Genomic DNA, 44579 nt, shown 5'->3' on the forward strand with positions numbered 1-44579 from the left:
TGGGCGATGCGCGCCAGCTTGACGTCGTCGAGCTCGAAGCCCAGCAGCGCACGCATGGCGCGCAGCGTCGCTACTTCAAGTGCCGCCGACGACGACAGGCCCGAGCCCACCGGCAGGTCGGTCTCGACATACACGCGTAGCGGCGGCACGTCGATACCGTCAGCCTGCACCAGGCGGATACAGCCCTCGATGTAGCTGCCGAAGCCCTGCGGCGCGCTGCTGTCCCTGGCGAAGGTCACGGTCGCGTCGAAATTGGGTGAATAAAAATGGAAATGATCGTCGCCGCTGCGGCTCATGGCCACCAGCGTGCGCTGCGGCGTGGCCACCGGCAGCATGAAACCGTCGTTGTAGTCGGTGTGCTCGCCAAGCAGGTTCACCCGGCCCGGCGCCGACGCGTTCACTTCAGGGGCGCCGCCAAAGAAGGTATCGGTCGTGATGGTCATGTTTGTACCTCCAGCCAGAGCGGCCGCTGGCGCCCCTGGACTTCAACGGACGGCCAGGCCGGATCGAAGGTGAGGTTTTCGAGTCCGTCTGGGCCGAGCAGGAACGTGTCTTCGATTTTCATACCGTTATAGCTTGGATTGAACGCGAACGCCATGCCCTGTTCGAGTTGTGTGGCGGTGCTGGCGGTGGCGACGATCTCGCGCGCCAGATAGCCGGTAATGCCGCCCTGGTGATGTTCGCGGATCGCGTCCTCGACGTCGGCATGGTGATACGCCTGGGCCAGCGCGTGGTACACCGATGACAGCGATTTGCCGGGCACGACGGCGGCCAGGCCGGTGGCCTCGACCGCCATCAGCGCGCGCTGCGCCGCCGGCGCCGAACCCGCGCCGCCGAAGCTCACGAAGCGTGTCAGATTGGCATACAGGCCGTGCCGGCGCGCGCAGAAAACCAGCATCGCGCGCTCGCCGATCGGCTCGTGCGACGGCGTCGCGTGACGGAACAGCGGCAGGCGCCTCGCGCCGGCCACCAGCACCAGCGCCGGGTGGATGCCGCGGCGCCACAGCGCCTCGGCGCCGGCCCCGGCCAGTTGCTGCTCGGTCCAGTCGGGCCGGGCACGGTGCAGCACCTCGGTCATCGCCTCGGCCGCTTCACGGCCCAGCAGCCGGTAGCGCGCCTGCTCGGCGTCGCCCAGTACCAGCTTGCGCTGACGCAGCGGCAGCGGCAACGGCAGTTCGTCATCTTGCGGACGATCAGACAGCACCGGCCGGCCATCGGCCGCGCCGAGCACGAAGCGTTCGCGCAGTTCCAGCTCGGCCCACGGGCCAACATGGAAGCTGAAACCAGCCGGCACTTCTTCCAGGCGCAGGCGCTCGCCTTCGATCGCGTCGGTCAGCACGCAGGCGTCGTTCGGCGTGACCAGCACTTCGGCAATGCCCACGTCGGTGGTGTGCAGCACCGCGCTCGAGCCGCCCGCAGTGATCCAGGCGAACCAGTCGATGCCGCGCAAGCGCACCGCGCCGGCCCCGGTCGAGGCAAGGGTGGCGCGCAGCAGCGCGAGTTTGTCGGCGACCTCCTGGGCGCGCATATCGATGTCTGTCATGCACTCTCCTCCAGGTCGATCTCGACCTGCTGCAATTCATAGGCGGTGGTTTCGGGCAGCACGTCCATCGCGAACATGCCGGCGGCCAGCTCGGTACCGGCCAGGTATTTCAGGCGGTCGCGCGTGCGGTATGGCGGATAGAACTGCGCATGCAGCTGCGTCTCGGGATGCTCGGCGCCGTCGGTCGGCGCCTGGTACCACGCCATCAGGTACGGGAAGGGGCGGTTCCACAGCGTCTCGTACTTGAGCAGCACTGTCTTGAGTGCGCGCGCCAGCGAATCGCGCTGCGGCGGCGTGAGCGCCGCGAAATCCTTGCACGGTGCAGTCGGCATCACCCATACCTCATATGGATAACGCGCGCAGGCCGGCACGAAGGCAATAGCAAAGTCGTCCTGGTACAGCACGCGCTTGCCGTCTGAGGCTTCGCCCCGCGCCATGTCGCACAGCAGGCTCGCGCCGTGCTGCAGATAGTATTCGCGCTCTTGCGCCAGCATGCGCGCCGGGACCGACGGCACGAACGGGTACGAGTAGATCTGGCCATGCGGGTGGTGCAGCGTGACACCCACTTCGGCGCCGCGGTTCTCGAACGGCAGCACGTACTGGATGTGCGGATGGCTGCCCACGCGCGTGGTGCGGTCGCCCCACACCTGCAGCAGCAGCGCGATGCGCGACAGCGGCAGATGGGCCAGCGCCGTGTTCGGGTCTTGCGTGAAAACGACCACTTCGCACTGGCCGTTGGCCGGTGCGGTCGGCACGGTCACCGACGGCGGATCGTGCGACTCGAGCGCCAGCGACGGGAAGCGGTTGTCGAATACGGCGATCTCGTAGTCGCCCGCGGGCATCTCGGTGGGATTGGCAGGGTCGATCGTCGGCGCCAGCGGATTGTATTGCGGCGGCGGCTGGTAGGTGCGGTTCTGGCGGAACGCCGCGTAGGTGACCCATTCGCCGCGCAGCGCATGCCAGCGCAGGTGCGGGTTGGCGTGCTGCGGATCCGGGAACGGGCTGGGTGCGACCAGGCCGTCGGGGATGGGTCCGTTGCTGTAGAGAGTAAGGTTGCGTCCGTCCGGTTTTTTGAGTTCTTTACTGTGCATGGCAATCAATAAGGTTCGGTCACATCCGGCGCGAACGCGCACGCCAACATCGACGCATTGGCGCGCTCGCGGCTGTAAGCCAGGCTCTGAGAGCATAGCTCTTGGCCGATCCTATCATGCTGTAATCGCCACATTTTCTACCCGGAACCAAGTCCTTTTCCGGGCAACAATACAGTGGCTGTATCAGGGCGACACAGCCCTCGGCATACGACGAGGATTCACAAGGGAGAGCGCCCGTACGGACGCTCGGTGGCCCGGATATTGTAGTCCCACGCCTACTAAAAAATTAGAAGTTTTTACACAATTTGGCAAGGCACGGGACTACAGGACACGGAGGGCAAGAGGGGCGCCGCAACGCTGCGCACAGACGAAGCAACGCCCTGCCTTACCGCGCCAGTTCGACCAGCACCGCCGTGTACATCTGCAGGTTCAGCAGCAACTGCCTGGTCGTGATGAACTCATGCTCGGAATGCCCCGAGTATTTCTGGCCCGGCATCGATGGCCCGAAGCTCACCGTATTCGGGAACAGGCGCGAATTGGTGCCGCCACCGATCGCAACCGGCTTCGCATCCTTCATGCCGGTGAAGTAGGCGAACGTCGAGAGCAGCGTCGGCACCTGCGGCGCGTCTTGCAGGATCCACGGGTCGCGCATGCCGACCTTGATGTTCGTGAGCGGGACCTGGCGCGCCTGCCACTGGCTCAAGGCGGCGTTGATTTCATCGGTCAGCTGCGCGCTCGTCTTGCCCTGCGGGCGGCGCAGGTTGATCGCCACCTCGATGCCGTCATCCAGCTGGCGAATCACGGTCGGCTTGAAGGTGAGCGGGCCCATGAACTTGTCGCGGTAAGCGATGTTGCCGGCGCCGCTGCCAAATTTTTCGCCGTAGTAGCCCACGCCGACGAGATCATTCAGGTAGTTCACGACCCCGCCGGCCGTGGTATTGGCCCACGGCCGCACGGCCAGCGCATCGGCCAGCATGCTCACCGCGTTTACCCCTTCCTGCGGCTTGGACGAGTGGGCCGACATGCCCTTGGCGCGCACCGCCAGGTCCTTGCCCTGCCACGTGTAGGTGTACGTCATGCCTTCGTGCTGCGCGCCGCGTGCGCGGATCTGCCCTTCGATCTGCGGCGTCGCATTGGCCACCAGCGCCTCGGCGTCTTCCGGAATCTGCGTATTGAACGAGCCGCCACCGAACGCGGCGATGTAGGCGTCGCCGGCCACTGGCGCCTGCGCGCCGGCCTTCGGGATCGTCACGGCCACCGTACCGCCGCCCTTCTCGGCCGTCACCACCGGATACTCGGCGTCGAGCGTGATGCTCATTTGCGGCGGCACGTGCGTCTTGAGGAACTCGGTCAGCGGGCCCCAGTCGGACTCCTCGCCCATGTACACATACAGCTCAATGCGCTTGGTGAGCGGAATCTGGCGGTCGCGGATCGTCTTCATCGCATACAGCGCGGTGGCGATCGGGCCTTTATCGTCTTCGGCGCCGCGCGCGATCAGCTTGCCCGGCTCGCTGGTGCGGTCCAGCACGAACGGCGACTTCTTCCACTTGGTCGGATCGACCGGCTGCACGTCGCCATGCGTGACGATGCCCACACGTTCGGTACCTTTACCCAGGCCGACGACGACCGTCCAGCCGTAGTCGGTGTAATCGAGCCCCATGCGCTCGGCCTCGGCCTTCAATGCCGCCTTGAACGCGATATGCACCGGGTTCCGGTCCGACGGGTAGCGCGCATCGACCACCGTGTTGAAGCTCACCAGCCTGGCCAGCGTGTCGACGACATCGTTGCGGTAGGTGGCCACGGCATATTTGGCGGCGCTGACGGCGACCTCGCTCGGCGCGGCAGCGGCGGCATAGGTCGGGATTGAGGCCAGCAACAAGCTGGCAAGGCAGACGTTCTTGTACATACTGGGCCGTTCTCCATTGGTTGCAAATGCGCAAAATATCCAGCATAGCGCCTTCTGTAACCGCTGTGAACGCGACTGCCGCTTTCAGCGTATCGTTACGCATCCAGACCAACGACAACATCGCAATGACCGACAAGACTTTCCTGCGCGCGCACGCCGCGCTGCGCGACGATATCGGCGACCTGCTCACGCAGCGCCCCGTGCCCTCGCCCGATCTCGACCAGATCGATCCGTTCCTGTTCCTGAACCACCACGGCCCGCAAACCTACGGCCCGCACAACCGCGGCCTGCCGTTCGGCCCGCACCCGCACCGGGGTTTTGAAACCGTCACCTTCATCGTCGAAGGCATGCTGGCCCACCGCGACAGCGCGGGCCACGAAAGCATCATCCACGCCGGCGGCGTCCAGTGGATGACGGCGGGCAGCGGCATCGTGCACGCCGAAGTCTCGCCGCGCGACTTTCTCGACACCGGCGGCCCGCTCGAGATCCTGCAACTGTGGGTGAATCTGCCGGCGCGCCTGAAGATGACGGCGCCCGCCTACACCGGCGTGCAGCAAGCGCAGATTCCGGCCTTGTCGCTGGACGACGGCCGGGTCACGCTGAACCTGATCGCCGGCGAGTGGGCCGGCAGCACCGGCCCCGTGGCGTCGCTGACCGGCGTGTTCATGAGCACCGTCGCGCTGCAGGCCGGCGGCCGGCTGCGCATCACCGGCCTGCAAGGTCGCAACGTGCTGCTGTATGTGGTGCGTGGGCGCATCGGCGTGGGTGGGCACGACGATCTCGTCAACGCTTACCAACTGGTCGAGCTGAGCGAGGCTGGCGACACGCTCGAACTCGTCGCCGATACCGCCTCGCTGCTGTTGTTCGGGCACGCCGATCCGATCGGGGAACCGGTGGTCGCGCACGGGCCGTTCGTCATGAACACCCGCGCTGAAATTGGGCAGGCGATCGCCGACTACCAGGCCGGCCGCTTCGGCTCAACGCTGGCTTGACGCCAGCACGCGGCCTGATTCGTCCTTGAGGTGGACCGTGTGCGGGAACGGCCCGCCGTCGAAGCGCACGCTCAGGTCCTTGCCGACCGCCTCGAAACGGTCGCTCCCCACGTGCACGATTTCCTGCGGGCCTTGACCCAGGTCGGCGTACAGCTTGCGGCTCTTGCCGGTCACGTGCAGCGTGCGACCGTCGTCGAGTTTGTAGGCGCCCTGCATGCGCTGGTACATCATCGGATCGATATAGACTTTTTTCGGCTGCGCGGCGCGCACGTTGATGACGTCGGCGACGTCGCCGGTAGCGATTTGCGGGGCGGCGCTGCTGGCCAACGAGACGACAGCGGCGGCGGCGAACAGGGCGATGGAAGCGAGGCGCATGATGGTGATTCCTTTCAGGTCGGTGGCGGAAAATTTGGCGTGTCGCCAGCGCTGCGTTGCCTGACGATGAAGCCAGTCTAGCGAGCCGAAAAAAGCGTTCAAGCGCGAAGGGCGTCAAGCGCCGGATTACGCGACGAAGTGCGCGATTCGCGGGGTGAACGGGAGGTGCATATATGAAAGCAAGCCTTGTTTCAACTGTGTGTCTGCATTACGTACGTATGTCGTACAGTAGGGGTCCGCCCACTTGGATTGCCCCCTCTCCCATGCCAGTCATTCCCCTCGCCGCGACCACGCGCGGCTACCCCGACACCGCTCATTTGCCCGATTACGCAATCGAAAACGTGCACCTCGGATCGGTCGCCGTGGTCGACACGAGCGGCCGCCTGCTGTGGTCCGCCGGCGACCCGGATTACCCCACTTTCACGCGCTCGGCGCTCAAGCCGTTCCAGGCCCTGCCCTTCATCCTGGCCGATGGCCCGGCGCGCTTTGGCCTGTCGGGCGACGAAGTCGCGCTGCTGTGCGCGAGCCACTCGGGCGAAGACAAGCACCTCGCTGGCGTGAGCTCGATCCTCAGCAAGATCGGGCTCGATCCCGGCCACCTCGAATGCGGCTGCGCGGTGCCGCTGCACTACGAGTTCACGGGCCAGAAGCCGCCGCCGGATGGGCATTGGACGCCGCTGCATCACAACTGCTCCGGCAAGCACAGTGGCTTTCTGGCCTGGTGCCGGCTGCACGATGCGCCCACGGCGGGTTATGTCGAGCGTGCGCACCCGCTGCAGCAAGCCGTGCGCGCCACGCTGGCCGAGACCATTGGCATGGCGCCCGACGCCATGCCGGTCGGCCTGGACGGCTGCTCGGCGCCCAACTACGCGATGCCATTGAGTCGCCTGGCGCACCTGTACGCGCGCCTGGCGCACGGCCCGAAAGACCCGAAGCTGGGCGGCGCACTGGGCACGCTGCGCGACGCGATGATCGCCCGCCCCGACCTGGTGTCGGGCGAGGAACGCACCGACCTGCACTGGATGACGGCCGGTGGCGGCGACTGGGTCACCAAGATCGGCGCCGACGCCGTGCAGGCGATTGGCATCCGTTCGGCCGGGATCGGCATCGCGATCAAGATCGTCGACGGCAATGTGCGCGCGCTGCATCCGGCCGTGTACGCCGTGCTCGATCAACTGGGCCTGTTGAACGCGGCGCGGCGCGAGATGCTCGAGCGCTATCGCCAGCCGGCCATCAAGAACGCGCGCGGCGCCGTGGCGGGCGATATCCGCACGCTGTTCAAGCTGACGCGTCAAGCCTAGGCCGAACTACGCCGCACGGGGCTTGTGCGGCATCAATACAACACGCTGTCGTATTGATATTTCATTTGAAGTTTAAACGGTTGATACTTGCCTGACGGAATTTCTCCGCCGTTCAATCTTTTTCTTCGAAGTGATGACATTGTGCTAAAAAACTTACGTATCGGCTCGCGCCTGACACTTGGCTTCGCCACGATGCTCGTCCTGTCGCTGGCGGCCACCTCGTTCGCGCTCTACACCACGCGCAGCAGCGCCGAAGCCACCCAGCAGATGATGCAAAAGCCGCTGACCAAGGAACGCCTGGTGGCCGACTGGTATGTGCTGACCTATTCAGCCATCGCCCGCACCTCGCTCATCGCGCGCAGCACCGACAGCACCCTGTCGGCGGTGTTCGCCAAGCCGATCAAGGACAGCGTCGCCGACACCACGGTCATCCTGAAAAAAGTCGAAGCGCTGCTCGACTCGCCCGAAGAAAAAGCGACGCTGCAAGAGATCCTCGGCCTGCGCAAGACCTACCAGCAGGCCAAGGAAACCGTGATGAACGCGCGTACCGCGGGCGACGCCGCCGCCGCCGAGCAGGCCTATGAACAGGTGTTCGCACCCGCGGCCGCCGCCTATGGCGCGAAGGTGCTGGCCCTGCTGCAGATCCAGCGCAAGAGCATCGACCAGACGGCGCTGGCCATCGAGGCGGCCAACGAGCGCAGTACGCGACTGGTGCTGACGCTGGCCGTGCTCTCGACGCTGATCGGCGCGATCGCCGCCGTGATCATCACGCGCAGCATCACCCGCCCGCTCGACGCCGCGCTCGATGTCGCCGAGACGGTGGCCTCGGGCGACCTGGGCCACGCATTTGCCTCTTACCCGAACGACCAGGTGGGCGATTTGATGCGCTCGCTGCAGACGATGAACGGCTCGCTGGTGCGGGTGGTGTCGCAGGTCCAGCAAGGCACCAGCGCCATCTCCACCGCCTCGAGCGAAATCGCGGCCGGCAATCTCGACCTGTCGGCGCGCACCGAGCAGCAAGCCAGCTCGCTCGAAGAGACGGCCGCCTCGATGGAAGAACTGACCGCCACCGTGCGCCAGAACGCCGACAATGCGGTGCAGGCCAACGGCCTGGCGCAGACAGCGTCCGACGTAGCCGCGCGCGGCGGCGCCATCGTCGGGCAAGTGGTCGACACGATGGGTTCCATCGACGCCTCGGCGCGCAAGATCGTCGACATCATCGGCGTGATCGACGGCATCGCCTTCCAGACCAATATCCTGGCCCTGAATGCGGCGGTGGAAGCGGCGCGCGCCGGCGAACAGGGGCGCGGTTTTGCCGTGGTGGCGTCCGAAGTGCGCAACCTGGCGCAGCGCTCGGCTGGTGCGGCCAAAGAGATCAAGGCCCTGATCGGCGACTCGATGACCCAGGTGAACGCCGGCACGACGCTCGTGCAGCAGGCCGGCGCCACGATGAGCGACGTGGTGGCCAGCGTGGCGCGCGTGACCGACATGATGTCCGAGATCACCACTGCCACGCAGGAGCAGCGCGTGGGCATCAACCAGGTCAATGAAGCGATCACGCAGATGGACCAGGTGACGCAGCAGAACGCGGCGCTGGTCGAGGAAGCCGCCGCGGCGGCGGCGAGCATGCAGGAACAGGCGGCGCAGCTGGCGCAGGTGGCGGCCGCGTTCAGGCTGGGCGAGTCGTCTGGGCGCACGCGCCCGCAACTGGCGGCGCGCGCGGTGCCGGCGCTGGCGGCGTAACGGCGGCGCTACGCCGCCAGCCGGCCCAGCATCGCGGTGATCGCGTCCAGCACCGCGCCGTCGTCCCAGTAGGTGTTGTGCGCCAGCGGATTCCAGCTGCGCATCACGAAGTCGCCTACCCCGCCCCCGGCATTGATGGCGCGGTCTTCGACCAGGGCCCGGTAGCCGCCGGACAGCGGCTGCAGCGGCCAGCCCAGCACGTCGTCGGGATCGTAGAAGTTGATCCACTTGAACAGCGACGTCGGCGGCGCGATCGGGATGATGTGCATTTCCTGGTGGGCAGCGACGAAGATCGGGATATTGCAGCCAGTGGTGACCAGCCCCGCGCAGGTGCCGCCGCCGATGAAGGCCAGTTCGCTGTTGGTGAGGGGCCGGCCCAGCCGGGCGTTGGCCCAGGCATCGATATTGCGCCAGATGCCGGCAGCGACGGGCTTGCCGGCGGCCGCTTTCTGCGCATCGTAGAGATAACTCGACAGCACCTGGCCGCCCAGCGACTGCGCGACGAACACCACGCGCATGCCGGGCCGCGCGGCGTGGGCCGACAACAGCGTGGCGGCGATCTCGCCCTGGGCCTGCTCATAGACCGAACCGGGGATCTCCTTGCGGTTTTCCAGCCCGGCGGCGTCGCCCAGGCCATACAGGACAAACTTGCGCAGCGCGTCGTAGCGCACCTTGCCGGTGGCGGCGATGCGGTCCCAGACCAGGCGCTGGTTGTCGTGCAGGATGCCCTGGTAGTAGACCGGGCGCATGACAACCTGGCCGGCCAACGCCCCCAGGCGGGTGCGCAACCCAGTGAACAAACCGTCGGCATAGTCGGGCAAGGTCTCGCCCATGCCGTGCACGGCAATCAATGCGACTTGTGTCATAGCGCCTCCGCGCGTGCTGCGGCGCAAGGAGCGCCGATAGCACTAGCGTATCAAATTTTTGAGGCTTTGACTTTTCGCAAATGAGTCGCTGATTGGGGCGCGGGATTGGCCGGGAGGATGCACGTGTTCGCATCAGACCACATTCTCGAGCACGTGAGGAAGACCAGGCCACGTCCCCAAGCACGTCGTTCCAGCCCTCGCCGGGCGCCTTGGCTGGAACCCAAGTTCAGCAGCCGAGCCGCAACGTTGATGTCGGCGCGCGACTGCCTTGGGTTCCAGCCAAGGCGCCCGGCGAGGGCTGGAACGACGGTCTTTAGTGCAGCGGTATCGTCGGTAAAATCAGCGGGCGCCGATCTCCAGCTCGAACGTCTCCACCCCCTCGACACCCCCGCGCACCCGGTCACCCGGCTGCAAGGCGCCAACACCGGACGGCGTACCCGAATAAATCAGGTCGCCCGGCGCCAGCGTCACGAGGCGCGACAGCGATGCGATCACGTCGGCGATCGGCCAGATCATTTCATTGAGGTTGCCTTCCTGGCGCAGCGTGCCGTTCACTTCGAGCCAGATGCGCGCGTCGGATGGATGGCCCGCTTCGCTCACCGGATGCAGCGCGCTGCACGGCGCCGAGGCGTCGAAGCCCTTGGCCATGTCCCACGGCCGCCCGGCGTCCTTGGCCACCGCCTGCAGGTCGCGCCGGGTCAGGTCCAGCCCCACGCCATAGCCCCACACCAGATCGAGCGCCTGCGCCGCGTCGATGTCCTTGCCGCCCGACTTGAGCGCCACCACCAGTTCGATCTCGTGGTGCATGTCGTTCGTCGCCGGTGGATACGGCACCGCCCCACTTGCCGGCACGACGGCGTCGGCCGGCTTGGTGAAGAAGAACGGGGGTTCGCGATTCGGGTCGCTGCCCATTTCGCGCGCGTGGGCCGCGTAGTTGCGGCCGACGCAGAACACACGGCGCACCGGGAAGCGCGCGCTGGAACCGGCGACGGCCACTGAAGCCGCGTCGGGTGCGGTGATGACGAATTCGGTCATGCTCATCCTTTCGTTGACAGGAGCACCATGATACTCCGCCGAAGGATGCCAGTCGCCCGCAGGAGTGGCCCACAGAAGGGACTCAGGACGACGCGGCAGCTGCGTCGTTCTGCGCCGCGAGCGCCGCACTCGTTTCCAGGATGCGCACCAGCGCCGTCATGTCGACCGGCTTGACCAGGTGATGGGCGAAACCGGCGTCGAGCGCGCGTTCGCGATCCTTCGCCTGGCCGTAGCCGGTGACCGCGACCGGCACCGTAGCCGCCAGCTCGGGCAGCGCGCGGATGCTCGAGGCCAGTTGGTAGCCGTCGATGTCGGGCAGGCCGATATCGATCAGCATCACGTCGGGCCGTTCGATGCGCGCGCGGCGCAGGGCGGACGCGGCGTCGTAGTCGACGGCGGTGGCGTGGCCCTGCACCTGCAGCAGCGTGGCCAGGCTGTCGGCGGCGTCGGTGTTGTCGTCGACAATCAGCACGCGCAGCTGGCGGCCGAGCGTGGCGCGTACCGGTTCGGCATCGGGTGGCAGCGCATCGGCGTCGTCGCAGCGCGCGCTCGTGCCCAGGCATGGCAAGCGCAGTGTGAACGTGCTGCCGCAACCGACGCCGTCACTGTGCGCCGTGACGTCGCCATCGTGCAGGTCGACCAGGCGCTTGACGAGTGTGAGGCCCAGCCCCAGCCCGCCCTGCGAGCGCGCCAGCGTGCGTGCGCCCTGCGTGAACAGGTCGAACACGTTCGGCACCAGGTCGGGCGGCATGCCCGAGCCGTTGTCGCGCACTTCGAGCGCCATGCGCCCGCCATCGGCGCTCAGGCAGATGGCCAGCGTGCCCGCCTTGGGCGTGTACTTGGCCGCATTGCCGACGATATTGGCCACGCTCTGCACGAGCCGCGTCTGGTCGCCCCGCACATACACGGGCGTTTCGGGCAACTGCACCGTCACGTGGTGCGATTTCTCGAGCACCAGCGGGCGTGTCTGGTCGAGCGCCCCGCTGACCACGTCGCGAAAATCGACCGTCGCCAGTTTCAGTTTGACCAGGCCACGCGTGACGCGCGAGACGTCGAGCAGGTCGTCGATCAGGCGGCTCATGTGCTTGACCTGGCGGCTGATAATGGCGCTGGTCTGGCAGATGCGCGGCTCGCTCGCGAACTGCATGCTGAGCAGACTTGCCGAGCTGCTGATCGGCGCCAGCGGGTTGCGCAGCTCGTGCGCCAGCATGGCCAGGAATTCATCCTTGGTGTGACTGAGGCGCTCGGCCTGCACGCGCGCCAGGCGCTCGCTTTGCAGCAGCGCGGCGCGCTCGAGCGCCGACTTTTGCGCGATCTCGTACAGGTGCGCATTGTCCATCGCCACCGCGGCCTGCGCGGCCAGGCCGGCGACGATGCGCTCGGTGCGCTCGGTGAACATATTGGGCGACGGGTGCCCGAGGAACAGCCCGCCCAGCACCTGGCCCGACTGCGACACCACCGGCACCGCCAGGTAGCTGCGCACGCGCAGCTGGGCCAGCGGCGTGTCTTCGGCCACCAGTGCCGCGTGTTGCGGATCGAGCGTGATGTCGTCGCAGCGCACCGGCGCGTCGCCATCGAGGATCGGGCGGAAGATGCCGGCCGTCGGCGGCCCGAGTCGGTCGAACTGCTCGCGCGAAGCGCCGGACAGCGCGTACAACCGCATTTGGTCACCCCGACCACCGGCGTTATAGAAAAAGGCGCCGAAGCGCGCGCCACTGAGTTCGGTGCCGGCGTCGGTGATCGACTGCGACAGCGTGGCCAGGTCGAGCGTCGAGGCCAGCGCGCGCCCGGCGCGGTTGACGGTTTCGAGGATGCGGCTCTCGTCGCGCAGGCTTTCTTCCACGCGCGAGCGGCGCGCGACCTCGCGCGTATGGCGCGCCACGTCTTCGGCCATCGCCACTTCTCGCTCGGTCCAGTGGCGCGCCATCGGTTCGTGCAGGTAGAACACGGCGGACAAGCGCGCCTCTTCGATGATCGGCACCATCACCAGGGCGCGCGCGCCGATGGCGTCGTACGCGATCGCATGCGGCGCGCTGCGCTCGTCGGTGTCGACATCGTCGATGCGCACGCTGCGGCCCTGGCGCAGCTTGGCCGTGATTGCGGGGCCGAATGCGTCGAGCGGATGCGACCTGCCGGCCAGGCTGGGCATGCGGCCATTGGTCCAGTCGCCGTCGACGCTGACGGACTTGCCGGCGGCGTCGATCTCGCCATACCCCACGCGCGCCACGCCCAGCGTCTGCCCCGTCATGGCGCTCGTCGCGCGCATGATGTGGTCGGCGTCATCGAGGCCGTCGAGCGCTTCGCCCAGCTTCTGGTGGAAGGCATGGCGGTAATCGGACAGCACGTCCGACGTCGTTTCGGTGAGCACGCAATACACGCCGGCCACCTGTCCCGCATGGCGCACGGGCGAGAGCGAGACGCAGAAGAAGCGCCGTTCGCGCTTGCCGTTGCGCTCGAATTCCATCAGCGCGTGCTGGAGCTGGGTCGATTCGCCGGCCAGCACTTCGTCGAAATACGGCCGCATGCGATCCCACAGTTCGGGGCGCACGCTGGCATACGGCGCGCCGCGCGCCGCCGGGTGCTTGTCGCCCAGGAGGTCGGAATACGCGTCGTTGTAGAACAGGCGCAGCTCGCGCCCGATCGCCAGAAACATGGGGAAGCGAGACGCCTGAATGAGATCGGCAATGGCGCGCAAGCCTTCGGGCCAGGTGTCTGGCTCGAACAGCGTCGACGGCGCGGTGACAACTGGCGCAGGCGCGTCCAGCCCGGCAGGATCGCCGGACAGCACAGGGCTGGCGTCGACCATCGGCATGAAGCCGCTAAGATTACTCATCAGGAATACCCAGTATGGTTCTTGCAAGGCTGGCGCGCCTGTTACCGAGACATCGTGTACTGCCCTCTTCTTGCAACGCCGCCAACATATTCTTGTTGGGGGATTATAACGAGCAAACAAACCGGGCCGCGCCCGTTACGCATGAGCCCGTAACGGGGCGTGGCGGCGATGCCACAATCCTAATAAATCTCCGCCGCTGCCGCCCGCACGGCGCCCAGCAGCAATTCGGCGCCAGGCGAGAGCAAATGATCCTGCTGGCGAATGATGCCGAACGCGTCCATTGTGCATGGCAAATCAATGGGCAAGATACGCATCACATTCAGCGACGCATAATATTGCGCGACTTCTTGCGGCATCACATGAAGTGCGTCGGTTTGCTGCAACAGCGCGGTGACCAATAACAACGCTGTCGTATCGACCACGTTCACGGGCGGCTGCAGGCCGGCGCGCAGAAACATCATGTCGAATCGGTGGCGCAGGATGCTGCCCGGCGGCGGCAAGATCCAGGGGCGTCCGGCAATGTCTTCCAGCGTCAGGTTCTTGTTGTCGAGTAAAGGATGATCGGGTCGCACGACGGCGCAGGCCGGCTCTTCGGTCAATTCTTCATAGATCAGGCCGGTGGAGTCTTCTTTCTCGAGAATGCGCCCGATCATGAAGTCGAGCGTGCCGTGCTTGAGCTTATCGAGCAGCACATTGCTCGACTCGAGCTGCACGCCGATGCGCAGCAGCGGCGCGTGTTCCTTGATGCGGGCAATCGCGCGCGGCAGCAGCGCCATCGCCGGCGTCATGATCACGCCCACCTCGACCTGCCCTGCCAGCCCGGCCTTGAGCGCGACGATATCGTCGTGCGCCAGCGCCAGGCTGGTCAGCGCCATGCGCGCGTGGCGGATCATCGTCTCGCCGTAGATGGTCGGCTCCATCCCGCGCGGCAGACGCTCGAACAGGCGCACGTCGAGCATCTCTTCGAGATCCTTGATCTGTTTCGACGCCGCCGGCTGCGTCATGTGCAGCTCTTCGGCCGCGCGGTGGATGTTGCGGTAGTCGTCCAGCGCAATCAACAGCAGCAGCTGGCGCGTCTTGAGGCGCGCCTTCAAAAACCAGTTGGGGTTCGTCGTATCCATCGGATCAGGTGCAGCCCGGCGACGGATTGGCGGCGGGACCGGCAACGGTCTGCGCCACATGCAGGATCTTGCCGTCCGGGGCGTAGCGCAATTCTTCGACCGCGACCGAGCGGCGGAATTCCCCGCCCGTGGGCAGCTTGCCGTTGTGGTAGAAGATGTACGACTTGCCGTTGAAGTCGACGATCGCCTGGTGGATGGTTTTCACGTTGGTGTTCTTGTCCATGATGACGCCGTCCATCGACCAGGGGCCGACCGCGCTCGGGCCGCGCATGGCCACCGTCTCTTCGGGGAAGTGGCGTGAATAGGTCAGGTGGTAGGTCCCCTTGTGCTTGTGGACGTAGGCCGCCTCGACGAAGTTCTCCAGGCCCACCGTCTGGATCGGGCCATCGAATTCGATCATGTTCGGTTTGAGCTTCACGTACTTCATGACCGTATTACCCCAATACAGGTAGGCCTGGCCATCGTCGTCGATGAAGACGGCCGGATCGATATCGTCCCACAGGATCTGCGTCTGCTTCGTCATGTCGTTCGACACCAGGGCCTTGCCGAGTGCATCGACGAACGGGCCGGTCGGGCTGTTCGATACCGCCACGCCGATGGCCTTGCCGGGAATGGTCGCATGGTCGACCGTCGAATAGAAATAATAGGTGTCGCCGCGGCGGACGATGTCCGAGGCCCACGCATCGCGCCCGGCCCACTTGAAGGTGGAGTAGCGCAGGGGCGAACCGTGGTCCGTCCAGCGCTGCATGTCGCAGCTCGAGTAGACACGCCACTCGTTCATCACGTAATCCTTGCCGCCTTCCGGCGCTTCGTCCTTGCCAACGTAGAGATAGACGCGCCCCTTGTCCACCAGGGCTGCCGGATCGGCCGTGAAACTATCCCTGACGATCGGATTGGCGGCGTGCGCGCAGGCGCTCGCGCACAGCAGCGCGGCGAACATCGTGTGTTTCATGGTGTCTCCTTCTATTGTTTTTGTCCGTTACAGGGTCCGAGGCGCCATCACGCGCTGCACGACGCAGAACACGAACAGCAAGCCGCCGATCACGATCCTGGTCCACCACGAACTGAGCGTGCCATCGAAGGCGATCAGCGTCTGGATCGTGCCCAGCACCAGCACGCCCGACAGCGCGCCGGCCACGTAGCCGTAGCCGCCCGTGAGCAGCGTGCCGCCGATGACGACGGCGGCGATGGCATCGAGCTCGGCGCCTTGTGCATGCAGCCCATAACCCGAAAGCATGTAGAACGCGAACAGCAGGCCGGCGAGCGACGCGCAGAAGCTGCTGAACGCATACACGAGCATCTTGGTGCGCCCGACCGACAGGCCCATCATCGCGGCCGACGTCTCATTGCCGCCGATCGCATACACGGCGCGCCCGAAGCCGCTGTAGTGCGCCAGCCAGATGGCGAAGACCAGCATGCCCAGCGCGATCAGCGCGCCGGGCGAGATGAAGCCGCCGAAGAACGGCAGCTGCGTCTGCGACATCGCCACGAACAGCGGGTCGTCGATGGTGATGGACTCGATGCTGATCAGGTAGCACAGGCCGCGCGCGAGGAACATGCCAGCCAGCGTGACGATGAACGGCTGCAGCCTGAAGTAATGGATGATCGCGCCCATGCCGCCGCCGAACGCGGCGCCCAGCAGCAGGATCGTGACAATCACGGCGACGGGCGGCCAGTGCGCCACCTGCAGCAGCCAGGCCGCGATCATCGTCGACAGCGCCAGCACCGCGCCGACCGACAGGTCGATCCCGCCAGACAGGATCACGAAGCCCATGCCGATGGCGATCACGAGCAAGAAGGCGTTGTCGATGAGGAGATTGAGCAACACCTGCAGCGACAGGAAGCCGTCGTACAGCGCGCCGCCAACGAGCAGCATCGCCGCAAGCAGGGCCACCGTGACGAGGGAGGTGAACGACGGCGCCTTCGCGAGTGTGCGCATAGGGGTCAGCTTGGCTGTCATGCCGCCCTCCGCTGCCACAGATTCTTGAACTGGTCGGACTGCGAAATACAGACCAGGAACACGACAACCGACTTGACGACCATATTGACCTCGGGCGGCACGCCCAGCGAATAGATGGTGTAGGTGAGCGTCTGGATGATCAAGGCCCCGATGACGGAACCGGCCAGGCTGAATTTGCCGCCCGCGAGCGACGTGCCGCCCAGCGTGACGGCCAGGATGGCATCCAGTTCGAGCATCAGGCCGGCGTTGTTGGCGTCCGCGCTCTTCACGTTGGAACTGATCAGGAGACCGGCCATGCCGGCGCAGACGGCCGCGAACACGTACACGAACACGATCAGCGCCGCCGTGCGAATCCCGGCCAGGCGCGCCGCCACCGGGTTGATGCCCACGGCCTGGATGAACAAGCCAAGCGCGGTATGGCGCAGCAGCAGCGCCGTCACCGCAAACACGGTTGCGACCACAAACAGCGCGAATGGCAAGCCAAACAGGTAGCCGCTGCCCAGAAAGAAGTACGGCTGGTAGTACACCGTGACGATCTGGCCATCGGTGAGCAACTGGGCCAGGCCGCGCCCCGCCACCATCAGGATGAGCGTCGCCACGATCGGCTGCAGGCCCAGGCCCGCGACGAGCGCGCCGTTCCACAGGCCGCACAGCAGCGCCGCGCCGATGGCGGCGGCAATGGCAAGCAGCATCGGCGTGTCGGCCAGGTAAACCGGTACGCCATCCTGCATCACCATCGTCCCGCCGATGAGCATCGAGGCAACGGTGCCCGACAACGCGACCACCGCGCCGACCGAGATGTCGATGCCGCGCGTGGCGATTACCAGCGTCATGCCGATGGCCGCCAGCATCAAGGGTGCTGCGCGGTTGACGATGTCGACCAGCGCGCCGTACAGGTGGCCGTCGCGGATCTCCAGGTGGAAGAACCCGGGAATCAGCACGAAGTCGATCAGCAGCAGCGTGGCCAGCGCGGCCAAGGGCCGGAACAGGCGGTGCGCCATGGCGCGCGAGGCGAAGGACGCCGGCGCGGGCGCCCGCAGCGCCGGGCTATCGTTGACGGCCATCATGCGCCCTCCCCGGCAATCACATGCAGCACGGTGGCCTCGTCGAGTTCACCGCGCCAGTACTCGCCACACGCCTTGCGGTCGCGCATGACGACGATGCGGTCGCTCACGCGCAGCACCTCGGGCAGCTCGGACGAGATGAACAGGATCGACATCCCCTTGCGGCAGAGCAGCGTGACGTAATCCATGATCTCCTGCTTGGCGCGCACGTCGATGCCGCGCGTCGGTTCGTCGAGGATCATCAGTGTCGGTTCGGTGGCCAGCCAGCGCGCCAGCAGCACCTTTTGCTGGTTGCCGCCCGAAAGCGTGCCAATAGGGGTTTCGATGCTGGCAGTCTTGATGCCCAGTTGCTGCACATAGTGGCGGGCCAGTTCCTGCTGGCGGCGCAGCGGAATCGCGCGCAGCAAACCCTGGCGCGCCTGCAGCGCCAGGATCAGGTTCTCGCGCACCGACAGGTCGAGGATCGCGCCTTCGTGCTTGCGGTCTTCGGAACAGAAGCCGATGCCCTGCGCGATGGCGTCGCGCGGCGTGGCGAAGGTGCGCGCGCGGCCGTCGATCTCGATCGCGCCGCTGTCCACCTTGTCGGCGCCGAACAGCAGGCGCGCGGTCTCGGTGCGCCCCGAGCCGAGCAGACCGGCAAGGCCGAGCAGCTCGCCCTTGCGCAGCGTGAGGTCCAGCGGCGCGAGCACGCCGCGCCGCGCCATCTGGCGCGTGCGCAGGAACGTGTCACCGGCTTCGTGACCTTCCTGGCTGCCGGTCGACGCCTGTTCTGCCGCATCGGGCGCCGCGCCGATCATCTTGTTCACCAGCGCCAGGCGCGACAGCTCGCCGCACAGGTACTCGCCTTCGCGCTCGCCGTTGCGCATCACGGTGATGCGGTCCGAGATGGCATAGGTCTGCTCCAGGAAGTGGGTGACGAACAGGATCGCCATGCCCTGCTCGCGCAGCGCGCGCAGGTTCGCAAACAGCAGCTGCACTTCGGCTTCGTCGAGACTCGACGTGGGTTCGTCCAGGATCAGCACCCGCGCCGAGACGCCCAGCGCGCGCGCAATGGCCACCATCTGCTGGATCGCCAGCGGGAAGCTGCCCAGCGGCTGGCGCACGTCGATGTGCACCTGCAGGCGCGTGAGCAGCGCGCTGGCATCCTGGCGCATGCGGCGCCAGTCGATCATGCCCCATCTGCGCGGATAGCGGCCGATGAAGATGTTTTCGGCCACCGACAGGTTCGGGCACAGGTTCACTTCCTGGTACACGGTGCTGATGCCCAGCGTCTGCGCATCCTGCGTCGAGCGCGGCGCGATCGGCACGCCACCGAGCACGATGCTGCCGCGCTCGGGCTGGTACACGCCCGTGAGCACCTTGATCAGGGTGGACTTGCCGGCGCCGTTCTGGCCCATCAGCGTGTGGACTTCGCCGGGATACAGGCGCAAGCCCGCGTCCGCCAACGCGCGCACGCCGGGGAACTGCTTGTGGATGCCGGTCACTTCAAGGACCGGCACATTGATTGTCGGGGCGAGCATCGTCGCCTCAGTAGCGACGGTTCGGGAATTCTTTGGCGGCCACCTCGGCCGGGAATACGCCCTCGTTCACCACGATGCGCCTGGCGACCGGCTGGCCCGCCTTGACCGCCTGCGCGGCCTGCATCAGCTGGGGCCCGAGCAGCGGATTGCATTCGACCGTCACGTTGAGCTTACCCTGCAACATGGCCTCGAACGCGCCGCGCACGCCGTCGATCGACACGACCAGGATGTCCTTGCCAGGCTTGATGCCCGCTTCCTCGATGGCCTGGATCGCGCCGATGGCCATGTCATCGTTGTGCGCATACAGCACGGTGATGTTCTTGCCCTCGGACTTGAGGAAGGCCTCCATCACTTCCTTGCCCTTGGCGCGGGTGAAGTCGCCCGTCTGCGAGCGCAGGATCTTCAGGCGCGGCTCCCCCTTGATGACTTCCGCGAATCCCGCCTTGCGATCGATGGCCGGGGCCGAACCCACGGTGCCTTGCAGCTCGACGATGTTGTAAGCCCGGCCCGGGTTGTTCTTCGCGTGCTCGACGAGCCAGCGCGCGGCGCGGCGGCCCTCTTCCACGAAGTCCGAGCCCAGCAGCGTGACGTACAGCGACGGGTCGGTCACTTTCACGCCGCGGTCGGTGAGGATGACGGGGATTTTTGCGGCTTTGGCTTCGCGCAGCACGGTGTCCCAGCCCGATTCGACCACGGGCGAGAACGCGATGATGTCGACGCGCTGGGCGATGAACGAGCGGATGGCCTTGACCTGGTTTTCCTGGCGCTGCTGGGCGTCGGCGAACTTGAGGTTGACGCCGGCTTTCTTGGCGGCGTCCTTGATCGAGGCGGTGTTGGCAGTGCGCCACTCGCTTTCGGCGCCGACCTGCGAGAAGCCGATCGTCAGGGGCTTGGCGGCCAGGGCCGGCTGGATCACTGCAAAGGTCGCAGCCGTGGCTACGCCCAGGAAATTCCTGCGGGTGAGTCGCATTGCTTGTCTCCGATATTATTGTTCTGCAATCGTAGAACACAATGCGATACTGATCCAATCAATTTTTAGCTCGATGCGATACGTTTTTGAGTATCGGAAAACAGCGATGCGGCGCGCATGAATGGATAGCGCCGCATCGCGCCGAAACGCTATCGATTACGAATACGCAGAACTCATATTCAGCACCCCATTCGCCCCACGCGGGAAGAACCCGCCCATCGTCACCGACTCCTTGGTCAGATACACGATATTGAGCACGTCACCCGGCGTGCGGCTGAACGCAATGCCGTTGCTGTCGAGCGGGACGATGTTCGACACCGAGCTGTCGGTGGCATTCACGATGCCCTGATCCACGTCGGTCGAACCGTCGAGGCTGTCGCGCGCATTCGAGATCGCCGTCGCTGCCGTGCGCAGGGTCGGCGCGCTCAGGCCTTTCTGATACAGCACCGTGCGCACGATGCCGGCGTGATAGGCCTCGGCTGCCAGGATGCCGGCTGCCGCTTCCAGGAAGGTCTTGTTCGTGATCAGCGGCGACGCGCCTTTGTAGGCGGTCACGCCGACGTCTTCGAAGATGAACGCGCCGAGCAGGAAGTTCTCGTCGCTGGCATATGGATCGAACGCCACGCCCGGGCCGACCAGGCCTGCCGCACGCGCCGCATTCGAGAACGCGCCGTTCGGATCGGTGCCGCCGATATCGAGTGCCGGCTGGGCCACGGCCGCCGTGCCCAGTGCGCTGCGCAAGAAGCCCACGTGGGCAATCTCATCCTGCGCGATTTCTTTCGCATACTGCGCCACCAGCGGATCCTTGAACGCCACCGCGCGACCGCCCGTCACCGCGCCCTGGGTGCCAGTACCGGTCAGCAAATTGGCTGCCAGGCCGGTGCCGAACACCGCGAACGAGTAGAACTGCGCTTCGAGGTATTCCAGGTTCAGCGCGAAATTGAGGATGTCGATATCCGTTGGCTGCGCCGCCTGGGCAATGGCATCCTTGACCGAACCGCCACAGGCGGACAGAAAGGTGCCGCCTACCATACCGACGCTGATGCCTCCCACGTTCTTGAAGAATGAACGACGCTTTTCCAGCTTTTCCTTGCGTGATTCGAGCAGTGCCAATGTCACATTCGTGTCTGTCATGGTAGATCTCCGGTTGAAACGATCAAGTGGGTGGGCGCGCGTCTGCGTAGCCGTTAGAGCCAAGAATTTGGCTGTAACCAATAATGCAGTACGTATAGCTTGTACTGACGCACGATTGATTCGGTTTCAACTATTTAAGAAAAAACTATTTTTTTGTCTCCCGACGCTGCCGTGCGGGCTGCCTTGGAACGATATGATATTGTCAATACGAATCGATTTCTCCACCCATACGACGACAGCAAGGTAGGCAGTGCCAGACACCCTTCATCCCGAACCCGAGCAGCTGGCAAGCTGGTTGCACGGCGCAGCACAAGGCGACGCCGCGGCCTTTCGCGCGTTGTACGACGCCATTTCGCCGAAACTGTTTGGCTATGCGCTGCGTATATTAGGAAAGCGCGAACTGGCCGAAGAGGCGTTGCAGGATGGGTTCGTGGCGATCTGGAACGGCGCCGCCGGTTACCAGCGCCACCTGGCCGCGCCCATGACATGGATGACGACCATCGTGCGTAACAAATCGCTCGACCTGCTGCGCCGCTCTGCCCACGATGTCGATATCGACGGCCACGTCTTCGACCCCGAGGTATTGGCGGCGTTGCAGGATCCGCGCGCCACGCCGATCGACGCGCTGCTCATCAGCCATGACGCGAAGGCGCTGGCCTATTGCATGTCGCTGCTCGAAGGCGCGCACCGGCAAACCGTGGGCCTGGCCTTCTTCCATGACCTATCGCACAGCGAGGTGGCGCAGCAGATGGCGATACCGATCGGTACCGTCAAGACCTGGATCCGCCGCAGTCTGGAGCGCCTCAAGACGTGCCTGGCCAAAGGCGAACGAGCATGAATATCCGCAACAACCCGCAACTGTGCGACAAGCTGGCGGCCGAATACGTGCTCGGCACGCTCAAGGGCGGCGCACGCCGGCGCTTCGAACATTATCTGCGCGACGACGCGGCCCTGCAGCGCCTGACCGCCGAGTGGCAGGAACGCCTGATGCCGATGGCCGAATTCGCGGGGGCGCAAAAGCCCCGTGCGCAGGTGTGGCGCACCATCGAGCGCCGCCTTGGATTGGGCCGGGGTCTGGTCCATACCTACGCCGCCTGGCAGTTCTGGCGCAGCGAGTCGCTGACCTTCTGGCGCTCGCTCAGCCTGGCGTCGCTGGCCATCCTGCTCCTGATGGTGGGCGTGCTGCGCTCGACGCTCGTCGATGCGCCGCAGGTCGACCTGGTCGCCACGCTCATCGACGAGAAGGCGCGCACGGCGCTGCTGCTGACCGCCGACAGCGAGCGCCAGGTATTCACGGTGCGCCTCGTCGAGAACGCGCCGGTCGCCGCCGACAAATCGCTGCAGCTGTGGGCCGTTCCCAAGCAGGGGGCACCGCGCTCGCTCGGGGTGATCCCGCCGGACGGCGCGATCGAGCTGCCGCTCACGGCCAGCGCCATTGGCGACGACATCGCCACGCTGGCCGTCTCGCTCGAGCCGCGCGGCGGTTCGCCCGGCGCCGGCGGGCCGACCGGGCCGATTCTCTACAAGGGCAACTGGGTGCGCATGATGTAGTTGCCGCCTAGTGTCCTGAATTGGAAGTTCGTTGAATAATAAATGTGGCGAAGTCGGCCTGAAACAAGGAGCAAAGCACAGCAAGGCCGGGGCCTTGCGCGCATTTGCGACGCAGTATCAGGGCGACGCTCGCCGTATTTATTCAACGAATCTCTAATTCAGGGCACTAGCGCAGCAGCCGCACGCCATACAGGCCGCCGGCCATCGAGCCGGCCCGCGCGACGAAACGCACGCTCAAGGTTCCTTGTGCGGCGCTGTGCAGCGCCTCGGGAATCGGATAATCCACCGTGTAGAACTCGTCCGTGGCCTCATCCGTCAAGGTCACCTCGGCCAGCAACTGGCCGTTGACGAGGATGTCGAAGCGCCGCCCTGCATCGACTTTCGCGAACGTCAGCCGCAGCACACGTGCCTCGTGCTTCGGATCGGTCAACTCGTAGCTGAACCACGTCGACGCATGGCGCCAGTGCCGGCCGCCGTTGATGCCGGCATCGACGCCCTCGCCCTTGAAGAAGTGATCCGACTCAGGCTGCTGCTCGCCCGGCGCGACCTGGTCGACCGTGCGCGCGTCGAGCGCCAGGCGGTCTGCCTCACCCGCGGCATTGGCCGCCTGAAGCGCTTTCAAGCCGCCGGGCGTCGCATGCTGCCAGTACATCGTATAGCGCGATTCGTGCAGGCGGAAGAACGGCACGAATTCGGTGGCCGGGCCATCCGCGCCATGCACCAGGCCCGGCGCGGTGAAGGTCAGGGGCTTGCCGGCCACCGGCTTGAACCTGCGGATGAAGTCCAGCGAGTCGCTGACGAACATCGGCGCCGATTCGAGCGGGCACACGGGGCCGGCCGCGATATGGCCCATGCGCGAATCGTCCGCCAGGTAGCGCAGCTGCGCGTCGCCGGGCATGCGTGTTCTTGCCGCCAGCACCACCGGCCCGTGCAGCACCGCATAGTAGTTCGATTTGTCGGGCATCTGCTCGAGGCGCGTGGTCATCGGCAGGCGCACGTCGACCCGGTCGCCGGTGCGCCACGTGCGCGCGATCGTCACGTAGCCGCCCGGCTGCGCATCGAGCTTGATCGCCTTACCGTTGACTTTTACCTGCATGCGGCCAGGGGCGACCCAGCCGGGGTAGCGGATCTTCAGCTTGAACCGGCCGGCGCCGTCGATCGTCAGGCGCGTGGTGTCGGTATCCGGAAAGCGCGTCGCCTGCGTGACCTTGACGCCCTTGTCGCGCCACGTCAGCGTCGAGGCCATGAACAGATTGACGAACAGCGTGTCCTTGTCGTGCGCGTAGATGAATTCACCGTATTTGGCGTGGCTCTCGATGCCGGAGCCCACGCAGCACCACATGCCCTGGTCCACCTGCGAATACACGCGGTAGTGGTTCGGCCGCATCGGCGTGAAGTAGACGAACCCACCCTGCGGCCGCTGCGACGACAGGATGTGGTTGTACAGCGCGCGCTCGTAGTAGTCTCCATACGCGCCCTTCTGCTGCGCCGCGAACAGCATCTGCGTCAGCTTGAGCATATTGTAGGTATTGCAGGTCTCGGGCCCTTCGACGTCGTGCACCATCGGCGCGAAGTCGCCCTGGCTGTGGAAGTGCTCCTTGACGCTGTTGCCGCCGATCGCCACCGAGCGCTTGTCCACTACCGTCTGCCAGAAGAACTTCGCCGCGTCGCCCATGTCCTGGCGGCCGGTCGCATCAAAGATGCGCTGGAAACCGATCACCTTCGGGATCTGCGTGTTGGCGTGCAGGCCCGTCAACTGGTCGCGCTGCTGCGCCAGCGGCTGCAGGATCGCCTGGTGCGAAAAACGCAGCGCCAGCTCCAGGTACTTCTTGTCGCCGGTGATCTCGGCAACGTCGACGAAGATCTCGTTCATGCCGCCATGCTCGCTGCGCAGCATCGTCTGCATCTGCTCCGGGCTCAAACGCGAAGTCAGTGCCAGCGCCCAGTCGGACAAGGCAATCAGCATCGTGCGCGCGTCGGCGCTGCCGCCATGGCGGTACGCATCGCGCAAGCCGGCATACACCTTGTGCAGGTTGTACCAGGGGACCCACTTGCCGTTGACCGAGAAGTTGTCGGCTTCGAGCTTGCCGGCCGCGACATCGCGCCAGGCTTGGCGCCCGCCGGGGATGCCGCCCAGGTAGCCGTCACCATTGGCCTGCTGGGCGCGTTTCAGCTCGGCGACGAAGTAGTTCAGGCGGCGCAGCGTTTCGCCGTCGCCGGTCGACGCGTACATCAAAGCCAGCGCCGACAGGTAGTGCCCGCCCATGTGGCCGTCCAGGCCCGTGGATTCCCAGTTGCCGTAGCTCGGCCTGCGCGGTTCGAGGCCCGCCTCGCGCAGGAACGGCGCGAGCAGGCGGTCGGGCTCCATCGCCATCAGGTAGTTCAGGTTGGTGGTCTGGGCGTCGAGGAACGGCCCCGCGCCCAGGCGCACGGCGGCGAGCGGAAACGGCGCCGCCGCCTGCACCAGGGTGCTCGCAGCCAGCAAGGTCAGCAAGGTCAGCGCCAGGATGCGCACCTTCATGGCTGCAGCACGCTCTGGTAGCGATTCAGGTCTCTCCCATCGAGCACGGGCCAGCCATCCCGGTCCCAGCCCATGGGCAGCACCTTGAGCTTCTGCCGGTACTTGTCGGCCGTTTCGTAGGCATGCAGCACCATATAGTCCTTGCCATCGAAGGTATAGGCGCTGTTGTGGCCCAGGCCACGCCAGTCACGATCGCCGGCGATCACGAGCGAGCCCCCCCCCTTGGCCATGTCGACCCCAATGCGGTCCAGGTACGGGCCGGTGACGGATTTGGAGCGGCCCACGACGACCTTGTAGGTACTGTCCTTGCCCTTGCAGCACAGGTCCCACGAGGCATACAGGTAGTACCAGCCGTTCCTGGCAAAGATGAACGGCGCCTCGATCTGCGCCGGCGCCGCCTCGTTATCGGGCGTGAAGGCGGGCCGCTCGCGGCGCGCGATCGTGTGCCATTCCTGCGGCTCGGCCAGTTTCGTGCGGCTGGCGTCGAGCTTCACCAGTTTCAGGCCGCCCCAGAACGAGCCGAACGACATCCACGGCGCGCCCTCCTCGTCATCGATCACGTGCGCATCGATCGCATTCCACAGGTCGCGCCCCGGTACCGACTGCACCACCTGGCCCTGATCCTCCCACTTGTAGGCGGGCGAGCGCGGATCGAGCGTCGTGTTGACCGTCACGCCGATGGCCGACGTGTTCTTGCCGAAGCCCGACACCGAGTAGTACAGGTAGTACTTGCCGTTGTGGTGGTAAATGTCGGGCGCCCAGATATGACCATTGAACGTCGGGGCGGCCTGCGTGGCCCAGGCCGGGCCGTCCTTGAACACGCGGCCTTCGGCGCGCCACGTCGTCAGGTCGGTCGAGCTGTAGACGGTGATGCCGGGACCGGTGCTGAACAGGTAGTAGCGAGCGCCCTCCCGGGCCATGACCGGGTCATGAACGCCGACCTGCGCCCCGACCTGCGCGGCCCTGGCCGGGGCGACGACGAAGGCCAGGGCCAGCGCCGCCCACGCGATGTGCGCGGCCCGCATCTCACGCCTCGACGGCGAAGACCATCACGGCCTTGGCCGGCACCTTGATCGTCAGCTTGCCGTCCGCGGCTTTCGCGCTGAACGGCGCCGGCTTGATCGCCTGCGGCTTGTCGAACGTGTTGTGCGCATCCATTGCCTCGGCCGTGAGCACCTGGCCCGCTACGCCGCCGACGTTCAATCCCGCCACATTGACCGACACGTCGCTGGCGCGCGTGGGATGCGTGTTGACGAGCGCGATATACACCTTGCCGTCCTTGGCCCGTGCGGCCGTCGCGCTGATGCCCGGTACACCCTTGCCGTTGCTCGAATACGCCACGTCATTGTCGACCGCCACCGGCAGCGACGTCGCATCCTGGAACGGGATGTACATCTGGTAGGCGTGGTACGTTGGCGTGAGCAGCATCTTCTCCTTGTCGGTGATGATCATCGCCTGCAGCACGTTGACCATCTGCGCGATGTTCGTCATGCGCACGCGGTCGGCGTGGGCATGGAAGATGTTGAAGTTCAGCGCCGCCACGACGGCGTCGCGCAGGGTGTTACGCTGGAACAGGAAGCCCGGGTTGGTGCCCGCCTCGACGTCGTACCAGGTGCCCCATTCATCGACATAGAAGCCGATTTTCTTCTCGGGGTCATTCTTGTCGAGGATGGCGAGGTTCTGCTTGATGTGCTGGTCCATGCGCAGCGTTTGCTGCATGGTCGAGAACCATTCCGATTCCGGGAAGCCCGTGGCGGCGCCCTTCTTTTCCCATACGCCGGTGGGCAGCGTGTAGTAGTGGAAGCTGATGCCGTCGGTGCCGCGCGCGGCTTCCTTGCTAAGTACCTCGGTCCACTTCGTGTCGTTGTCGTTGCCGCCGCTGGCAATCAGTTTCGGGCGCGCGTTCGGCGGCGTCTTCAGGAACGTGGCGTAATGGTTGTACAGGTGCGCATAGTATTCCGGCTTCATGTTGCCGCCGCAGCCCCAGGCCTCGTTGCCGATGCCGAAGTACGCCACCTTGTACGGCTCCTTGCGGCCGTTCTTGCGGCGCAGTTCGGCCAGCGTCGATTTTGTATCCGACGTCATGTACTCGAGCCATTCGGCCATCTCTTGCGGCGTGCCCGAACCGAGGTTGCCGTTGATGTAGGCTTCGGTGCCCAGGATCTCGACCAAATCGAAGAATTCGTGGGTGCCAACCGCATTGTTTTCGGCCACGCCGCCCCAGTGCGTGTTGACCTTGACCGGGCGCTTGTTTCGCGCGCCGATGCCGTCGCGCCAGTGGTATTCGTCGGCGAAACACCCGCCCGGCCAGCGCACCAGCGGCACCTTCAGCGCTTTCAGTGCACCGACGACATCGTTGCGCCAGCCGCGCGTATTCGGGATCTTCGAATTCTGGCCGACCCACAGGCCCTCGTAGATGCCGGTGCCAAGGTGCTCGGCGAACTGGCCGTACACGTTCTTGTTGATGACGGGGCCGGGCCTGGTGGTGTCGACCGACACGCTGACCTGGGCCAGGGCAGGCAAGGCGGCCAGGCCGCATGCGAGGATGAAGGGTTTGAGTACGTTCACTATTGTCTCCTATGTTTTTATCTACTTGAATACCGCGACGAACCCGCCATGCGGCTTGATGCTGATGCTGGTCTTGCCGGCCTTGATCGGCTGCTGGTTGAATACGCGCTCGTTGTCGTGATCGACCTCGCCATCGCCGATCAGCGTGCCGCTGCGCCCTGCCAGGAACGACAGGTCCAGTTCCACCGTGCGCGCGGCGCCGTCGGCATTGATGCCGGCGACATACCAGGCGTTCCCGCTGCGGCGCGCGATGACGGCGTAGCGGCCCGGATAGCCGTCGATGAAGCGCACGTCGTCCCAGCTGCGCGGCAGGTCGCGCAGCAGCGCCTTCACGTAGGCGGGTACGCCGGCCATACCTTCCGGGCACTCGGCAAAGTGCTGGATCCCCGACAGGAACAACACCGATTCGGCCAGCTCGAAGCCGTTGCGCGTGGCGCGCCTGATGTTCGGGATGTCGCCGAACACCATCGGCGTGTAATCCATCGGGTCGAACAGGTTGCGGGCGAACGGCAGCATCGCGGCGTGCGCCGGCATCGCGTCCTGGTCCTTCTGCTCGAAGCTGGTGAATTCGAAGCCTTTCACCGCTTCGGCCGTCATCAGGTTGGGATAGGTGCGCGACCAGCCGCGCGGCAGCGTGGCGCCGTGGACGTTCACGAGCAGGCCCGCCGCTGCGGCGTCGGCGAGGATGTCGACGTAGTAGGCGATCATCGACTTGCCGTCGCCGGCAAAAAAGTCGATCTTGACGCCCTTGACGCCCATTGCGGCCAGGCGCGCGAACTCGCGCCGGCGCGTCTCCTGCGTGAGCAAGGCGCCTTTCGGGCTGTACTCGGTCTGGTTCCAGGCGCCGGACGAGTTGTACCAGACCAGGATGCCGACCTTCTTCGCCCCGGCATAGGTCACCAGCTCGCGCAGTTTGTCGAGGCCGATCTTGCGGTCCCAGTCAGCGTCGACCAGCGTGTAATCCCATCCCATGTCGGCCGCGTAGTCGACGAACTGCTTCTGGAATGGCAGATAGGTGCCGTCGTCCTTGAGCAGTGCCCAGCTCCACGACGCGTGGCCCGGCAGGATCTTCGCTTTGTCGAAGGCGACGGCTGGTGCGGCCAGGTCGGTGCCCAGGGTGGATTCGACCAGCGTGCGCAGGCTGCCAACGGTGATGATGCGCCATGGGCTGAGCAGGTCGCCGTCCGACTCGGCCAGCAGCGCGCCGTTCGTAAACACCTCGGGCGCGGCGGGCGGCGCGAGGCGATACACGCCACCGGCCGAGTCGGTGTGCAGGCGCGAGGCGTGGAAGGTGCCGTCCATATTCGCCTCGGTCAGCGCGATCCAGGTCTGGCCGGTGCGAAACAAGGCAGGGAAGACCCAGCCGGCGCCCAGCGTGGACGGCGTGCCGACGGCGATCTCGCGCTGGTAGTGCTCTTCGTAGGCCGGATTGGTGTTCTTCCAGCCGGTCTGGGCGACCGACATCGGCTGCAGCCAGGCCTTGCTGGACGGGTCGAACGCGAAGGCGGTGACCTCGCGGATGAACCGCAAGCCCTTGCCGCGCACGCGGTAGCGGAAGGCGACGCCGTCGTTCGAGACGCGGAACGTCACGTCCATCGCCTGCCCCTGCGCGTTACGCACCGTGTGCGTCTGTTCGTTGGCGGCGTAGGTGATGTGGCGTCGCTTGGCGGTAGCCAGTTCGTACTGGTCGTCGATGCGCGTGACCGGTGAGCTGGTGGCGAGCGTCAGGCCGCGCGTCAGGTCGGCGCCTTCCACTTCGAGGCCGAGGGCCGAGCGCAGGATGACGGCTTGGCCTGCCCGCGTGACGGCATAGGTCATGGCGCCGCCGGGCGAGACCGCGACATCGACCTCGATCTGACGATCGGGGCTGACGAGCGGCGCCGCGTGCGCGCAGAAAGAGGTAGCGACGAGCAGCGTCACTGCTGTGTAACGAAAAGCGGTCATGGCAGATCTCCAGACCGTCGTACCCGCGCAGGCGGGTACCCAAGTGTCGCGCGTGACCGGGCAACCTGGATCCCCGCCTGCGCGGGAATGACGTTGTTTCAGATGTGAGAAATCGTTGGTGTACGGGGTAGCGTGGAGATCACGTCCAACCGGCATCCACCACAAAATCCTGCGCCGTGCACATCTTGCTGTCGTCGGCGCCGAGAAACAGCACCATGCGCGCGACGTCGTCCGGCATCAGCCTTCCCGGCAGGCATTGAGCTTTCTTGATCTCGATTTCGGCGGCGTCGTCCACCCACAGGTCGATCTGGCGCTGCGTCATCACCCATCCGGGCGTGACGGTATTGACCCGCACGCCGAACGGTCCCAGGTCGCGCGCCAGGCTGCGCGTCAGGCCGATCACCGCGGCCTTGGTGGTCGCATACACCGGGTAACCCGCGCCCTTGGCATGCCAGGACATCGAACTGAAGTTGATGATCGAGCCGCCGCCCTTCTTCTTCATCCCCGGCAGGACCGCCTGGCAGGTGAAGAACATCGGCCGCTGGTTGATTGCGATGCGCTCGTTCCAGTAATCGAGCGAGACATCCTGGATATCGTGGCGCTGGTCATTGGCCGCGTTGTTGACCAGGACATCGAAGTCGCCCAACTGCGCGGCCAGGTCCGCCATCGTGCGCTGCAGCGCGGCGATATCGGTGATGTCGCAGTGGCGAAACTGCGGCGCCACGTGGCCGGCCTCCAGCAGGCGCGCGCACAGCGCTTCGCTGGCCTCCTGCGCGACATCCACGAAAGCGACCACCGCGCCCTGCGCCACGAACGCTTCCACGATCGCCGCGCCGATGCCGGTCCCGCCGCCTGTCACAAACACCCGTTTGGCCGTCAGGCTCGGGTAGTTCGCCATCTGTTGCATGCTTGTCTCCATCTTGTGTTTTTTTACGCCCGCTCACTCTTTGGTGAGCGTGCCATCCCGGCGCCGCCAGGTTCCCAACGGGTTCCCGTCGCGCAGGACGTCGGGCAGCAAGTCAGCCGGCAGGTTCTGGTAGCAGACCGGCCGCAGGAACCGGCTGATCGCACCGGTGCCGACCGACGTGCTGCGGCCATCGGCCGTCGACGGGAACGGCCCGCCGTGCACCATCGCCGTCGACACCTCGACGCCGGTAGGATACCCGTTGGCCAGGATGCGGCCAACCTTGCGCTCCAGCGTCGGCAGCAGCATCCGGGCCGTCTCGATGTCTCCCGCGTCCAGCTGCAGCGTGGCGGTCAGCTGGCCTTCGAGCGCCTCGGCCACGTCGCGCAGTTCTGCGGCATCCTTGCAGACCACTAGCACCGAGGCGGGCCCGAACACTTCGTCGTGCAACTCGTGGCGTGACAGGAATTCGTCGGCCGTGGTACGGAAGAACGCGGCGCCGCCCTTGCCGTCTTCATGCTCCAGCCGCGCGAGCGTCGTGACGGCATCGTTATCGGCCAGCGCCTCGACGCCCTTGCGGTAACTGTCGGCGATACCCTGGTTGAGCATCACGGCGCTGGCCGACGCCGACAATGCATCGGCTGCGCTCCTGGTAAAAGCGTCCAGGCCAGGGCCATCCACGGCCAGCACCAGCCCGGGATTGGTACAGAACTGGCCGACGCCCATGGTCAACGATGCGGCGAAGCCCTTGCCCATCTCGTCGCCCCGCCTGGCCAGCGCCTCGGGCAGCAAGAACACCGGATTGATCGAGCTCATTTCGGCGTACACGGGGATCGGCTGCCTGCGCGCGGCGGCCACCGCCATCAACGCGAGGCCGCCCGAGCGCGAGCCGGTAAAGCCCACCGCCTGGATCGCCGGGTGCGCCACGAGGCGGGCGCCGATGCCGTTGCCGGTGCCGCTCAACAGCGCGAAGACGCCGGCCGGCAAGCCGCACTGCGCAACTGCCCTGGCCACGGCAAGGCCGACGAGTTCCGAGGTGCCCGGGTGCGCCGAATGCGCCTTGAGCACCACCGGGCATCCAGCCGCGAAGGCGGATGCCGTGTCGCCGCCGGCCACCGAGAACGCCAGCGGGAAGTTACTGGCGCCGAACACGGCAACCGGGCCGACGCCGATCAGGCGCATGCGCAGGTCGGGCCGGGGCGGCGCGCGTTCCGGCAAGGCCGTGTCCAGGCGCGCGTCGCTCCACGAGCCTTCGCGCAGCAGCGTGGCAAAAAGGCGCAGTTGGCTCACGGTGCGCATGCGCTCACCTTCCAGGCGCACGCGCGGCAGGCCTGTTTCAAGCATCGCCCGTTCGATCAGGGCGTCGCCGATGGCCAGGACCTGCTCGGCGACCGCCTCGAGAAACTGCGCGCGCGCCGCGTCGCTCGTGGCGCGGAAGGCATCGAACGCCTCGCCCGCGAGGCTGCAGGCGCGGTCGATCTGCTCCGGCGTGACACTGTAGAAGGTCGGTTCGACGTGTTGGCGCGTGGTCGGATCCCAGGCCTGGAAGGCGCCCGCGGCGCCCCGCTCCTGCACGCCGTCGATGATGGCATCGCCGCTGATGCTCATAATGCGGTCACCGTCGCGTAGGGGCTCTCGTGCACCGCGAGGCGGTTGCGCAGGGCCGGGCCGAAGGTGGGCGAGGCGACTTCGAAGGTCTCGCCTGGCGCCACCTGGATACCGTCGGCAAAGCTCAGCGTGGCGGTGCCGAAGAAGTGGATGTGGACGTCGCCGGCACGCTTGAACAGGCCGTACTTGAAGTGATGGTGCTCGAGGTTCTCGAGCGTGTGCGACATGTTCTGCTCACCGCTGACGAAGTGCTTTTCCCAGCGCACCTGGCCATCCGCGCCGATGATGCGCGAGACGCCAGCGACGTGCGCCGGCAGCGCGCCCACGAGCAGCGCCGGGCCAAGGCCGCAGTTGCGCAGCTTGGAATGCGCGAGGTACAGGTAGTTCTGGCGCTCGGTCACGTGATCCGAGAATTCGTTGCCGATCGCGTAACCGAGGCGGTACGGCTGGCCATCGTCGCCGATCAGGTACAGGCCGGCGATCTCGGGTTCTTCACCGCCGTCGAGCGAGAATGCCGGCATCTCGAGGTCCTGGCCGGTGGCGCGCACAATCGAACCGTCGCCCTTGTAGAACCATTCCGGCTGCACGCCGGCGCTGCCGGTGTCCGGTTTGCCGCCTTCGACGCCCATGCGGAACATCTTCATGCTGTCGCTGAGCGCAGCGATGTCGCCGCCGATTTTCTGGTGCATGGCGTCGCGCGTGTCGGCGCTGCCCAGGTGCGTGAGCCCGGTGCCGGTGACGTAGCAGTGGGCGGCGTCCGGGTGGTCGAGCGGTGGCAGGATGCGGCCTTCGCCCGCGAGGGTTTCATAATCGATGGTGTCGCTGCCGGCGGCGCTGTCGGCCAGCTGGGCCAGGCCGCAGCGCTGCGCGATCGCGGCGCGCGCCAGGTCGAACGTGGTGGCGTAGCCGTCGATGACGCGTACGGTGGTGTCCTGCAGGATGCCGACGCGGCGCTCCTGCGATTCGGTCACGAATTGGATGAGCAGCATGGCCCTGGTCTCCTGTTGTTTTTTCTTAATGAGAATGCTTCGGCACCGCCGAGCCACGGCAGCCGACGAGGAAATCGAAATCGCAGCCGTCGTCTGCCTGCATCACATGGTCGAGATACAGGCGCTGGTAGCCGCTGTGCTGCACCGGCTTGTTCTTCTCGGCGCGGTCGGCCAGGCGGCGCACGATTTCGGCGTCCGACAGCTCGACGTTCAACGCACCGCCCAGGCAATCGAGCACGATGATGTCGCCATCCTGCACGATGCCCAGCGGCCCGCCATCCATCGCCTCCGGCGCCACGTGCAGCACCACGGTGCCATACGCCGTACCGCTCATGCGCGCGTCCGAGATGCGCACCATGTCGGTGATGCCCTTGGCCAGCAGCTTCGGCGGCAAGCCCATATTGCCCACTTCGGCCATGCCGGGATAACCTTTCGGGCCGCAGTTCTTCATCAAGAGCACCGAGTTTTCATCGACGTCGAGGTCCGGGTCGAGGATGCGCTGCTTGTAATGATCGAAGTCTTCGAACACCACGGCGCGCCCGCGATGCTGCATCAGGTGGGGCGAGGCGGCCGACGGCTTGAGCACCGCGCCGCGCGGCGCCAGGTTGCCGCGCAAGATGCAGATACCGCCGTCCGCGATCAGCGGATTATCGAGCTGGCGCACGACGTCATCGTTGTAGATCGGCGCGTCGACGCAGTTCTGCCACAGCGTGTTGCCATTGACGGTCAGCGCATCCCGGTGGGGAATCAGGCCGCCCTCGCCCAGGCGCCGGATCACGGCCGGCAGGCCGCCGGCATAGTAGAACTCTTCCATCAGGAAGCGCCCCGATGGCAGCAGGTCGACCACGGTCGGGGTGCCCTTGCCGATGCGGGTCCAGTCTTCCAGTTCGAGCGGCACGCCCACGCGGCCGGCGATCGCCTTCAGGTGGATCACGGCATTGGTCGAGCCGCCGATGGCCGCATTCACGCGGATCGCATTCTCGAAGTTTTCGCGCGTGAGGATTTTTGACAGGCGCAGGTCTTCGTGCACCATCTCCACGATGCGCATGCCCGACATGTGCGCCAGCACGTAGCGCCGCGCGTCGACGGCGGGAATGGCGGCGTTGTGCGGCAGCGAGGTGCCCAGCGCCTCGGCCATGCAGGCCATCGTCGAAGCGGTGCCCATCGTGTTGCAGGTGCCGGCGCTGCGCGAGTGGCCTGCTTCGGCCGACAGGAAGTCATGCATCGTGATCGCGCCGGCCTTGGCTTGCTCGTGCAGCTGCCAGACGGCAGTGCCGGAGCCGATGTCCTTGCCATTGAGCTTACCGTTGAGCATCGGGCCGCCGGTGACGACGATCGTCGGCAGGTCGACGCTGGCCGCGCCCATCAACAGCGCCGGCGTGGTCTTGTCGCAGCCGACCAGCAGCACCACCGCATCCATCGGATTGCCGCGGATGGATTCTTCGACGTCCATGCTGGCCAGGTTACGGGTCAGCATGGCGGTCGGGCGCAAGTTGGATTCGCCGTTGGAGAACACGGGGAATTCGACGGGGAAGCCGCCCGCTTCCAGGATGCCGCGCTTGACGTGTTCGGCCAGCTTGCGAAAGTGGGCGTTGCAGGGAGTCAATTCGGACCAGGTGTTGCAGATGCCGATGATCGGTTTGCCCTGGAATTCGTGGTCGGGGATGCCCTGGTTCTTCATCCAGCTGCGGTACATGAACCCGTTTTTATCCTGCGTGCCGAACCACGCGGCAGAACGCAGCGGGGTCGTTTTCTTTGCCTCGGACATCGTATCTCCTCGTTATTCTCTGGATGAAGCGTGCATGTTGCCGCTGTCCATATCGCTTGTTGACGTGAGGAAGTCTAAAGTCCGGGCAGATAACTTTCCAATCAATTTTTAGCGTAGATCGATACCGTTTTTTGTATCACCAGCCAGGCATCAACCGTGCAGGAAGCGCGACTCGGGCAGCCCGCGCGCATCGACCCCGAGCTGGAACAAGGCGCCTGATAACGGGGCTGCCGCGCGGTCGCCCTGCGTCATGCCCAGGTGGGCGCTGGTGACGAAGAGGGTCGCCAGGCCCGGCCCGCCGAACGCCGGGCAGCTTGGCTGCGGCGCGGCGAGCGGCACCGTGCGATCGAGCCGGCCATCGGGCGCGAAGCGCGCGACGATGCCGGCGCCCCAGCGTGTGCTCCACAGATAACCTTCGGCGTCGATCGCCGAGCCATCGGGCTCGCCCGGCGCGGCGCCGGCCGCAACGAACGTGTGCACCCGCCCTACTTCGGCGCTGCACGGGTTGTAGTCGGCGTACAGGATCGCCTGTTGCGCCGAGTCGGCGAAGTACATGCGCCGCCCGTCGGGACTGAAGCAGATGCTGTTGGCGATCGCCGCATTCGGCAGCGGCAGGCGCTCGAGCGACAGGTCGAGATGCAGGCGGTAGAAGCCGCCCAGTGCATGCTTCGGGTTCTCGTCCTGGTTGAACATGCCGAACACGAAGCGGCCCTGACGGTCGCAGCGGCCGTCATTCAGGCGCGTGGAGGGAATGTCAGCCTCGACGTCGCAGATGCGCGTGATTCTGCCGCTCGAGAAAGTGAAGAACGCGAGGCCCGATGCAAGCCCCAGCAGCAGCCGGTCATCGCTGCCGGTGAGCGCGAAGCAGCACAGCCGCTCGGGCATCGGCCAGCGATCGGTGCGGCCGGTGGCCGGTGTGTGCGCCCACAGGGTGGCGGCTGGAATGTCGGTCCACAGCAGGCGCCCGGTGCGCTCGCACCACAGCACGCATTCGCCGAGTTCATGCCCGGCATCGAGCAGCACGTCCATCGGACCCACCATCATGCGTGTTCGGTCAGGAAGCGAAAGCGCGACTCGGTCTCGTAGACCTCGCCCGGGCGCAGGATCACGTTCGGGAACTGGGGCTGGTTGGGCGAATCGGGAAAGTGCTGCGGCTCGAGACACAAGCCGCTGCGGTGCGGGTAGTTGCGGCCCTTGCCGGCGAGCGAACCATCGAGGAAGTTCCCGCTGTAGAACTGCACGCCGGGTTCCTGCGTCCACAGTTCCAGCACGCGGCCGGAGACCGGTTCGCTCAGGCGCGCCGCACGTGTCAACACGTTCCCCTCAGGCTTGTTCAGCACGAAGTTGTGGTCGTAGCCGCCGCCGTGGCGCAGCTGCTTGTCGGGCTGCCCGATCCGCTCGCCGATCTGGCGCGGCAAGCGAAAATCGAACGGCGTGCCGGTGACCGGCGTGAGTTCACCCGTCGGGATCGACTCGCTGTCGATCGCCACGAAGCTGTCGGCGTCGAGGCTCAGGTAGTGGCCGAGGATGTCGCCCTCGCCCGCCAGATTGAAGTAGCTGTGCTGCGTCAGGTTGACCGGCGTGGCCCGGTCGGTCACGGCGTGAAAGCGCACCACCAGTTCGTTGTCGTCGTTCAGCAGGTAGACGACCGTGACATCGAGGTTGCCGGGATAGCCCATTTCGCCATCGACGCTGCGGTAGGTCAGGCGCAGGCTGGCGCCGTCGATCGCCGCCTGCCACAACACCCGATCGAAGCCGCCAGCGCCGCCATGCAGGTGGTTGCCGCCATTATTGACCGGCAGCTGGACCGGCTTGCCGTCGAGCGCGAACCGGCCCCTGGCGATGCGGTTGCCATAGCGACCGATCAGCGCGCCGAAGTACGGACTGTCGGTGCAATAGGGTTCAAGGGTGTCGAAGCCGAGCACCACATCGGCCAGCCTGCCCTCGCGGTCCGGCGCGTGCAGTGCGGTGATGACGCCGCCGAAATCGAGGATCTTCGCCACCATGCCATGGGCGTTGGTGAGCGTGAACTGGGTGACGGCTGCGCCGTTCGGGAGCGCGCCGAATGGCGCTTGCGTGATACCGGTTTGCACGTTGGGGTGATCCTTAATAGACGGAGGGTCGGCCGAACACCGGCATGCCCTGCTCGTCCCAGCGCAGCGGTTTCACGAAGGTATGGCGGTCCGGATTCCAGAGCGGATCGCCGACGATCTCGGTGTAGGTGCGCGCGTGGTAGACCAGCATCACGGTGTCGTTGTCTTCGGCGAGCGTGAAGCTGTTGTGGCCCGGGCCGTAGACGCCATGATCGTAGCATGTACGTAAAACGGGCTGCGCCGACTTGGTCCACGACGCCGGGTCGAGCAGGTCGGCGTCGTCGTCGGCCCACAGCAGACCCATTGCGTAGTTGTGGTCCGTGGCGCTGGCCGAGTAGCTGATGAAGACCTTTCCGTTGCGTTGCAGGACCGACGGCCCTTCGTTGACCGAAAAGCCGATGGATTCCCAGTCGTGTTCCGGCTTGCTGAGCAGGATCGGCGCGCCCTCGATCTGCCAGGGCGTTTTCATCGGCGCGATGTACAGGTTCGAGTTGCCCTCGATGGCCGGGTCTTTTTGCGCCCACAGATAGTACAACCGGCCCTTGTGGGTAAAGGTGGTGGCGTCGAGGCAGAAGCTGTCGATGCCGGTGTCGACCTGGCCCATGAACTCCCATTCGCCTTCGAGCGGGTTGGCGTTGCGGTTGCGCAGCGCGTACATGCGGTGCTGGAACAGCTTGTCCTTGATGGCGCGGCTCGGCGCGGCGGCAAAGTAGACGTACCAGGCGCCGTCGTTGAAGTGCAGCTCGGGGGCCCAGACAAGTTCGGAGTATGCGCCCGTATCGGGCTTGCGCCAGGCATCGACCGTGGGGGCGGTGGCCAGGCCGGCGATGGTGGTGGCGCGGCGCAGTTCGATGCGGTCGTACAGCGGGACCGAGGCGGTGAAGTAATAATAACCGTCGGTGTGCTTGTAGATGTACGGATCGGCGCGTTGTTCGATCAGGGGTTGGAGGACGGTTTCTTGCATCGTTATTCTCAATTCAAAGTTTGTCTATCACCGCGTCGGCGGCGGAGCCGCCAACCCTACGCGTTCAACCTGCGCATGCATCAAGGCGTGGCATACCCTTGCGCCTGCATGTCCTGCTTGACCGTCGTGTAGTAATCGTCACTGATCCGGTACTTGAACATCAACATCCCCATCAAGAAATGAAAGAAGCCCGGGATCACCGACAGCATCAGCGCGATGCCCTGCAGCGCCAGCGCCGATTGCGCCTCGTTCGGCGCGTACCTGAAGTAATCGAGCAGGATGCCCACCATCCCGCCGGCCACCGCCATGCCGATTTTCTGGCATACCGAGATGCCGCCGAAGGCAAAGCCCGAGACGCGCTTGCCAGTCTTGACCTGGCCGTAGTCGATCGTCTCGGCAATCGCCGACCAGAACACCGGCGCGTGCAGATCCACGACCAGCGACAGCAGAAAGTACAGCACGAAGGCGGCAGCCATATCGCCCGGCTGCACGAGGAAGTACATCATCACGCTCAGCGCCGCCACCGCGATCTGCGAGTTGCGAAACAGCTTGATCTTGCAATAGAACTTGGTGGTCCAGGTCGAGACGACCATCGCCAGGATCGCCGCCGCCACGCCGGTGGACAAAAACGCCGACACGGTCGCGGTATCGCCGCCCAGGTAATACTTGGCGTAATAGATCGCCACCGAGCCGCGGATCACGTAGCCAATGGTGCCGGTCACGCACACGGCGCACAGGATCAGCCACTGGTCGTTTTTCAGCAGCACGCGCACCTGGTCCAGCAACGGCTGCTTCTCGACCTTGTGCACGACACGCTCGGTGGTGGTAAAGAAGCAGAACGCGAACAGCAGCACGCCGACTGCCGCCATCACCGCCATCGCGGCCTGGTAACCGGCCGCCGGATGCGCGCCATCCCATTTGCTGGCCAGGATCGGCACGACGATCGTCACCATGAACGCGCCCACCTTGGCGAAGAACAGCCGGTAGCCATTGGCCGACAGGCGCTGTTGCGGATCGGACGTCAGGCCGCTGATCAGGGAGATGTACGGGATGCCCACGCCGGCCGTCATGACGGTCATGAGGATGTAGGTGGAGTAGGCCCAGATCAGCTTTGCATCGTAGTCCCAGCCGGGCGTGGAGAACACGAGGAACACCGACAAGCCATACGGCGCGGCGAGCAGCAGCAGCCAGGGGCGGTAGCGCCCCCAGCGCGTGAGCACCGAGTCGGTCACCTGCCCCATGGCCAGGTCGGCCACTGCGCCGACGATCTTGACGACGACGAACAGCGCCGCCAGGTCGGCCGTGCGCAGGCCGTAGATGTCGGTGTAGAAGAACGTGATGATCAACATCATCGACGAGATCACCACATTGAGCGCCATGTCGCCGGCGCCGAAGCCGACTTTTTCAAGGGTCGAGAGTCGTTGCGTTTGCACGGGGTATCCGTCGGCGCCGGCGGGCTTCAATTGCGCCACCTGAGCGCCAGGCCCACCACACGGTCATAGCGGCGCACGTCGCGCGGCAGATCCGGCACGCTGTGGTAGTCGTGGTAGGCCTGGTCAAGCAGGTTGCTGCCATCGAGCGTGAGCGTCAGGTTGTCGGTCAGCTTGTACGACAGCGAGGCGTCCAGGGTCTTGAGCGGATCGACGACGATGTTGTAGGGCAGCGCGCGGTAGTTGTACTCGGCGGTGAACTTGTCGCGCCAGCTGTAGGCGATGCGGCCCGACCACTTGCCGTATTCGTACAGCGCGACCAGGTTGGCCGAGAGCTTCGACATGCCGGCGAAGGTGTTGATCGTGCCGTCGGCTTCGGCCAGGCCGCCGTCCATCCAGGTGACGTTGGCCTGCATCCCCAAGCCACCCAGCCAGCCCGGCAGCTTGGTGTAGAACTGCTGGTAGGCCAGCTCGGCGCCTTTGAGCTTGCCTTCGACCGCGTTGTACGGGCGGCTGACATTGTAGGTCACGCCGTCGTACGTCTCTGGCCGCGCGCTGCGGCGCAGGTAGTTCTCGTAATCGTGCTGGAACAGCGTGCCGGTGATCGAGCCAGCCGGCGCAAAGTACCACTCCAGCGCCACGTCGACGTTGCGCGCCTCTTGCGGCATCAGGTTCGGGTTGCCGGCGGTGCCGACCGCCAGCGTGGTGGTGGTCGACGGGAACAGCGTCAGGCCCGGATTGAAGTCGCCGAACGGCGCCCGTTCGATGGCCTTGCTGGCCGACAGGCGGCCGATCAGGTCCTGGCGAAAATGCGCGCGCAGCGACAGGCTTGGCAGCACGTCGTTGGTGGTGCTCGAGACGGTGACCGGCGCGACCACGCCATTGGTGGACGAGAAGCCGCTGATGCGCTGCTTGGTTTTCACGTAGCGCAGGCCAGCGGTGCCGTCGATCGGCAGCGACCAGGCATCGAAGCCGAAGTTGGCCTTGATATAAGCGGCGCTCGACTGTTCGCGGTCCGAATAGAACGACAGCGGATTGTCGGGCCGCGGATCGCGGTCGCCCCGGATGGCCTGGCGAATGTCGCCGGTATTGTCCAGCAGGTAGTCCAGGCACGGCGCGTAGAACTGGTTCATGCCGTAGTTGCCACCGGTTTTCGGGCTCGTGCAGTTCAGGCCCGGGAAGTCGGTGACCTTGATCGCGTTCGGCGTGAACGAGTTCGGCGCGGCCGAGTAGCCGTCCAGTTCATGCACGAACGAGGCGTCGCGCTGGACATGGCGTGCGCCGACGCTGAGCTCCTTGAAGAAGCCGTCGGCGTCCGGGATCCAGGCCACGTCGCCGCGCCAGTCAGTGGCGGCGCCGCGCGAGCGGTTATGGTTGTCGAACAGCGCGAACATCGTCCAGTTGGCCGGGTCGGTCATGTCGGTGCCCGGGTATTCCAGGTAGCCGCCGCCGTCGCGCACTTCGGCATTGATCGCCTTCGACATGTTCATCACCGTGTCGAGGATCGGATTTTTCTGGCTGTATTTACTCACCGTGCGCACCACTTCGCCGCTCACGCGCACGCCCGGGGTGGCCTTCCAGATCGCACCGATCGCGCCCTGGTGGGTCTCGGAATCGTCGCGCCGGGCCTGGGTCGAGCTCAGGGTGAAGGTGTTCACGTTCGGATTGCTGATCGAACCGAGGTAATTGGTGCCCGGGAGCGTGGTGACGGTCGAGCCGGGATTATTGATCGGCAGGTCGCCCACGAAGAAGATGCTTTGCGAGTCATGGTCGATCTTGGTCGAGAAGCTCTCGGCATACAGTTCGAGTTCGCTCGACGGCCGCCACTGCGCGGACAGGTTGCCGGCCAGGCGTTCCCGGTCGCCGCCGGACATGACGCGGCCCATCGACGGCGCGCCAATGATGCCGCGGTCGATCGTGCGCGGCTCGCCGACGAACGCGGTTTCGTCATGGTAGCGGCCGCGCTGGTACGACAGGCCGCCCAGCAGGCCGATCTCGCCCAGGGCCGTCTTCCAGCGGTTCGACAGCAGGCCCGAGACGTTCGGGTCGATCTTGTCGGCCTTGTCGCGGTGCTCGCCGCGCGCGTTGAACGCGGCCTGCGCGCCCTTGAAGTCGAATGGGCGGTTGGTGCGCACGTCGATCACGCCCGAGGTGCCGCCTTCGACCATGTCGGCGCCCTGCGATTTGTAGACGTCCACGCGCTGGAGCATCGCCACCGGCACGTCGGCCAGAAACAGGCTGCGCCCGGCGGCGGTGAACATTTCGCGGCCGTTGTACAGCGTGGTGATGCCGCCCAGGCCGCGGATGACGACGTTGCCGGCTTCGCCGTTCTGGCGGATCACCTGCACGCCCGGCACCCGGCCCAGGATCTCGGCCACGTTTTTATCGGGGAATTTGCCGATGTCGTCGGCCACGATCGAATCGAGCACCTGCTCGGCGTTGCGCTTGATGGCTTGCGCGCTCTGGGCCGCCTGGCGGGTGCCGGTGACGGTGACGATGGCGGCGTCGCGATCGGCGCCGGCCCGTCCGGCATTGTTTTCGGCATTGGACGGGGCGCTTGCCGCAGGCACGTCCAGGGTTTGGGCGCTGTCCATTTCCTGGGCGCCGACCGTGGCCGCGCTCATCAGGCCGGCGCCTGCCAGCGCGGCGACCGTGGCGCGAAGGGCGAAGCTGCGGCGGGCGTCGGGGGCGGGTGTAAGGGAAAGTGCGGGCGCAAGTCGGCCCGGTGCGTACCGTGTCATATGTCTCCTTTGTCGTTATATGCCGCTGTGCGGCTTTTTTAATTACATGCTGGAGGGAATGGTAGGCCGTGGATTGAGAACGTTCCAATCAATTTTTCGGCCGTTCCGATATCAATTTATGTATCAACTAAGGCGCCAGTGCAGGCTGCTTTCGGTTGGTATGCCTGCATGAGCGTCGTGCACTGCGGCGGTGCAAAAATTTGCTGACACAGGTTCTGCAGCCGCCAGTCATCCATCTTCTTGCGCCCTTCTCCTGCACGACGGTGTCGCTCCCTGCATGGAACACGGTGGCGCGGGAGACCGGCGGCAGGGGCGAATGCACCGTTATTGCGCATTGCAGCAGCTGTCAAGGCCAAAAATGTGGCGTCTCTGCAACGGCTTAAGTTGATTTTCAGCAATGTTTTGTAACCATCAAGGCATCGAATCAGCCAGTCGCCGAGGCCTTGCCAAACCGCGATTCTCCTATGAGAAGCAAGGTGAATCACGACCCGGCTGGTGCCAATACTGGTCAAAATCCGGCCGATTTCGATTCGGCGAACCCGGTGACAGATGTCTGCCGGGCATGTCATGATTACTAGGCTATTTCACAAACAAACACTGGAGATACATCCATGAAGCACAAAATTCTTGCCATCGCCCTCGTGTCGGCACTGCCACTGGTCGCGCAAGCACAAACCAGCGTCACCATGTACGGTATGGTCGATGCATCGATCGGCGTCGAAAACAATGACGCGCCGGGCGAGAGCAGCCGCACCGTCGTGTCGTCGGGTACCCAATCGGCAAGCCGCATCGGCTTCCGCGGTACCGAAGACCTGGGCAATGGCCTGAAGGCCCTGTTCAACATCGAAGCCGCAGTTGCCGTCGATACCGGCGCAACCGATTCGAACATGTTCCAGCGCCGCGCTGTCGTGGGCCTGCAAGGCGCCTTCGGTACCGTGACCGTCGGTCGTGAATACGGCCCGATCGCTGCCGTTGCCGGCGCGTCGGACACCCTGGGCCAGGGCTTCTACGGTTCGAACCTGGCAGGCTTCGGCGCCAACCGCCTGACCCGTCGCCTGTCGAACTCGGTCAACTACCAGAGCAACGCCCTGAGCGGCTTCACCCTGCGCGCAGCCTACGGCGCCGGCGAACGCAGCATCGACCCATCGGGCGACGTGACCGGCGTCTCGCTGGAATATGCAAACGCCGGCCTGTACCTGGGTGCTGGTTACCAGAACGTCGAGCGCCTGGCGACCGGCGACGACAAAGAGTACAACGCAGGCGTCGGCTACAAGTTCGGCGACTTCGAAGTGCGCGCTGGCTACATGGCTGCCGATCCTGAAACCGGCATCCTGCCAAGCGCCAAGTACGAGCAGAAGAACGCCGGCGTGTCGTACGGCTTCGGCGCCAACCGCGTCTTCCTGAACTACCAGCAGCAAGAGCTGGCGACCGGCGCAGAAGGCAAGGCAGTCACCGTTGCCTACACCTACACCCTGTCGAAGCGCACCAACGTGTACGCATCGTACGCAAAACTGCGCAACAACAACAACAACGGCGTGTTCTCGCTGACCTCGCCATCGGGCACGATCGCCCTGCCAGCAACGGCATTCGGCGCGGACCCACAGGTCTACAACGTCGGCCTGCGTCACTCGTTCTAAGCGACGCGGTCATCGCATCGGGCGCACGTCGCCTGGTGCGGGACGCATAAAAACGGCAGGCCGCGAGGTCTGCCGTTTTTTTACGTGCGTTGCCGGCGTGCCGTGCGTTGCAATGGACGACAAAAAAGGCGCTGTCACCGTTATCTGTAGATCAGACTGACTGCGATACGTAGCAATTGTTCGGCGGCCATTATCCGGCCGCCGTCAAGTGCCCACCACCAACCCAGATAGTTCGGCAGGTAACGCGACGCCACGCCATTGAACCGTGCCAGCCAGGTGCGAAAACGACTGTGATAACCGTTGACGTTCTGCACGTGGATGGCGCCCTGTCTGGCATGGCGCACCCGCACGCCGGCGCGCAGATTGACGCTTTCGTGCGCGATGCCGTGCCGGCGAGAAAAAGAACG

34 protein-coding genes and 1 pseudogene (1 of these 35 only partly in view) are annotated in these 44579 nt (G+C 65.5%); 6 read left to right on the forward strand and 29 right to left on the reverse strand.

The genetic code is table 11. The annotated features are described in order from the left end of the window. From galK to AB2N08_RS19395, 4 genes are all read right to left on the reverse strand, one after another. A protein-coding gene (galK, locus tag AB2N08_RS19380) for a galactokinase (RefSeq protein WP_367612538.1) crosses the window boundary here: on the reverse strand, positions 1-443 show its 5' end (the start). It extends 673 nt beyond the left edge of the window; 443 of the gene's 1116 nt are visible here — the first part of the coding sequence; its start codon is at positions 441-443; the stop codon falls past the left edge of the window. Further along, positions 440-1543: a M24 family metallopeptidase gene (locus AB2N08_RS19385; RefSeq protein WP_367612539.1), complete on the reverse strand. Its 1104-nt coding sequence runs from the start codon at positions 1541-1543 to the stop codon at positions 440-442. The genes galK and AB2N08_RS19385 overlap by 4 nt, the downstream gene beginning before the upstream one ends. Further along, positions 1540-2634, reverse strand: a complete 1095-nt coding sequence (gene galT / locus AB2N08_RS19390) for a galactose-1-phosphate uridylyltransferase (protein ID WP_367612540.1) — start codon at positions 2632-2634, stop codon at positions 1540-1542. Before galT ends, AB2N08_RS19385 begins: the two co-directional genes overlap by 4 nt. Before the next feature lie 385 nt (positions 2635-3019). Continuing rightward, positions 3020-4540, reverse strand: coding sequence for a dipeptidase (locus AB2N08_RS19395; protein ID WP_367612541.1), 1521 nt, complete (start codon positions 4538-4540; stop codon positions 3020-3022). Between the two features lie 125 nt (positions 4541-4665). Here AB2N08_RS19395 and AB2N08_RS19400 point away from each other — a divergent pair, with 125 nt between their 5' ends. Beyond that, positions 4666-5532 carry a pirin family protein gene (locus tag AB2N08_RS19400; RefSeq protein WP_367612542.1) on the forward strand — a complete coding sequence of 289 codons (867 nt, stop codon included), beginning with the start codon at positions 4666-4668 and terminating at the stop codon, positions 5530-5532. Here the strand turns inward: AB2N08_RS19400 and AB2N08_RS19405 are convergent. Then, the gene (locus AB2N08_RS19405) at positions 5518-5907 is read right to left on the reverse strand and encodes a hypothetical protein (RefSeq protein ID WP_367612543.1); all 390 of its coding nucleotides are present in this window, start codon (positions 5905-5907) and stop codon (positions 5518-5520) included. The two genes, AB2N08_RS19400 and AB2N08_RS19405, sit on opposite strands and share 15 nt — an antisense overlap. A gap of 263 nt (positions 5908-6170) precedes the next feature. On the opposite strand from AB2N08_RS19405, the gene AB2N08_RS19410 reads away from it, so the two are divergent. Next, on the forward strand, positions 6171-7208 hold the full coding sequence (locus AB2N08_RS19410; RefSeq protein WP_367612544.1) for an asparaginase: 1038 nt from the start codon (positions 6171-6173) through the stop codon (positions 7206-7208). Between the two features lie 141 nt (positions 7209-7349). Further along, the gene (locus tag AB2N08_RS19415) at positions 7350-8951 is read left to right on the forward strand and encodes a methyl-accepting chemotaxis protein (protein WP_370662439.1); all 1602 of its coding nucleotides are present in this window, start codon (positions 7350-7352) and stop codon (positions 8949-8951) included. An 8-nt stretch (positions 8952-8959) separates the two neighbouring features. Here AB2N08_RS19415 and AB2N08_RS19420 read toward each other — a convergent pair whose 3' ends face one another. The 10 genes from AB2N08_RS19420 to AB2N08_RS19465 all read right to left on the reverse strand — a co-directional run bounded on the left by AB2N08_RS19420 (position 8960) and on the right by AB2N08_RS19465 (position 21454). After that, positions 8960-9817 (reverse strand): hypothetical protein, encoded by an 858-nt coding sequence (locus tag AB2N08_RS19420; protein WP_367612545.1) that lies wholly within the window; start codon positions 9815-9817, stop codon positions 8960-8962. Between the two features lie 339 nt (positions 9818-10156). After that, the gene (locus tag AB2N08_RS19425; protein ID WP_367612546.1) at positions 10157-10852 is read right to left on the reverse strand and encodes a fumarylacetoacetate hydrolase family protein; all 696 of its coding nucleotides are present in this window, start codon (positions 10850-10852) and stop codon (positions 10157-10159) included. A gap of 82 nt (positions 10853-10934) precedes the next feature. Next, positions 10935-13685 (reverse strand): hybrid sensor histidine kinase/response regulator, encoded by a 2751-nt coding sequence (locus AB2N08_RS19430; RefSeq protein WP_367612547.1) that lies wholly within the window; start codon positions 13683-13685, stop codon positions 10935-10937. Positions 13686-13864: 179 nt separating this feature from the next. Next, entirely contained in the window at positions 13865-14806 is a 942-nt protein-coding gene (locus tag AB2N08_RS19435) for a LysR family transcriptional regulator (RefSeq protein WP_367612548.1), read from the reverse strand. 4 nt (positions 14807-14810) lie between these two features. Next, the gene (locus AB2N08_RS19440) at positions 14811-15758 is read right to left on the reverse strand and encodes a glycoside hydrolase family 43 protein (RefSeq protein ID WP_367612549.1); all 948 of its coding nucleotides are present in this window, start codon (positions 15756-15758) and stop codon (positions 14811-14813) included. A gap of 27 nt (positions 15759-15785) precedes the next feature. Beyond that, positions 15786-16766 (reverse strand): galactofuranose ABC transporter, permease protein YjfF, encoded by a 981-nt coding sequence (yjfF, locus tag AB2N08_RS19445; protein WP_367612550.1) that lies wholly within the window; start codon positions 16764-16766, stop codon positions 15786-15788. Beyond that, entirely contained in the window at positions 16763-17833 is a 1071-nt protein-coding gene (locus tag AB2N08_RS19450; protein ID WP_370662440.1) for an ABC transporter permease, read from the reverse strand. Before AB2N08_RS19450 ends, yjfF begins: the two co-directional genes overlap by 4 nt. Further along, positions 17830-19350: a sugar ABC transporter ATP-binding protein gene (locus AB2N08_RS19455; RefSeq protein ID WP_367612551.1), complete on the reverse strand. Its 1521-nt coding sequence runs from the start codon at positions 19348-19350 to the stop codon at positions 17830-17832. Before AB2N08_RS19455 ends, AB2N08_RS19450 begins: the two co-directional genes overlap by 4 nt. Before the next feature lie 7 nt (positions 19351-19357). Further along, a complete protein-coding gene (locus tag AB2N08_RS19460; RefSeq protein ID WP_367612552.1) occupies positions 19358-20320 on the reverse strand; it encodes an ABC transporter substrate-binding protein in 963 nt (320 codons plus the stop codon). Between the two features lie 156 nt (positions 20321-20476). Beyond that, on the reverse strand, positions 20477-21454 hold the full coding sequence (locus AB2N08_RS19465; protein WP_367612553.1) for a ferritin-like domain-containing protein: 978 nt from the start codon (positions 21452-21454) through the stop codon (positions 20477-20479). Between the two features lie 250 nt (positions 21455-21704). On the opposite strand from AB2N08_RS19465, the gene AB2N08_RS19470 reads away from it, so the two are divergent. Then, a complete protein-coding gene (locus AB2N08_RS19470; RefSeq protein ID WP_367612554.1) occupies positions 21705-22292 on the forward strand; it encodes a sigma-70 family RNA polymerase sigma factor in 588 nt (195 codons plus the stop codon). Continuing rightward, a complete protein-coding gene (locus tag AB2N08_RS19475; RefSeq protein WP_367612555.1) occupies positions 22289-23005 on the forward strand; it encodes an anti-sigma factor in 717 nt (238 codons plus the stop codon). Before AB2N08_RS19470 ends, AB2N08_RS19475 begins: the two co-directional genes overlap by 4 nt. A 166-nt stretch (positions 23006-23171) precedes the next feature. On the opposite strand, the gene AB2N08_RS19480 is transcribed toward AB2N08_RS19475, so the two are convergent. From AB2N08_RS19480 to AB2N08_RS19540, 13 genes are all read right to left on the reverse strand, one after another. After that, positions 23172-25526 carry a beta-L-arabinofuranosidase domain-containing protein gene (locus tag AB2N08_RS19480; RefSeq protein WP_367612556.1) on the reverse strand — a complete coding sequence of 785 codons (2355 nt, stop codon included), beginning with the start codon at positions 25524-25526 and terminating at the stop codon, positions 23172-23174. Then, a complete protein-coding gene (locus tag AB2N08_RS19485) occupies positions 25523-26551 on the reverse strand; it encodes an arabinan endo-1,5-alpha-L-arabinosidase (protein ID WP_367612557.1) in 1029 nt (342 codons plus the stop codon). The genes AB2N08_RS19480 and AB2N08_RS19485 overlap by 4 nt, the downstream gene beginning before the upstream one ends. Before the next feature lies 1 nt (position 26552). Further along, positions 26553-28094 carry an alpha-N-arabinofuranosidase gene (locus tag AB2N08_RS19490; RefSeq protein WP_367612558.1) on the reverse strand — a complete coding sequence of 514 codons (1542 nt, stop codon included), beginning with the start codon at positions 28092-28094 and terminating at the stop codon, positions 26553-26555. Positions 28095-28115: 21 nt separating this feature from the next. Continuing rightward, positions 28116-30038: a glycoside hydrolase family 97 protein gene (locus AB2N08_RS19495; RefSeq protein ID WP_367612559.1), complete on the reverse strand. Its 1923-nt coding sequence runs from the start codon at positions 30036-30038 to the stop codon at positions 28116-28118. A 139-nt stretch (positions 30039-30177) separates the two neighbouring features. Next, on the reverse strand, positions 30178-30945 hold the full coding sequence (locus AB2N08_RS19500; RefSeq protein WP_367612560.1) for an SDR family NAD(P)-dependent oxidoreductase: 768 nt from the start codon (positions 30943-30945) through the stop codon (positions 30178-30180). A 33-nt stretch (positions 30946-30978) separates the two neighbouring features. Beyond that, the gene (locus tag AB2N08_RS19505; protein ID WP_367612561.1) at positions 30979-32550 is read right to left on the reverse strand and encodes an aldehyde dehydrogenase (NADP(+)); all 1572 of its coding nucleotides are present in this window, start codon (positions 32548-32550) and stop codon (positions 30979-30981) included. Beyond that, positions 32547-33539 carry an AraD1 family protein gene (gene araD1, locus AB2N08_RS19510; protein WP_367612562.1) on the reverse strand — a complete coding sequence of 331 codons (993 nt, stop codon included), beginning with the start codon at positions 33537-33539 and terminating at the stop codon, positions 32547-32549. The genes AB2N08_RS19505 and araD1 overlap by 4 nt, the downstream gene beginning before the upstream one ends. A gap of 25 nt (positions 33540-33564) precedes the next feature. Further along, the gene (locus tag AB2N08_RS19515) at positions 33565-35307 is read right to left on the reverse strand and encodes an IlvD/Edd family dehydratase (RefSeq protein WP_367612563.1); all 1743 of its coding nucleotides are present in this window, start codon (positions 35305-35307) and stop codon (positions 33565-33567) included. 150 nt (positions 35308-35457) lie between these two features. After that, positions 35458-36351, reverse strand: coding sequence for an SMP-30/gluconolactonase/LRE family protein (locus AB2N08_RS19520; RefSeq protein ID WP_367612564.1), 894 nt, complete (start codon positions 36349-36351; stop codon positions 35458-35460). Then, complete coding sequence (locus AB2N08_RS19525) at positions 36348-37400, reverse strand: aldose epimerase family protein (RefSeq protein WP_367612565.1); 1053 nt, start codon at positions 37398-37400, stop codon at positions 36348-36350. Before AB2N08_RS19525 ends, AB2N08_RS19520 begins: the two co-directional genes overlap by 4 nt. Positions 37401-37413: 13 nt before the next feature. After that, positions 37414-38364: a glycoside hydrolase family 43 protein gene (locus AB2N08_RS19530; protein ID WP_367612566.1), complete on the reverse strand. Its 951-nt coding sequence runs from the start codon at positions 38362-38364 to the stop codon at positions 37414-37416. Positions 38365-38444: 80 nt separating this feature from the next. Continuing rightward, positions 38445-39797: an MFS transporter gene (locus tag AB2N08_RS19535; RefSeq protein ID WP_367612567.1), complete on the reverse strand. Its 1353-nt coding sequence runs from the start codon at positions 39795-39797 to the stop codon at positions 38445-38447. 26 nt (positions 39798-39823) lie between these two features. Continuing rightward, positions 39824-42535 carry a TonB-dependent receptor gene (locus AB2N08_RS19540; RefSeq protein WP_367612568.1) on the reverse strand — a complete coding sequence of 904 codons (2712 nt, stop codon included), beginning with the start codon at positions 42533-42535 and terminating at the stop codon, positions 39824-39826. A 611-nt stretch (positions 42536-43146) separates the two neighbouring features. Between AB2N08_RS19540 and AB2N08_RS19545 the strand changes: the two genes are divergently transcribed. Beyond that, positions 43147-44172 carry a porin gene (locus AB2N08_RS19545; protein WP_367612569.1) on the forward strand — a complete coding sequence of 342 codons (1026 nt, stop codon included), beginning with the start codon at positions 43147-43149 and terminating at the stop codon, positions 44170-44172. Between the two features lie 140 nt (positions 44173-44312). On the opposite strand, the pseudogene AB2N08_RS19550 reads toward AB2N08_RS19545, so the two are convergent. After that, positions 44313-44579 (reverse strand): annotated as a pseudogene (locus tag AB2N08_RS19550) (IS1595 family transposase); the annotation flags it as partial.

It is taken from the genome of Massilia aurea, assembly GCF_040790145.1.
Lineage (GTDB): Bacteria > Pseudomonadota > Gammaproteobacteria > Burkholderiales > Burkholderiaceae_D > Telluria > Telluria aurea_C.

Bases quoted from the DNA above. Each gene is read 5' to 3' on its own strand.
- AB2N08_RS19450 (WP_370662440.1), bottom strand. From the start codon at position 17,833: ATGATGGCCGTCAACGATAGCCCGGCGCTGCGGGCGCCCGCGCCGGCG.
- yjfF (WP_367612550.1), bottom strand. From the start codon at position 16,766: ATGACAGCCAAGCTGACCCCTATGCGCACACTCGCGAAGGCGCCGTCG.
- AB2N08_RS19475 (WP_367612555.1), top strand. From the start codon at position 22,289: ATGAATATCCGCAACAACCCGCAACTGTGCGACAAGCTGGCGGCCGAA.
- AB2N08_RS19545 (WP_367612569.1), top strand. From the start codon at position 43,147: ATGAAGCACAAAATTCTTGCCATCGCCCTCGTGTCGGCACTGCCACTG.
- AB2N08_RS19410 (WP_367612544.1), top strand. From the start codon at position 6,171: ATGCCAGTCATTCCCCTCGCCGCGACCACGCGCGGCTACCCCGACACC.
- AB2N08_RS19485 (WP_367612557.1), bottom strand. From the start codon at position 26,551: ATGCGGGCCGCGCACATCGCGTGGGCGGCGCTGGCCCTGGCCTTCGTC.
- AB2N08_RS19425 (WP_367612546.1), bottom strand. From the start codon at position 10,852: ATGACCGAATTCGTCATCACCGCACCCGACGCGGCTTCAGTGGCCGTC.
- araD1 (WP_367612562.1), bottom strand. From the start codon at position 33,539: ATGCTGCTCATCCAATTCGTGACCGAATCGCAGGAGCGCCGCGTCGGC.
- AB2N08_RS19435 (WP_367612548.1), bottom strand. From the start codon at position 14,806: ATGGATACGACGAACCCCAACTGGTTTTTGAAGGCGCGCCTCAAGACG.
- AB2N08_RS19500 (WP_367612560.1), bottom strand. From the start codon at position 30,945: ATGCAACAGATGGCGAACTACCCGAGCCTGACGGCCAAACGGGTGTTT.
- AB2N08_RS19455 (WP_367612551.1), bottom strand. From the start codon at position 19,350: ATGCTCGCCCCGACAATCAATGTGCCGGTCCTTGAAGTGACCGGCATC.
- AB2N08_RS19440 (WP_367612549.1), bottom strand. From the start codon at position 15,758: ATGAAACACACGATGTTCGCCGCGCTGCTGTGCGCGAGCGCCTGCGCG.
- AB2N08_RS19420 (WP_367612545.1), bottom strand. From the start codon at position 9,817: ATGACACAAGTCGCATTGATTGCCGTGCACGGCATGGGCGAGACCTTG.
- AB2N08_RS19385 (WP_367612539.1), bottom strand. From the start codon at position 1,543: ATGACAGACATCGATATGCGCGCCCAGGAGGTCGCCGACAAACTCGCG.
- AB2N08_RS19395 (WP_367612541.1), bottom strand. From the start codon at position 4,540: ATGTACAAGAACGTCTGCCTTGCCAGCTTGTTGCTGGCCTCAATCCCG.
- AB2N08_RS19480 (WP_367612556.1), bottom strand. From the start codon at position 25,526: ATGAAGGTGCGCATCCTGGCGCTGACCTTGCTGACCTTGCTGGCTGCG.
- AB2N08_RS19495 (WP_367612559.1), bottom strand. From the start codon at position 30,038: ATGACCGCTTTTCGTTACACAGCAGTGACGCTGCTCGTCGCTACCTCT.
- galT (WP_367612540.1), bottom strand. From the start codon at position 2,634: ATGCACAGTAAAGAACTCAAAAAACCGGACGGACGCAACCTTACTCTC.
- AB2N08_RS19520 (WP_367612564.1), bottom strand. From the start codon at position 36,351: ATGATGGTGGGTCCGATGGACGTGCTGCTCGATGCCGGGCATGAACTC.
- AB2N08_RS19530 (WP_367612566.1), bottom strand. From the start codon at position 38,364: ATGCAAGAAACCGTCCTCCAACCCCTGATCGAACAACGCGCCGATCCG.
- AB2N08_RS19465 (WP_367612553.1), bottom strand. From the start codon at position 21,454: ATGACAGACACGAATGTGACATTGGCACTGCTCGAATCACGCAAGGAA.
- AB2N08_RS19505 (WP_367612561.1), bottom strand. From the start codon at position 32,550: ATGAGCATCAGCGGCGATGCCATCATCGACGGCGTGCAGGAGCGGGGC.
- AB2N08_RS19405 (WP_367612543.1), bottom strand. From the start codon at position 5,907: ATGCGCCTCGCTTCCATCGCCCTGTTCGCCGCCGCCGCTGTCGTCTCG.
- AB2N08_RS19540 (WP_367612568.1), bottom strand. From the start codon at position 42,535: ATGACACGGTACGCACCGGGCCGACTTGCGCCCGCACTTTCCCTTACA.
- AB2N08_RS19460 (WP_367612552.1), bottom strand. From the start codon at position 20,320: ATGCGACTCACCCGCAGGAATTTCCTGGGCGTAGCCACGGCTGCGACC.
- AB2N08_RS19430 (WP_367612547.1), bottom strand. From the start codon at position 13,685: ATGAGTAATCTTAGCGGCTTCATGCCGATGGTCGACGCCAGCCCTGTG.
- AB2N08_RS19400 (WP_367612542.1), top strand. From the start codon at position 4,666: ATGACCGACAAGACTTTCCTGCGCGCGCACGCCGCGCTGCGCGACGAT.
- AB2N08_RS19515 (WP_367612563.1), bottom strand. From the start codon at position 35,307: ATGTCCGAGGCAAAGAAAACGACCCCGCTGCGTTCTGCCGCGTGGTTC.